This window comes from Streptomyces sp. NPDC101151, assembly GCF_044768335.1.
Lineage (GTDB): Bacteria > Actinomycetota > Actinomycetes > Streptomycetales > Streptomycetaceae > Streptomyces.
Map to the genome: position 1 here is coordinate 1 of NZ_JBIWPP010000043.1, position 55,712 is coordinate 55,712.

General features: G+C 68.5%; 50 protein-coding genes and 7 pseudogenes (1 of these 57 running past the window's edge). 25 read left to right on the forward strand and 32 right to left on the reverse strand.

Features of this window, described 5'->3' with window-relative positions; genetic code table 11:
• Positions 1-1,467: 1,467 nt before the first annotated feature.
• Together ACIRU3_RS40855 and ACIRU3_RS40860 are read left to right on the forward strand one after the other, a co-directional pair.
• Positions 1,468-1,824 (forward strand): hypothetical protein, encoded by a 357-nt coding sequence (locus tag ACIRU3_RS40855; protein ID WP_404068057.1) that lies wholly within the window; start codon positions 1,468-1,470, stop codon positions 1,822-1,824.
• 520 nt (positions 1,825-2,344) lie between these two features.
• The gene (locus ACIRU3_RS40860) at positions 2,345-2,854 is read left to right on the forward strand and encodes a VOC family protein (protein ID WP_404068059.1); all 510 of its coding nucleotides are present in this window, start codon (positions 2,345-2,347) and stop codon (positions 2,852-2,854) included.
• Positions 2,855-2,910: 56 nt separating this feature from the next.
• On the opposite strand, the gene ACIRU3_RS40865 is transcribed toward ACIRU3_RS40860, so the two are convergent.
• The 6 genes and pseudogenes from ACIRU3_RS40865 to ACIRU3_RS40890 all read right to left on the reverse strand — a co-directional run bounded on the left by ACIRU3_RS40865 (position 2,911) and on the right by ACIRU3_RS40890 (position 11,620).
• Complete coding sequence (locus ACIRU3_RS40865; RefSeq protein WP_404068062.1) at positions 2,911-4,377, reverse strand: APC family permease; 1,467 nt, start codon at positions 4,375-4,377, stop codon at positions 2,911-2,913.
• Positions 4,374-5,945 (reverse strand): GMC family oxidoreductase, encoded by a 1,572-nt coding sequence (locus ACIRU3_RS40870; RefSeq protein WP_404068065.1) that lies wholly within the window; start codon positions 5,943-5,945, stop codon positions 4,374-4,376. Before ACIRU3_RS40870 ends, ACIRU3_RS40865 begins: the two co-directional genes overlap by 4 nt.
• 56 nt (positions 5,946-6,001) lie before the next feature.
• Positions 6,002-7,469, reverse strand: a pseudogene (locus ACIRU3_RS40875) (aldehyde dehydrogenase family protein).
• Between the two features lie 440 nt (positions 7,470-7,909).
• On the reverse strand, positions 7,910-10,117 hold the full coding sequence (locus tag ACIRU3_RS40880) for a xanthine dehydrogenase family protein molybdopterin-binding subunit (RefSeq protein WP_404068067.1): 2,208 nt from the start codon (positions 10,115-10,117) through the stop codon (positions 7,910-7,912).
• Entirely contained in the window at positions 10,114-11,103 is a 990-nt protein-coding gene (locus ACIRU3_RS40885; RefSeq protein ID WP_404068070.1) for an FAD binding domain-containing protein, read from the reverse strand. The genes ACIRU3_RS40880 and ACIRU3_RS40885 overlap by 4 nt, the downstream gene beginning before the upstream one ends.
• Positions 11,090-11,620: a (2Fe-2S)-binding protein gene (locus ACIRU3_RS40890; protein ID WP_404068072.1), complete on the reverse strand. Its 531-nt coding sequence runs from the start codon at positions 11,618-11,620 to the stop codon at positions 11,090-11,092. Before ACIRU3_RS40890 ends, ACIRU3_RS40885 begins: the two co-directional genes overlap by 14 nt.
• A 583-nt stretch (positions 11,621-12,203) precedes the next feature.
• Between ACIRU3_RS40890 and ACIRU3_RS40895 the strand changes: the two genes are divergently transcribed.
• On the forward strand, positions 12,204-13,061 hold the full coding sequence (locus tag ACIRU3_RS40895) for a GAF and ANTAR domain-containing protein (protein ID WP_404068074.1): 858 nt from the start codon (positions 12,204-12,206) through the stop codon (positions 13,059-13,061).
• A gap of 209 nt (positions 13,062-13,270) precedes the next feature.
• Here ACIRU3_RS40895 and ACIRU3_RS40900 read toward each other — a convergent pair whose 3' ends face one another.
• The 3 genes from ACIRU3_RS40900 to ACIRU3_RS40910 are packed head-to-tail and all read right to left on the reverse strand — an operon-like array spanning position 13,271 to position 14,250.
• Positions 13,271-13,480, reverse strand: coding sequence for a hypothetical protein (locus ACIRU3_RS40900; protein ID WP_404068076.1), 210 nt, complete (start codon positions 13,478-13,480; stop codon positions 13,271-13,273).
• Positions 13,480-13,881 carry a hypothetical protein gene (locus ACIRU3_RS40905; protein WP_404068079.1) on the reverse strand — a complete coding sequence of 134 codons (402 nt, stop codon included), beginning with the start codon at positions 13,879-13,881 and terminating at the stop codon, positions 13,480-13,482. The genes ACIRU3_RS40900 and ACIRU3_RS40905 overlap by 1 nt, the downstream gene beginning before the upstream one ends.
• Before the next feature lie 51 nt (positions 13,882-13,932).
• Entirely contained in the window at positions 13,933-14,250 is a 318-nt protein-coding gene (locus tag ACIRU3_RS40910) for a hypothetical protein (RefSeq protein WP_404068082.1), read from the reverse strand.
• Positions 14,251-14,406: 156 nt separating this feature from the next.
• Here ACIRU3_RS40910 and ACIRU3_RS40915 point away from each other — a divergent pair, with 156 nt between their 5' ends.
• Positions 14,407-15,036 carry a hypothetical protein gene (locus ACIRU3_RS40915; protein WP_404068084.1) on the forward strand — a complete coding sequence of 210 codons (630 nt, stop codon included), beginning with the start codon at positions 14,407-14,409 and terminating at the stop codon, positions 15,034-15,036.
• Between the two features lie 245 nt (positions 15,037-15,281).
• On the opposite strand, the gene ACIRU3_RS40920 is transcribed toward ACIRU3_RS40915, so the two are convergent.
• The 3 genes from ACIRU3_RS40920 to ACIRU3_RS40930 form a co-directional block, all read right to left on the reverse strand.
• Positions 15,282-15,803, reverse strand: coding sequence for a GNAT family N-acetyltransferase (locus tag ACIRU3_RS40920; protein WP_404068086.1), 522 nt, complete (start codon positions 15,801-15,803; stop codon positions 15,282-15,284).
• 110 nt (positions 15,804-15,913) lie between these two features.
• Positions 15,914-16,801, reverse strand: coding sequence for an alpha/beta fold hydrolase (locus ACIRU3_RS40925; RefSeq protein ID WP_404068090.1), 888 nt, complete (start codon positions 16,799-16,801; stop codon positions 15,914-15,916).
• On the reverse strand, positions 16,801-17,544 hold the full coding sequence (locus ACIRU3_RS40930) for a TetR/AcrR family transcriptional regulator (protein WP_404068092.1): 744 nt from the start codon (positions 17,542-17,544) through the stop codon (positions 16,801-16,803). Before ACIRU3_RS40930 ends, ACIRU3_RS40925 begins: the two co-directional genes overlap by 1 nt.
• 420 nt (positions 17,545-17,964) lie before the next feature.
• Here ACIRU3_RS40930 and ACIRU3_RS40935 point away from each other — a divergent pair, with 420 nt between their 5' ends.
• The 3 genes from ACIRU3_RS40935 to ACIRU3_RS40945 all read left to right on the forward strand — a co-directional run bounded on the left by ACIRU3_RS40935 (position 17,965) and on the right by ACIRU3_RS40945 (position 20,798).
• Complete coding sequence (locus tag ACIRU3_RS40935) at positions 17,965-18,927, forward strand: alpha/beta hydrolase (RefSeq protein WP_404068095.1); 963 nt, start codon at positions 17,965-17,967, stop codon at positions 18,925-18,927.
• A gap of 315 nt (positions 18,928-19,242) precedes the next feature.
• A complete protein-coding gene (locus tag ACIRU3_RS40940; protein ID WP_404068098.1) occupies positions 19,243-19,662 on the forward strand; it encodes a YciI family protein in 420 nt (139 codons plus the stop codon).
• Complete coding sequence (locus tag ACIRU3_RS40945; RefSeq protein ID WP_404068101.1) at positions 19,659-20,798, forward strand: RNA polymerase sigma factor; 1,140 nt, start codon at positions 19,659-19,661, stop codon at positions 20,796-20,798. Before ACIRU3_RS40940 ends, ACIRU3_RS40945 begins: the two co-directional genes overlap by 4 nt.
• A gap of 168 nt (positions 20,799-20,966) precedes the next feature.
• Here the strand turns inward: ACIRU3_RS40945 and ACIRU3_RS40950 are convergent, their stop codons facing one another.
• The 3 genes from ACIRU3_RS40950 to ACIRU3_RS40960 all read right to left on the reverse strand — a co-directional run bounded on the left by ACIRU3_RS40950 (position 20,967) and on the right by ACIRU3_RS40960 (position 23,230).
• The gene (locus ACIRU3_RS40950; protein ID WP_404068103.1) at positions 20,967-21,974 is read right to left on the reverse strand and encodes a HEAT repeat domain-containing protein; all 1,008 of its coding nucleotides are present in this window, start codon (positions 21,972-21,974) and stop codon (positions 20,967-20,969) included.
• A complete protein-coding gene (locus ACIRU3_RS40955) occupies positions 21,961-22,650 on the reverse strand; it encodes a HEAT repeat domain-containing protein (protein ID WP_404068105.1) in 690 nt (229 codons plus the stop codon). The genes ACIRU3_RS40950 and ACIRU3_RS40955 overlap by 14 nt, the downstream gene beginning before the upstream one ends.
• 202 nt (positions 22,651-22,852) lie before the next feature.
• A complete protein-coding gene (locus ACIRU3_RS40960) occupies positions 22,853-23,230 on the reverse strand; it encodes a VOC family protein (protein WP_404068108.1) in 378 nt (125 codons plus the stop codon).
• Between the two features lie 103 nt (positions 23,231-23,333).
• Here ACIRU3_RS40960 and ACIRU3_RS40965 point away from each other — a divergent pair, with 103 nt between their 5' ends.
• A complete protein-coding gene (locus tag ACIRU3_RS40965) occupies positions 23,334-23,975 on the forward strand; it encodes a helix-turn-helix domain-containing protein (RefSeq protein WP_404068111.1) in 642 nt (213 codons plus the stop codon).
• Here ACIRU3_RS40965 and ACIRU3_RS40970 read toward each other — a convergent pair.
• The 3 genes and pseudogenes from ACIRU3_RS40970 to ACIRU3_RS40980 form a co-directional block, all read right to left on the reverse strand.
• Positions 23,933-24,369, reverse strand: a pseudogene (locus tag ACIRU3_RS40970) (respiratory nitrate reductase subunit gamma); the annotation flags it as partial. The gene ACIRU3_RS40965 and the pseudogene ACIRU3_RS40970 overlap by 43 nt on opposite strands.
• Positions 24,366-24,959 carry a nitrate reductase molybdenum cofactor assembly chaperone gene (gene narJ / locus ACIRU3_RS40975; RefSeq protein ID WP_404068113.1) on the reverse strand — a complete coding sequence of 198 codons (594 nt, stop codon included), beginning with the start codon at positions 24,957-24,959 and terminating at the stop codon, positions 24,366-24,368. The gene narJ and the pseudogene ACIRU3_RS40970, both read right to left, overlap by 4 nt.
• Positions 24,959-25,243, reverse strand: a pseudogene (locus tag ACIRU3_RS40980) (respiratory nitrate reductase subunit gamma); the annotation flags it as partial. The pseudogene ACIRU3_RS40980 and the gene narJ, both read right to left, overlap by 1 nt.
• A gap of 538 nt (positions 25,244-25,781) precedes the next feature.
• Here ACIRU3_RS40980 and ACIRU3_RS40985 point away from each other — a divergent pair.
• Positions 25,782-26,261, forward strand: a complete 480-nt coding sequence (locus ACIRU3_RS40985) for an iron chaperone (RefSeq protein WP_404068116.1) — start codon at positions 25,782-25,784, stop codon at positions 26,259-26,261.
• A 144-nt stretch (positions 26,262-26,405) separates the two neighbouring features.
• Here the strand turns inward: ACIRU3_RS40985 and ACIRU3_RS40990 are convergent, their stop codons facing one another.
• Positions 26,406-27,215, reverse strand: coding sequence for a class I SAM-dependent methyltransferase (locus ACIRU3_RS40990; RefSeq protein ID WP_404068190.1), 810 nt, complete (start codon positions 27,213-27,215; stop codon positions 26,406-26,408).
• A gap of 185 nt (positions 27,216-27,400) precedes the next feature.
• Here ACIRU3_RS40990 and ACIRU3_RS40995 point away from each other — a divergent pair, with 185 nt between their 5' ends.
• From ACIRU3_RS40995 to ACIRU3_RS41005, 3 genes and pseudogenes are all read left to right on the forward strand, one after another.
• Complete coding sequence (locus tag ACIRU3_RS40995) at positions 27,401-27,940, forward strand: GNAT family N-acetyltransferase (RefSeq protein WP_404068118.1); 540 nt, start codon at positions 27,401-27,403, stop codon at positions 27,938-27,940.
• A 569-nt stretch (positions 27,941-28,509) separates the two neighbouring features.
• A complete protein-coding gene (locus ACIRU3_RS41000; RefSeq protein ID WP_404068120.1) occupies positions 28,510-29,082 on the forward strand; it encodes a GNAT family N-acetyltransferase in 573 nt (190 codons plus the stop codon).
• A 101-nt stretch (positions 29,083-29,183) separates the two neighbouring features.
• A pseudogene (locus ACIRU3_RS41005) lies at positions 29,184-29,855 on the forward strand (transposase); the annotation flags it as partial.
• 412 nt (positions 29,856-30,267) lie between these two features.
• On the opposite strand, the gene ACIRU3_RS41010 reads toward ACIRU3_RS41005, so the two are convergent.
• Positions 30,268-31,083, reverse strand: a complete 816-nt coding sequence (locus tag ACIRU3_RS41010) for a class I SAM-dependent methyltransferase (RefSeq protein ID WP_404068193.1) — start codon at positions 31,081-31,083, stop codon at positions 30,268-30,270.
• Positions 31,084-31,535: 452 nt separating this feature from the next.
• On the opposite strand from ACIRU3_RS41010, the gene ACIRU3_RS41015 reads away from it, so the two are divergent.
• On the forward strand, positions 31,536-31,691 hold the full coding sequence (locus ACIRU3_RS41015; RefSeq protein WP_404068122.1) for a hypothetical protein: 156 nt from the start codon (positions 31,536-31,538) through the stop codon (positions 31,689-31,691).
• A 7-nt stretch (positions 31,692-31,698) separates the two neighbouring features.
• On the opposite strand, the gene ACIRU3_RS41020 is transcribed toward ACIRU3_RS41015, so the two are convergent.
• Together ACIRU3_RS41020 and ACIRU3_RS41025 are read right to left on the reverse strand one after the other, a co-directional pair.
• On the reverse strand, positions 31,699-32,094 hold the full coding sequence (locus ACIRU3_RS41020) for a hypothetical protein (RefSeq protein ID WP_404068125.1): 396 nt from the start codon (positions 32,092-32,094) through the stop codon (positions 31,699-31,701).
• Positions 32,095-32,185: 91 nt separating this feature from the next.
• Positions 32,186-32,752 (reverse strand): annotated as a pseudogene (locus tag ACIRU3_RS41025) (ATP-binding protein); the annotation flags it as partial.
• Between the two features lie 93 nt (positions 32,753-32,845).
• Here ACIRU3_RS41025 and ACIRU3_RS41030 point away from each other — a divergent pair.
• From ACIRU3_RS41030 to helR, 3 genes are all read left to right on the forward strand, one after another.
• A complete protein-coding gene (locus tag ACIRU3_RS41030) occupies positions 32,846-32,971 on the forward strand; it encodes a hypothetical protein (protein WP_404068127.1) in 126 nt (41 codons plus the stop codon).
• A gap of 342 nt (positions 32,972-33,313) precedes the next feature.
• Positions 33,314-34,780, forward strand: coding sequence for a multicopper oxidase family protein (locus ACIRU3_RS41035; protein WP_404068130.1), 1,467 nt, complete (start codon positions 33,314-33,316; stop codon positions 34,778-34,780).
• A 505-nt stretch (positions 34,781-35,285) separates the two neighbouring features.
• Positions 35,286-37,433: an RNA polymerase recycling motor ATPase HelR gene (helR, locus tag ACIRU3_RS41040; protein ID WP_404068133.1), complete on the forward strand. Its 2,148-nt coding sequence runs from the start codon at positions 35,286-35,288 to the stop codon at positions 37,431-37,433.
• Between the two features lie 146 nt (positions 37,434-37,579).
• Here helR and ACIRU3_RS41045 read toward each other — a convergent pair whose 3' ends face one another.
• On the reverse strand, positions 37,580-38,611 hold the full coding sequence (locus ACIRU3_RS41045) for an alpha/beta hydrolase (protein ID WP_404068136.1): 1,032 nt from the start codon (positions 38,609-38,611) through the stop codon (positions 37,580-37,582).
• A gap of 478 nt (positions 38,612-39,089) precedes the next feature.
• On the opposite strand from ACIRU3_RS41045, the pseudogene ACIRU3_RS41050 reads away from it, so the two are divergent.
• Positions 39,090-40,394 (forward strand): annotated as a pseudogene (locus ACIRU3_RS41050) (MFS transporter).
• A gap of 187 nt (positions 40,395-40,581) precedes the next feature.
• On the opposite strand, the gene ACIRU3_RS41055 reads toward ACIRU3_RS41050, so the two are convergent.
• From ACIRU3_RS41055 to ACIRU3_RS41065, 3 genes are all read right to left on the reverse strand, one after another.
• Positions 40,582-40,788: a hypothetical protein gene (locus ACIRU3_RS41055; RefSeq protein WP_404068139.1), complete on the reverse strand. Its 207-nt coding sequence runs from the start codon at positions 40,786-40,788 to the stop codon at positions 40,582-40,584.
• Positions 40,789-40,796: 8 nt separating this feature from the next.
• On the reverse strand, positions 40,797-41,708 hold the full coding sequence (locus tag ACIRU3_RS41060; RefSeq protein WP_404068142.1) for a hypothetical protein: 912 nt from the start codon (positions 41,706-41,708) through the stop codon (positions 40,797-40,799).
• A gap of 788 nt (positions 41,709-42,496) precedes the next feature.
• A complete protein-coding gene (locus tag ACIRU3_RS41065; RefSeq protein ID WP_404068144.1) occupies positions 42,497-42,931 on the reverse strand; it encodes a hypothetical protein in 435 nt (144 codons plus the stop codon).
• A gap of 499 nt (positions 42,932-43,430) precedes the next feature.
• Here ACIRU3_RS41065 and ACIRU3_RS41070 point away from each other — a divergent pair, with 499 nt between their 5' ends.
• Positions 43,431-44,186, forward strand: coding sequence for a PIG-L family deacetylase (locus tag ACIRU3_RS41070; RefSeq protein WP_404068196.1), 756 nt, complete (start codon positions 43,431-43,433; stop codon positions 44,184-44,186).
• Positions 44,187-44,623: 437 nt separating this feature from the next.
• On the opposite strand, the gene ACIRU3_RS41075 is transcribed toward ACIRU3_RS41070, so the two are convergent.
• Complete coding sequence (locus ACIRU3_RS41075) at positions 44,624-44,884, reverse strand: hypothetical protein (RefSeq protein WP_404068146.1); 261 nt, start codon at positions 44,882-44,884, stop codon at positions 44,624-44,626.
• 348 nt (positions 44,885-45,232) lie between these two features.
• Here ACIRU3_RS41075 and ACIRU3_RS41080 point away from each other — a divergent pair, with 348 nt between their 5' ends.
• Complete coding sequence (locus ACIRU3_RS41080; protein WP_404068148.1) at positions 45,233-45,922, forward strand: DUF4389 domain-containing protein; 690 nt, start codon at positions 45,233-45,235, stop codon at positions 45,920-45,922.
• Between the two features lie 557 nt (positions 45,923-46,479).
• Here the strand turns inward: ACIRU3_RS41080 and ACIRU3_RS41085 are convergent.
• The 3 genes from ACIRU3_RS41085 to ACIRU3_RS41095 form a co-directional block, all read right to left on the reverse strand.
• Positions 46,480-47,361, reverse strand: coding sequence for an MBL fold metallo-hydrolase (locus ACIRU3_RS41085; RefSeq protein WP_404068150.1), 882 nt, complete (start codon positions 47,359-47,361; stop codon positions 46,480-46,482).
• Between the two features lie 209 nt (positions 47,362-47,570).
• The gene (locus ACIRU3_RS41090; protein WP_404068152.1) at positions 47,571-48,761 is read right to left on the reverse strand and encodes an MFS transporter; all 1,191 of its coding nucleotides are present in this window, start codon (positions 48,759-48,761) and stop codon (positions 47,571-47,573) included.
• Between the two features lie 110 nt (positions 48,762-48,871).
• Positions 48,872-49,306, reverse strand: a complete 435-nt coding sequence (locus tag ACIRU3_RS41095) for an Rrf2 family transcriptional regulator (protein ID WP_404068154.1) — start codon at positions 49,304-49,306, stop codon at positions 48,872-48,874.
• A gap of 692 nt (positions 49,307-49,998) precedes the next feature.
• Here ACIRU3_RS41095 and ACIRU3_RS41100 point away from each other — a divergent pair.
• Positions 49,999-50,472, forward strand: coding sequence for a carboxymuconolactone decarboxylase family protein (locus ACIRU3_RS41100; RefSeq protein ID WP_404068156.1), 474 nt, complete (start codon positions 49,999-50,001; stop codon positions 50,470-50,472).
• Between the two features lie 102 nt (positions 50,473-50,574).
• Here the strand turns inward: ACIRU3_RS41100 and ACIRU3_RS41105 are convergent, their stop codons facing one another.
• Positions 50,575-51,018 (reverse strand): hypothetical protein, encoded by a 444-nt coding sequence (locus tag ACIRU3_RS41105; RefSeq protein ID WP_404068158.1) that lies wholly within the window; start codon positions 51,016-51,018, stop codon positions 50,575-50,577.
• A 385-nt stretch (positions 51,019-51,403) separates the two neighbouring features.
• Here ACIRU3_RS41105 and ACIRU3_RS41110 point away from each other — a divergent pair, with 385 nt between their 5' ends.
• From ACIRU3_RS41110 to ACIRU3_RS41130, 5 genes and pseudogenes are all read left to right on the forward strand, one after another.
• Entirely contained in the window at positions 51,404-52,306 is a 903-nt protein-coding gene (locus ACIRU3_RS41110) for a serine/threonine-protein kinase (RefSeq protein ID WP_404068160.1), read from the forward strand.
• A gap of 54 nt (positions 52,307-52,360) precedes the next feature.
• Positions 52,361-53,608: a hypothetical protein gene (locus tag ACIRU3_RS41115; RefSeq protein WP_404068163.1), complete on the forward strand. Its 1,248-nt coding sequence runs from the start codon at positions 52,361-52,363 to the stop codon at positions 53,606-53,608.
• 224 nt (positions 53,609-53,832) lie between these two features.
• On the forward strand, positions 53,833-54,027 hold the full coding sequence (locus ACIRU3_RS41120; RefSeq protein WP_404068166.1) for a hypothetical protein: 195 nt from the start codon (positions 53,833-53,835) through the stop codon (positions 54,025-54,027).
• A gap of 142 nt (positions 54,028-54,169) precedes the next feature.
• Positions 54,170-54,280 (forward strand): annotated as a pseudogene (locus ACIRU3_RS41125) (IS630 family transposase); the annotation flags it as partial.
• Between the two features lie 113 nt (positions 54,281-54,393).
• The gene (locus tag ACIRU3_RS41130) at positions 54,394-55,239 is read left to right on the forward strand and encodes an SDR family oxidoreductase (RefSeq protein WP_404068199.1); all 846 of its coding nucleotides are present in this window, start codon (positions 54,394-54,396) and stop codon (positions 55,237-55,239) included.
• Between the two features lie 320 nt (positions 55,240-55,559).
• Here ACIRU3_RS41130 and ACIRU3_RS41135 read toward each other — a convergent pair whose 3' ends face one another.
• Positions 55,560-55,712: the end of a YciI family protein gene (locus ACIRU3_RS41135; RefSeq protein WP_404068202.1), read on the reverse strand. Its footprint extends 396 nt past the window's final position; 153 of the gene's 549 nt are visible here — the last part of the coding sequence; its start codon lies off the right edge, out of view — the gene reads right to left on this strand; it ends in the stop codon at positions 55,560-55,562.

The window sequence follows — 55,712 nt, forward strand, 5'->3', positions numbered from 1 at the left end:
TCATCCGTCTCCGGCTTGACCTGTCCAGGGCGCGGCATCCAGGCACCTCCTGGACGCCACGCTATCAGCCGCGACCCTTAAGTCACTGGTATTGTGTCTAACCTTGCGCTTCCATGATGCGGGTTGTCCGGCAGGCGGCCAGGAAAGCAGAAAGTTCCTCCGACGCTTGACGTGCTCCCTGGCCTAAACTCCAGGGATTCCGGCCTGGGTCGGGTGATCATTCCGGGGGATTCCAAGGACGTTTCCGCCCGCCGGATACGGCAGGAGTTCACCGGCCGGATCAACCACGCCATCATGCACGGACACCTGTGGTCGCCCTCGTAAAACCGAAGCTTTTGAATTCGACGTCAGTGAACTCCATGCCCAGGCCGTGGGTATGGCGGATGTCGGGTGCAACGTGCCTTCCTCCCGGCCTGAAGTCCGCAGATGAGGGGCTTCGCTCCGCTCGGAAGGCGCGTTCTCGCAGAAACTTTGGCGTTCTCCTCCGCCGGACCGGGGATCCTCAGGCTACGGGCAGCCCAATCTGGCTACGCTCAGCATGCCGTCCGCTTGCCCGTCCCAACGAAGGGCCGGGAGTCGCGTTTGCGTCGTAGTCGTCCAAACCTTCTGGCCGTGGGTAGGGGACGGGTAAACGGCAGTCAGTTGGAAAGACCAGTAGGCGAGCCTGGGTTGGTATATGAGATATCCCTTCGTGCCGGGATCCACGGGCAATCTGTAGGTCGTGGTTACAGTTGAGGCCGTGCCGGTAGTCACAGTGTGCGACTGCTGATAGGTCTGACTAACGGTTATTCCCAGGAGATCGCCGAACTGGAGGCCCCCGTTGATCTGTTCTTGCGTTCCGTTCACGTCTGTTACGGAACTGGAGTTGGTGAAGCTAAGAGACTGTGTGATATAGGAGGGATTCACTCCGGTGCAGTTGTTCAGGACACCACTTGCCGTGACTGCTGGCCCATACCCGAAGGTCGGGTATGTTGAAAGAGGCTTCAGTGAACACGTTGGGTATTCTACCTGGTTATATCCGTGCGGGTCCGTCCCATTAGTGGAAGTGATCGATGCCCCGGCCGAGTGGTTGCAGTCCCATACGATATTCGGCACCCACGGGACCACGGCGGGGCTGCCGGTCGAAGTTGTCGTGCTCTGGTCTGCCTGGGCGGCATAGGCGGAGGTGTTGCCGCCCAGGCAGACCAGCTCTGGGACACTTGGCGGGGCAGTCCCGCCACCGTCCCGTGGGCGCCGAATTTCGTATGGGACTGCAACCACTCGGCCGGGCCCTCCGTCGAGGACACGCTCAATACGGATCCACACGGGTATGCTCACACAATTTACCCCTACTGCACAGGCTCGTATTCATCCCTGCCTACCATCGGATACGGGCCATGGCAGAAAATGAGTGATACCGTAAACAACTGCGGCTCTGCATTCTCCGCCTCCATCAATACGACTTTCACTAACACGTACTCCAGTGAGGTGTCAGACACCACCGGAACGGAGCAGCATGTCGTTTTGGGCTTCCAGCTCGCGAGCATGCTCAAGACGGGTGTTGATTTGGCCCGCCAGCAGTCGCACACTATAACCACCGGCCAGGTCACCAGTTACAGCACGGGCTACGACTTGTCTGTAAATCCCAAATCGAAGGGATATGTTGAATTCCGGCCCAAGCTCGCCTACTGGCACATCAATTTGAGTGCCTATTATCCGTATCCCTACAAGACCCACGGGAGTGCGGTTTGGTCGACGAATGGGATGCCCGTGCAGTTCCCGGTCCTCACTGCGAGCGGCGTAGCGGATGGCGAGTGGAAGATAGGCTACGAGACCTGCCCCTAGCATTCCGGGCAGTTCACCATCACCGCTGGTCAGGGATCTGTTTTCGCGTGTATCCACAGTAGCTGACGTGCAGTCAGACGGCTGCGGTTCGTGGCCAGCGGTCGGTCGGCTCACGCTTCCTGCAGACCACGAGCTCTTCAGCTCGGCCATCGATCGGGTGACGACGGTTGAGGCAGAACGGGCGAGGCCCCGGGGGTGTTGAGACAGATGTCTGACGTCTGAAGTCCCTGCGCCGACACCCAGGCTGGGCCCGAGCCCGCGGTGGGCCGGATGCTGGGCAAGCGTGAGGGGAGGGCCGGGCATCCCGGCCCTCCTACTCGATGCGGGAGGGTGGAGCCATTAGCCAGTGCCGTCGGCCGATCGCGTTGCAGGACGGCGGCGCCCATCAGCGGGTGGGCGAGGCGGCGCAGATAGTCCTCGTGTGCCGCACGGTGACAAGACGCTCGAACGCGAGCCACGCTGCCTCGGCGATATGCACTTTCCCCGCTGGAGGCCGTGCGCGGTGTGGCAGGCTCCCTATATGACGATCAAGGATGAGCTGGAGACCGTGCCTGGTGGCTACTCGCGGATCGATCCGTGGGTGATATCGCAGGACTCCGACGCGGAGATCGAGTTTCTGAGCCGGGCGTTCGGGGCCAGGGAGCGCGGCGCTCGTATTCTCAACGAGGATGGGACGATCGCTCACGCAGAGGTGGAAGTAGCGGGCGCGGTGGTGATGTTGTTCGACCGTCAGGCCGGTTGGCCGAGCCTGCCGTCGCATCTGAGGATCTATGTCGAGGACGCCCAGGAGACGGTCGAGAAGGCCGTCGCCTGCGGGGCCCGGCTGGTGACGCGGCCGACCGCGTTGGCCTTCGGCGAAATAGCCGCACGGGTCCGCGATCCCCAAGGCCACCTGTGGTGGATCTTCCAGCGCCTCGAAGAGATCTCCCCCGAGGAGATGGGCAGGCGCTTCGCCGAATCTTCCTACCAAGAAGCCATGGCCTACGTGCAGGAGTCTCTCGCGGAGGAACTGGCAAGCGGCAACCGGTAGTCGGACCGGGCGTCGGCCCGGGAACACCAGGCCCACCAACGGCATCCCCGAGGGGGCTACTCCCCCGGCACCGCGTCGCCGGCGGGCGCGTTGCCACGGCCGTAGTGGTGCGTGGTGAACATGTACAAGAGGCCGACGGCCACCACGACGCCGCCGCACAACAGGACGATCCAGTTGCTGTACCACGGGTCCTGCGGGTTGCGGGCCCAGGAGATGTTGACGATGGCGAAGATGCCGTAGGCCAGCGCCGCGGCGTTCACCACGAGGCCCCAGCGGCCCAGGGTGAACTCTCCTTGCGGACTCCATCCCTTGAGCCGGGCGCGCAGCGCGGCCAGCACCACCATCTGGAACGAGCCGTAGATGCCGAGGATGGCGAACGAGACGATCTTGGTCAGGGCGTCCGCCGAGACCAGCGAGCCGAAGGCGATGACCATCGGCACGAGCGCGGCCAGCAGCAGCGCGAAGCCGGGCACCGCGCGGGCGTGGGAGAACTGGCGGAGCAGCCGGTGCCCGACGATCATCTCATCGCGGGCGTAGGAGTAGATGAGCCTGCCGGCGGCGGCCTGGAGGCTGATGGTGCAGGACAGGAAGGAGATCAGCACCACGGCCATCACCAGTCGTGCCCCGGCCTCGCCCATCGCGTCGTACAGCACATGCACCACAGGGTCGGTGTCCCTGCCGTCGATGACCGCGCGGTAGTCCGTGACCGACAGCAGCAGCGACAAGCAGGTGAAGGTGGCCGCGGCGCCGCCGATGTAGATGGTGCGGCGCATCGCGCGCGGAATGACGCGACCTGGGTGGGCGACCTCCTCGGCGGTGTCGCCGCAGGCCTCGAAGCCGTAGTACTGATAGAAGCCGATGATGGCGGCCGCCAGGAACACCGGTACGTAGGAGCCGTTCCCGGCGGTGCCGTAGGTGTCGAAGATGACGCCGATGCCGTGGACGCGGTGGGTGGACAGCAGGTAGACGCCTACGACGAGCGCGCCGATCAGTTCACCGGCGAAGCCGATGACGGCGGCCGCCGAAAGTGCTTTGGTGCCCAGGTAGTTGATGATGACGGCGACGACGATGAGGACCACGGTGCACAGCACGGTGGTGTGCACCGTGGGGCGGAAGCCGAAGAGGATCGCGATGTAGGGGCCGGCGCCGTACGCGACGGAGGTGATGGTGACGAGCAGGGCCCACATGTACACCCAGCCGGTCATCCAGGCCCAGCGTTTGCCCCACAGCCGCCGGGCCCAGGGGTAGACGCCTCCGGCGATGGGGTACTGGGCGACGATCTCGCCGAACACCAGCGACACGAGGAACTGGCCGCAGCCGGCCAGCAGGAATGCCCAGATCATCGGCGGTCCGCCGGTGGCGAGGGCCGTGCCGAAGAGGGTGTAGGTGCTCACCACCGGGGAGAGGTAGGTGAAGCCGAGGGCGAAGTTCGCCCAGGGACCCATGTCCTTGCGGAACTCCGAGCCCGGCGCCTGCCCCTCGGGAGTGCCGGCTGCGGGTGCGGGAGGCTGTGGACCGCTCACCGTTCGGCCTCCTGGTCGGCTGCCGCTGGGCGTCCGGTGAGGAGATCGACGGCGCGTTCGGCGGTGAGCAGCACGGTCACCATGGGGTTGATGGTGGGCATCGTCGGGAACACCGACGCGTCGATGATCCGCACGCCGTCCACGCCGCGCAGTCTCAACTCGGGATCGCAGACGGCCATCGGGTCGTTCCGGGCCCCCATGCGACAGGTGCCCGCCGGGTGGTACACCGTGTGGGCCACGCGGCGCCCGTACTCCGACAGGTCGGCGTCGGAGGTGACGGCCGGGCCGGGAGCGACTTCGCGGGTGAGCCAGCCACGCAGCGGGTCGGTGGCGGCGACCTCGCGGGCGACCTTCAGGCCGTCCACGATGGTGCGCTCGTCATAGCCCTGCGGGTCGGTGAAATACCTGAAGTCCAGGGCGGGGTGTTCGACGGGATCGGCGCTACGCAGCCACATGCGGCCGGAGGAACGGGCCCGCGGCACGTTCGGCGTCATGCACACCCCGTGCTCGGGAACGGGGTAGCCCAGACGTACGGTGTTGACCGTGAACGGCACCTGGTAGAAGTGGAACATCAGGTCCGGGCGTGGCTGGCCGGTGTCGCGGCGCAGGAACAGGCCGGCGTCGGAGTCCATGGCGGAATTGGGCGGCAACGGGCCGGCGGTCTCCCAGACGATCACGGACTCCGGGTGGTCCAGCAGGTTCTCGCCCACACCGGGGAGGTCGGCTCGGACCTCGATGCCCAGGCCGCGCAGGTCGTCGGCCGGCCCGATGCCGGAGAGCATCAGCAGGCGCGGGGTGTCGATGGCGCCCGCGCACAGCAGGAGTTCACGTTCGGCGCGCAAGGTGGCGGGTTGGCCGTCGGTGCCGCGAACGGCGACGCGGGTGAGCCGGCCCGAGTCGTCGGGCAGCAATTGGTGGGCCCAGGTTTCCAGACGGAGGGTGAGGTTGGGCCGGTCCAGGACGGAGTGCAGGTAGGCGACGGACGCGGAGGAGCGCAGATTGCCCTCGGGCTTGTATGCCAGCGAGAAGAAGCCGGTGCCGTCGACGAAGGGTTCGGTATTGAAGTCGTCGATGACGGGCACGCCGAGGGCTCGGGCGGCGGCGGTGACGAAGTCCTTGGCGATGGGATTGCGGTCGGCCTCGGCCACCGGGACGATCTCGGTGCGCAGCCGGGCGCGGTACGCAAGGATGGTCGCCGGGTCCCAGCCGGTGCACCCGCGGGCCACCCAGTCCTCCAGGTCCTGCGGCAGCGGCAGGAAGCTGATCAGCGTGTTGTGCGAGGAACAGCCGCCGAGCACGCGGGCGCGCGAGTGCAGGATGTGGGAGTTGCCGCGCGGCTGTTCGACGGTGGTGTAGCCGTAGTCGAACTGCGAGCCGAGCAGGTTGATCCAGTTGCGCAGGCGCAGGATGCGGTTGTCTCCGACGTCGCTGGGACCGCCCTCGACAACGCAGACACGGCAGTCCGGGTCCTCGCTCAGGCGGGCGGCGAGCACGCAGCCGGCGGTGCCGCCGCCGACGATGACGTAGTCGTAGGCGGACTCGGTGCCGTGTGGGGTGCTGGGGGCCATGGGGTGCCTTCCTGAGGGGCCCGTCCTGTCTTGGTCGGGCGGTGTCCTGCGTCTGGTCAGCCCTTGAACCAGCCGGAAGGGGCGGGGGCGAGGTTCTGGTAGATGTGTTTGGCCTCCTGGTACTCACGCAGCCCGGTGGGACCCAGCTCGCGTCCGACGCCGGAGCGGCCGAAGCCGCCCCACTCGGCCTGCGGCACATAGGGGGTGGAAGTCGTTGATCCACACCGTGCCGAGCCGCAGTCGCTGAGCGATCCGCTGGGCTCGGCTCGCGTCCGAGGTCCACACGCCGCCGGCCAGGCCGTAGCGGGTGTCGTTGGCCAGTTCCAGCGCCTCGTCCTCGGTGTGGAATCGCTCGACAGTGACGACCGGTCCGAAGATCTCCTCCTGGACGATGCGCAGGGACCGGTCGCAGTCGGCGAATACGGTCGGCAGCAGGAAGAAGCCGCGGCTCAGTGCGGGATCGTCGGGCCGGGCGCCGCCGGTGACGAGCCGGGCGCCCTCCTCCTCGCCGAGGGCGATGTACCGTTCGACCTTCTCACGGTGCTCGGCGGAGCTGAGCGGGCCGCTCTCGGTGCCCTCCGCCATGCCGTTGCCGAGCCGGATCCCCCGGGCGCGGCGGGCAAGGGCGTCCACGAAGCGGTCATGCAGGCAGTCCTGGACCAGCAGTCGCGAACCGGCCGAGCAGACCTGCCCGGAGTGCAGGAAGGCGGCGTCCAGGGCGTAGTCGACGGCGGCGGCGAAATCGGCGTCCGCGAAGACGATGTTGGGGTTCTTGCCGCCGAGCGCGAGGGCGATGTTCTTCGGCCCCTGGGCGGCTCCGGCCATGATGGTGCGGCCGGTGGCCAGACCGCCGGTGAAGGACACCAGGTCGACCTCGGGGTGGTGGGTCAGAGCCGCGCCGACGGTCGCCCCGGAGCCGAGCACCAGGTTGGCGACGCCGGGTGGCGCGCCGGCCTGCTCGATGAGCCGGAGCAGGATGATCGTGGTGAGCGGTGTGGTCTCGCTCGGCTTGAGAACGAAGGTGCTGCCGGCAACCAGCGCCGGGGCCACCTTCCAGGAGGCCTGCAGAAGCGGATAGTTCCAGGGGGCGATGAGCGCGCACACCCCGACCGGCTGGCAGACGACACGGCTGAGGACGTCCCGGCCGACGTCCACGATCCGGCCGCCGTCCTTGCCGGCAAGTTCGGCGAAGTAGCGGAAGGCGTTCGCCACGTCCTCCACGTCGATGCGGACCTCGGTCAGCGTCTTGCCGGTGTCGAGGGTCTCGGTGCGGGCGATGTCCTCCTTGTCGCGCAGCAGCAGGTCGTGGACGCGCAGGAGGAGGTCGGCGCGGCGGCGGGTCGGGGCGCTCGCCCACTCCTCCTCGTCGAAGGCGCGCCGGGCGGCACGCACCGCGCGGTCCACGTCCGTGTCCTCGGCCTCGTCAACGGTCGTGATGACGGAGGCGTCATAGGGGTTGACCACCTCCCGCCGTCCGCCGGCCACCGCCTGCGTCCACTCGCCGTCGATGTACAGGTCACCCACCGCGGGTCTCCTCCGGGTTCGGCCGGTGCCGATCGGCATGACGGCAGCAACATGACCCATCGGGCGGGCGGCGGCGACGCGGCACACCGCCTCGATCGCGGCCGGCTGGTCCAGTGGACCCGGGCGGGCTAACGGCCCGTCCACCCGGTACGGGGACGGCGAGGTGCGGTGACGGCCGGTGGTGTCGGCTCCCGCCGGCCCGGGCGGAAGCGGACGTGGGCTTCCTTGACGGCCGGCCGGTCACCGCCTCCTGCCCCGGCGCGCCGCGCCACCGGGGACACGGCAGCATCGGCCGGCTGGTCCGTCAATGTCCAACTGCCGGTCGCCAGCGTGCAGTTGATGTCCACGGACAAGGCCGGCGCTCCTGCGTTCCCTGAAGTGGGGCAGGCGTTCACGCCACAGCATGCGCCGGGCGGCTCCGTCGCCGTCCGCCTGCCTGATCACAGGAGTGCGTCGAGGGTGATCGGCAGCTCGCGCAGACGCTTTCCGGTGGCGTGGTGAACGGCGTTGGCGATCGCGGGCGCGATGCCGACCAGGCCGACCTCGCCGACGCCCTTGGTGCCGGTGGCGGTGCCGCGGTCGGGCTCGCCGACGAAGATCACCTCCAGTTCCGGGACATCGGCGTTGACCGCAACGAGGTAGTCGGCGAACGTGCCGTTGGCGATGCGCCCGGTGCGCGGGTCGGTCGCCGTGTCCTCGAACAGGGCCAGGCCGATGCCGCCGACCGTACCGCCGATGATCTGGCTTCTCGCCGTCTTCTCGTTGAGGATGCGGCCACCGTCGATCGCGGAGACCACCCGCGCGACCCGGATGAGACCGAGGTCCGCGTCGACCCGGACCTCCACGAACTTGGCGCCGTACGCGCCGGCGAGGGACATGCCCAGCTCGCTCGCCACCGGCGGGGTGCTGTTCCCGTTCGCCGTGAGCTCGGAAAGCCCGTGTCGGGCGAGGATGTCGGCGTACGGCTCCCCGCGTTCCGGACGGCCTGCGGGGTGGACCCTCCCGCGGGTGCACTCCACGTCGTCCGGGGAGACACCCAGCAGGGGCGAGTCAGCGTCGCCGCAGGCGAGTTCGGCGAATGAGCGCACGAGCTGTCGGCAGGCGTCGTGCACGGCGTTCCCCAGCGCGCCGGTCAGGCCGGAACCGCCCGCCATCATCGAGTTGGGCATGTCGGAGTCGCCCAGGTCGAAGCGGACCAGGTCGAGGGGCAGCCCCAGTTCGTCGGCGGCCAGCTGCGCCATCACGGTGTAGGTGCCGGTACCGATGTCGGTCGCCGCGCTGCGCACCAGCGCGCTGCCGTCGCTGTTGACGGTGGCCTGCGCCGCGCACGGCTGGGCGAACCAGGGGAACATCGCGCTCGCCATGCCGTAGCCGACGAGCCAGTTGCCGTCGCGCATGGAGCGCGGCTCGGGGTTCCGGTCGGCCCAGCCGAAGCGGCGCGCGCCGGCCTCGTAGCACTCCAGGAGCGCCTTGCCGGACCAGGGCAGCCCGTTGCGCGGGTCGACATCGGTGTGATTGCGCAGCCTCAGCTCCAGAGGGTCCATGCGCAGGGTGCAGGCCAGCTCGTCGAGCGCCGACTCCAGCGCGAAGTTGCCCTGTGCCTCGGCCGGGGCCCGCATGGAGGTCGGAACAGGGATGTTGAGCCGGGCCTGCCGGTCCCGCGTGGTCACGTTGGGGCATCGGTAGGCGAAGGCGGTTCCCGACGCGAACGGCTCGAAGTCGGTTTCCTCCATGCTCAGGGAAATGAGGCTGCGGTGGTCGAGGGCGACCAGCGCGCCGTCGCGGGTGGCGCCGACGCTCAGCCATTGCACCCCGCTGGGACGGTGCCCGACGGAGGTGAACATCTGCGGCCGGGTCAGCACCAGCTTGACCGGTCGCTTGAGCATGCGGGCGGCCATGGCCGTGAGGATCACGTGCGGCCACGCTCGCAGCCCGGCACCGAAGCCGCCGCCGACGTAGGGCACCAGGACCCGCACCGCACTCTCGGGGATGCCGAAGACGATGGCGAGGGTGGTGCGCACCATCGACGGCCACTGGCTTGTGTCGTGCACGGTGAGGGTGTCGCCCTCCCATGCGGCCAGGGTGGCGAACAGCCCGAGGGGGTTGTTGGTGTTGTCGGCCGTGGAGTAGGTGGCGTGGAGGGTCACTTCGGCGGACTCCAGCGCGGCGGTGCTGTCGCCGCGTGAGGTGTCCATGTCCCAGGGGTCGACGACCTGCTCGGCCCGCGGGTCCTGGAGGTCGAGCAGCGGCTCCGTGGCCTCGTAGTCGGCCCTCACCAGGTGCGCAGCGGCGGTGGCCTGCTCCGGGGTCTCGGCGACCACGAAGGCGATGTGCTGTCCGTGGTGGATGATCCGGTCGTTGCGCAGGGGTGCGGGCGGCGACGCCCCGAGCGCCGTCATCGGCCCCCTCCTGACCTTCGGGGCGTTCTCGTGGGTGAGGACGGTGATCACACCGGGGGCCGCTTCGGCGGTCTCGGTGTGCATGCGCACGATCCGGCCCGCGGCGATGGTGCTCTGCACCAGGGCGCCGTAGGCCTGGCCGGGGACGCTGAAGTCCATGGGGTACGGGGCGGTGCCGGTGACCTTGCGTGGGCCGTCGACCCGGTTGATGCCCGCTCCGACCAGTGGTCTGCTTTCGACGGTGCTCATGCGGTCACTCCGGAAACGATCTGCAGCTCGCGCACCAGAGTGCGCCGGGCGAGCGGCACCTTGAACGCCGTCCCGGGGACGGTCCAGGCGTCGTGCATGGTCGCCTCGGCAGCGTCCAGGAACGTGGCCATCGCGGCGGGCGCGCCGGTCAGCACATGCTCCGCCTCGTAGGCCCGCCACGGTTTCGTCCCCACGCCGCCCAGACCGACGCGGGCCTGATGGATCGTGCCGCCGTCCACGACCAGGAGTACCGCGGCCGAGGTGAGGGCGAACTCGTACGACGTCCGGTCGCGGACCTTGAGGTATCCCGACCGCGCGGTGTGCGGCGGCAGCGGGATCTCGACCTCGGTGATCAGCTCCGCGTGCTCCAGGACGTTCTCGCGCTGGGGGCTCTCGTCGGCCGTCAGGTAGAACTCCGTGAGCGGGACGCTGCGGGACTCCGAGGGCCCCTGGATGTGCACGGACGCGTCGAGTGCCACCAGGGCGACGGCGAGGTCGGAGGCGTGCAGCGCGATGCACCGCTCGCTCGCACCGAGCACGGCGTGCATGCGCGCCGCGCCCTTCACCGCGGCACAGCCGGACCCCGGTGCGCGCTTGTTGCACTCGAGGACCGTGGGGTCACGGAAGTAGCGGCACCGGGTGCGCTGCAGCAGGTTGCCACCGATGGTGGCCATGTTCCGCAGCTGCACCGACGCGCTGAGCAGGAGGGCCTCGCGCACCATGGGCAGCCGCTCGGCCACCGTGGCGTCCGCGGCCAGTTCCTCCATGGTGACCAGGGCACCTACGTGGAGGACCTCGCCACGCCGTTCCATACCGTGCAGCGGGAGCCGGGTGATGTCGACCAGCCGTGGCGGCTCCAGGACCCCGTCCTTCATCAGGTCCAGCTGTGTCGTGCCGCCGGCCAGGCAGGACGCCGCCGGGTCGTCCGCCAGCAACCGCACCGCCTCGCGTGTGTCGGTGGCCCGGACGTAGTCAAAGGCGCGCATCGTGACCTCCTTGGGAGGCCGCCTCACGTATCGCCGCCACGATGTTGGGATAGGCACCGCAGCGGCACAGGTTGCCGCTCATGAACTCCCGGATCTCCTCGTCGGACCCGGCCCGCCCCTCGGCCATGAGCGCCACCGCGGACATGATCTGCCCGGGCGTACAGAAGCCGCACTGGAAACCGTCGTGTTCCATGAACGCCTGCTGCACCGGGTGGGGCCCGTCCGCGCCGGAGACGCCCTCGATGGTGGTGATCGCCCGGCCCTCGGCCTGAGCCGCCAGCGTCAGGCAGGCCAGCACTCGCTTGCCGTCCAGGTGGACTGTGCACGCGCCGCAGGCGCCCTGGTCACAGCCCTTCTTCGTGCCCACCAGCCCCAGCCGGTCGCGCAGGGCGTCCAGCAGAGTCACCCGGGTGTCCAGACGCAGGGTGTGTGACTTCCCGTTCACTGTGAGTGTCACGACCCGCTCGGTGATCGCAGGACGGTCGTCCACGTCCCGCCGGCTCGCCACGTCGCCCATACGCGTCCTCCTCCGGAGGGGTCGTATACGGCTCAAGTCCCACTACGGCTCAAGTCCCACCTGGGGGCCGGTCCGGTGAGCCGGTTCGACCTTCGGGTGCGAAATATACGTGCTTGCCACCTTATAAGCCGAATGGGTATTTCCGCATGCGGTCCGGCCGCGGAGACCGCGTTGTGGCGACGGAGGTGGTCGAGCGCCTGGGAAGCACTGCGAGGAAGGCGTCGGCGAGCATCCGCTCCGTCCGCCCTGTCCACACTGTCCGCCCATCGTCGGCGAGGCGGTCTTCGACGCGTGCGTCTTGCCGCTGTCGACGCCCCTGGCCTTGCCCGTGCAACCACGAACCTTGTCCTCGGCGAGCAAGCCGATATCGATCGCTGCATACGCCCCACCGCCCGCGACCGTGCATGCCCTCTCCGCGCTCGCACCACCACGCCCGGCTGCGTGTGCCGAAGCAGCGGCAGGGTACCTGGACTGTGGCGACGCGCGTTAGGGTCGAGGGCAGTGCTTGGGCAATAGGCACATCACGCCGGCCGAGTGTGCTCGCGTGGAACGAACCCTTGCTCCCCGGCAAAAGGCGGTTGTAGTGAGCCAGGAATCAGGCACTCGTGCGCTCTCCGCCCGTGAGACGGCTGCTGAGCCGGATGACATGCAGCAGCTACGGCAGCAGAACGTCGACCTGCGCAACCGCATGCTTGCCCACGGGCCCGTCTCCACTGCGCAGGGCATCCTCATGGAGCGCTACCGGCTGCGGACCGTGCGCCAGGGATTCGAGCTGCTGCGGCGCAGCTCCCAGCAGCACAACATCAAACTGCACACCCTCGTGGATGCGGTCATCCGCATTCCCGGCCCTGGCCGCGAGGCAGCCGTCTGGTTCCCCGGCCGCGCCCGCACCAGCCCTCCCCCGCTCCCCGGGCTTCGACTGGCCGACGGCAACGGCCACAGCGCGGCCCAGGGTACGGTCCTCGGCAGCGCCCTGAGCCGGGTACTGGACATCACCGGCACCAGCATGGGCAACGTCCAGCTCGCCGAGAGCAACCTGCTGCGGCTCACCAGACACTGCGGCCTGGACCGCCAGTTCACCGACCACTTCGCCTTCGTCGACGGCCCCGGCACCTCCTGCGGCCAGGCAGCCGAAGCGCGGCAACAGGTCACGGTCCATGATGTGGCCACCGCCGACGTCTTCGACGCACAGTCGCGGTACGTAATCCTCCACGCCGGCAGTCGCGCCTGCCACAGTCTCCCCGTAGTGGACGAACAGAACGCTCTGCTGGGGGTGATTTCGTCCCACCATCCCCGCCCGCTCGCCGGTTTCACCCGCGCCCAGCTCGACGCCTTGCAGACCACCGCTGCCACCGTCGGCCGCTGGCTGTCCTGGCACCGGCGCACCATCGTCTTCGATGCCCTTGAGCATCTCCACACCACCGCACGCCAGGCGGCGTGACCCCGCCATCCGGCCTCCGTCCGTCGAGGCATGCGTGCCGCCCCCGGCTCGCGTCGGCGTCCCGGGGTCGCGCCCGGAGTTCGCCCGGCTCTCGGGCCGTCCCCGCAACCACCGGACCTGCGACCTCTGCACCCACGCGTACGGGAACACGGCCGGGCGGTGGCCCCTCGGGGTTCCCGCCCGGCCCTGTTCCACCGCTTCTCCCCGGGTCAGCGGTCCGTGTCCGAGGCCGCGTCCCGGTCGGCCGCGGCGGCCGCCGACTCGGCCGCGTCCACCTTCTGCTGCATGTGCGAGTAGCCCGACGACGGCGTGGGCGCGGGCGCCTTCGGCGACGCCCCGTCGCGACCGGAACAGCCGACGGCCAGGACAGCCAGGGAGGCCAGCAGAACCGCCGGCACCGCGGCGGACCGTACGCGCATCAACTCGCTGCCTTGCCGCCGTCGTTGTTCTTGCACCACGTCCTGACCTCGGCGAGGTCCTCCTGTCGCTGCTTGAGGGTCGGCACCATCGCCTTGCGAGTCTTCAACCGGTCCTGGAGAAACGTGGCGATCTCGGTGTGGCCCGCCTTCTTGGCATTGTCCACACGGCGCTCCAGCCGGGCCACCGAACCACGGGTGCCCGCCCCGGCGTCCAGCCGCTTCAGCGCCCGGTCGATCCGCCGGTCGATCTTCGGCACCCGCTTGCACAGAGCCTTGGCCCCGTCGCCGGCCGGTCCCGCCGCGGGGGAACTGTCGGCCGCGGCCGCGCCCGTACCGCCTGCCAGCAGCGCGGCCGTGGCGAGCCCAGCCAGCAGGGTGCGCCGCCTTCGCCGGATGTCCATCACATGCCTCCGTTCCCGGACGGACCGCGCGTCCGCCCGTCCCGCGGCAGGCTAGAAGCCCTCTTTGGGGAAACTCTGTGACCGGTATGCCCCGACTGTCGCGATCAACCAGTCGCGGCGATCCCGCGGTTCCCCCTTCTCGGACGGCCGTCGCACCTCGAAGCACGCTCCTGTGCCGCCCGGCGCGTCACCGACCGTGACGGCTCCCCGCTGCAGCGCGGCCCGCGGGGCCACCAGCGTGAGACCGCCCGGCGAGTCGGCCGGGCCTCGTCGCAGCCGCTCAAGGATCCGCTCCCGCTCCCGCTCCGGCACCTCGGGGCGGCGTAGTCCGCCGTAGTCCGCCCTCCCGAGGGGTCCCGTCCCGCTCACGCACGCCCCCTCGCCCGCTGTCACCGGCGCCCGGCCGCGGGTAGGGACCTCCTCCCGCCCGCTGCCCCTGGGGCGACCTTCCCGGTGCTGGCGCATCGCCACGTTCTGCGCGACGCTTGGCCGGTAGGGCGGCGGAGCGAGTTCGGGGGACGCGCGATGTGGATGCCGATGGCCGGCCGGGTCCTGACAGGCTCGGTGGTGGGGCTGGCGATCGGTGCCCTACTGATCGAGGGTTCGCATCGGTACGAGGAGCTGGTCCTCGGGCGCGGGACAACCTTGTTGGTTCTGACCACGCTCGGCATCGGCACCGTCCTCGGCCTGGCGGCCTGGGCGGCGGCCGACACGGAGAACAGCGCGCTCGGATGGCTACTGGCCGGGGTCTTCTGTGTGCATGCCTTCGTGGGGTCCTTCGGCGCGTCCGACCAGGCCCTGCACGACCGGGGCGTGCAAGTGACTGCCACGGTCCAGAAAGAGCACACGATCGAATCGTCCAACGAGGTGGGTTACATCTCCACGTACTACGAGTACGACCTTGCCGTTCCGCTGAAGGGCCCGCACCGTCAACGGCTTTGGCCGAGCCATCGACTGGCCGTCGGAGACCGCGTCCTGGTAACCGTCGACCCTGAGGACCACGCCGCCCCCGTCCTCGGCCCTCGTCCTGAGATCAACCAGGCGGCGATCGGGACTCTGCGCGTCTGCGACGCATTGTTCGTGCTCATCTCTTTGGGCCTGTCGATCTTCCTCAGCCTGCTGCTGATACCACCGCGGTCTCGACTCGCCGCCTGACGGGTCATCTCATGTACACCTGACCGTCCCACAGGGGACCTGCCGACGGCGTCTGTCGCGGGCCAGGGGCGAAGACTCCTCAGCCGAGCCACGCACGTTCGGGGAAAGCACAGAGCCGTCCACGACGAGAGCCCTGCGCCGAGCCACAAGAGCCATGTGTCATCGTCGCCCGCCACGCCCACCAGGCGCCTGACGCTGCGCGGCCGTCGGCATCATCAAGAGGGGCAGCGATCCGGTCCGCGTCCTCACTCCGAGACGGTCATGACCAACGTCTTCAGGAAGTCGACGGCGCCTTCTCGCCGGTAGAAGCGCAGGGCGTCATCGTTGCCCGCGATGACGGAGATCTTCATGACCTGGACACCCGATTCGGCGAGACGCTCACGCGCGGCCACGACAAGGGCCTGCCCAACTCCGGCACCGCGAGCTTCGTCGTCGACCACGAGGGTTTCCAGCACGCCGACTTGGTCCCCCCCACTGCCACGACCCCGGCTCGTCGAGGACGCGCACGACCGCGTGGCCGAGCAGCTGATCGGCGTCCCGGGCGACCAGCACCGCGGCGAACGGCTGCCGCAGCCATTCAAGATACTGTCCCCGCCACAGACGCCATGAGTCCTCCGGCGGGCGAACCGTGCCGAGAGCCGCCAGGTGTGGCGCCTCCCGGCTGTGGTGGGCCAGGAGCTGCCCCCCAGAGGCGCTCCATGCTGTCGACGTCGGAAGGAGGCAGGACATCGATCACAGGGTTCACGCCGGGAAGCGTAGCCAGCCAAGGGTCTCGACCAACCACCAGTTCGTCATGGACACCGGCCCCTGTTCGGTCGTCGCCCTCGGCCCACCGGCCTGTCGGGGAACCGAAGGCTGGTGCGGCCGGCCGGGCCGGTCACGAGGTACCTAGGAAAGCCCCGAGGGCCTCTGCGACCTCGTCCGGAGCCTCGACCTGCGGATAGTGGCCGACGGCAGGCGGGCCGGCCAGCTCCGTCACGCTCGCAAGCGGCATGCGTTCTCTGATGCGGGCCAGCACGTGGGCGCCGCTGATCGGGTCGGCGGGTCCCCAGGCGAACAGGGTCGGCCCCCGGTAGCCCTCCAGTGCCGGGATCCAGCGGTCCTTGTGCGTTCGCCGCTCGTCGATGTAGCGCAGCAGTCGCGGCGCCAACAGGTGGCCGCGGTCGCGGGAGACGCTCTCCCACATGGTGTGCAGGTCGTGGTCCGGGACATCCCTGCCCAGCACCCGGTGCATCGTCGTACGGAAGCCGCGTTCGGTGACGGCACGGGCGAGAACCGGGCCGAACGGGCCGTGCAGCAGCCGCTGGACGGTGACGGGACGGTGCAGATCGGGGTACAGGCCCCCGTTCAGCCAGGCCATTTTGGTGATGCGGCCGGGATTTCGGGCGAGCAGTTCCTGAGCCACGCTGACCCCGTAGTCGTGGGCGACCAGCGCCGTGTCGGCTATGGCCAGGGTGGCCCAGATGTCCTCCACCAGATCGGCCTGTTCCAGCACGGAATACGTGTGCTTCCGCGGCTTGTCGCTGTGCCCGAAGCCGAGCAGGTCGAAGGTGGTGACGCGATGGCCTCGCTCGGCCAGCCGGGGCACGATCAGCGACCAGTCGTGGGAGGAGGTGGGGAAGCCGTGCACGAGCGTCACCGGTGCCCCGGCGGCGGGGCCGTCCTGACGGACGAACAGCTTGTGGGCGCCCGTGCGCCCGTGAACGGTGATCCGTTCTCCCCCTGCCGTCCAGTGCGTGGTGGAGAGCATGGCGGCTCGGGACATCAGTGACCCTCCCAGGTTCCGGCGATGCCGTCGAGGAGACATCGCAGTCCGAAGTCGAACTCGGCGTCGCCGTCCGGGCCGCCGAGCAGCGCGGAGTGAGCCGTGACAAGCGGGTGTCGTCCGGCCTGGAGCGAAGCGAACAGGTCGGTCATGGCCGCGCGTTGTCGCGCCGTGCGGGCCGCTCCACCGGTGTCCAGCACCACGGCCCCCACCACGTAGTGCGTGACGGTGAGATAGATGCGCACCGCGCCCTCGGGTGGCCAGCCCGCCTCGGTCAGCAGCCGCAGGCCCTGCTCTCGGGCCCGAAGCGCGTTGGGACCGAGCAGCTGTCCCCTGGTGAGCAGGGGCACCAGTGCCCGGTGCGCGAGCAGTACACGGCGGTACTCGTGTGCTCCGGCCTCGGTACCGGTGCGCCAGTCCGCACCCGATCCTGGAAGGGAGATCTCTCCCAGCATGTGGTCGACCAGTTCCACGAGAAGTGCTTCGCGGCTCGGCACATGCCGGTACAGCGAGGTGTGCCGCACCTTCATCCGTTCGGCCACCGCTCGCATGGTCAGTGCGTCCAGCCCCTCGTCGTCGGCGATGCTCAGCGAGGCATCCATGATCGCGTCGAGCGTGAGCCCTTCGGGCCGGGCCCGCCGACGTGCTTGGGCGGCGTAGCGCGTCTGCCACCAAGCGGCCGAGCCGACCTCGGGCACCGGAGCCCCCGTCGGCTCGCTCCGCGCGCTGCTCTGTCGGGTCATGTCCAGGCTTGCCGTTCGACCAGGTCGGGATCCAGCGGCACGGACGCAGGTCGCACCCTCCGCTCAGACGCCCGACGAAACCATGCGTCCAGTGCACGCACCTTATGCGTCTACTGGACGCATAACAAGAGGCCCTGTGAGCCGGAACTCCGGCGCGCGCAAGTGGGAAGCGGCCTCGGAAGACGCCTCACAACTCTTCACGGGGGCACCGCAGGTCGGTGTTGCGGACCTCGTCGACCGGCGTCCGAAGTCGAGGGCCGCACGGGCCGCGACTACGATGGGCATATCGGCCCCATCGGGGGCTTGACCAGGGGCTCGGCCAGAGCCCGGGCGTGCGGCAGCGCCGACGCCCCCAAGACGGGCAGCACACGCCCGCCTCTCTTCACCATGGGCTTCTCAGCAGTGACAGGGAGCATTGTCATGACTGCTCAATCCGCCTCGATCGTCCTGGAGCGCCCGGCACAGGAGCTGGCTGACGCGACTTCGAAGCACCCGTTCCTGTACGAGCTCAAGCCGACCGAGGCGCGCAAGGTCCTCAACGACCTGCAGGCCGCGCCGGTCGACAAGCTGCCGGTCGACGAGGAGTGGATCACCGTATCGGCCTCCGTGGGCGATGTGCGGGTGCGCCTCGTCAAGCCGAAGGGCGCCACCGGAACGCTGCCCGTCGTCCTGTACATGCACGGAGGAGGCTGGGTGCTGGGCAATGCCGACACCCACGACCGCCTGGTGCGGGAGCTGGCGGTCGGGGCCCACACGGCAGTGGCCTTCGTGGAGTACACACCGTCACCGGAGGCCCACTACCCCGTGGCCATCGAGCAGGGCTACGCCACAGCCCAGTGGATCACGCGCGAGGGCGCGTCGAAGGGCCTGGACGCGCGGCGCATGGCGGTGGCCGGCGAGTCGGTCGGCGGCAACATGACGGCTGCGCTCGCCCTCATGGCCAAGGAACGCGGTGACGTCAACTTCGTGCATCAGTCGATGTACTACCCGGTCACGGACGCGGCCATGAACACCGCCTCCTACGACGAGTTCGCCGATGGCTACTACCTCAGCCGCAGGCTGATGGAGTGGTTCTGGGACGCCTACACCACCGACCCGAAGCAGCGCGCGGAGATCACCGCCTCTCCCAACCAGGCCACCACCGAGCAGCTCAGCGGCCTGCCGCCCGCCTTGCTGATCGTCGACGAGGCCGACGTCCTGCGCGACGAGGGCGAGGCGTACGCCGCCAAGCTGCGCGGCGCCGGGGTTCCGGTCACCACGGTGCGCTACGACGGCACGGTGCACGACTTCATGATGCTCAACTCGCTCAGCCAGTCCAAGGCCACCCGAGCAGCCGTCGACCAGGCCGTCTCGCTCCTGCGCGACGCCCTCGGAACCGCCTGAGGCACGTCGCACAAGGCTGTGAGCCGGTCCTCTCCTGGCATGGCCCGGGTGTCACAGCGGACCGAGCGTGTGCGGAACCGCTCACATGGATGCAAGTGAGGCAGCGTGCGCACGGGTTGAAGACGCTGTGGAGCGGCGCGACCGCCCCCCCAGTCCCGTCAGCCGGTCGTATCGGCGTCGGACTCGACGTCCGACGCCGGCCGCTCCTGTCCGCGCAAAAAAGTTCGGACGGCGATGTCGAGAATCCGTAACTGGCTCCGTCCCCGAGGTGAACGCGACCAAGATTGGGTCGCAACAGCACCGAGGAGAACCACCATGGCCAAGTACTTGCTGCTCAAGCACTACCGAGGCGCTCCGGCCGCGGTCAACGACGTGCCGATGGACCAGTGGACGCCGGAGGAGATCTCGGCGCACGTGCAGTACATGAACGACTTCGCGGCCCGGCTCGAAGGGACCGGCGAGTTCGTCGACGGGAAGGCGCTCGCCCCCGGGGGAACGTGGGTCCGGTACGACGGGGAGGGGCGGCCGCCGGTCACCGACGGCCCCTTCGCCGAGACCAAGGACCTCATCGCCGGCTGGATGGTGATCGACGTCGACAGCTACGAGCGCGCCGTCGAACTGGCCGGCGAGCTGTCGGCCGCCCCCGGGGCGGGCGGGAAGCCGATCCACGAGTGGCTCGAACTGCGCCCGTTCCTGACCGCGGCGCCCACCACCACGGAGTGCCCTCATCGATGAACGAGGCCCTGCTCCGGAGCCTCACGCCGAGCGTGCTCGGAATCCTCGTCCGCCGCGGAGCCGACTTCGCGGCGGCCGAGGACGCCGTCCAGGACGCGCTGGTCGAGGCGGTCCGCGTCTGGCCGGCCGACCCGCCGCGGGACCCGAAGGGCTGGCTGGTCACCGTGGCCTGGCGCAAGTTCCTCGACGCGACCCGGGCGGACACCGCCCGACGTCGGCGTGAGGACCTCGTCGATGAGGAGCCGGCGCCCGGGCCCGCGCCCACGGTGGACGACACGCTGCAGCTCTACTTCCTGTGCGCCCACCCGTCGCTGACGCCGTCGTCCGCGGTCGCGCTCACGCTGCGCGCGGTCGGCGGGCTGACCACCCGCCAGATCGCCCAGGCCTACCTGGTGCCCGAGGCGACCATGGCGCAGCGCATCAGCCGGGCCAAGCGCACCGTCTCGGGCGTGCGGTTCGACCAGCCCGGCGACGTCGCCACCGTGCTGCGCGTCCTCTACCTGGTCTTCAACGAGGGCTACTCCGGCGACGTCGATCTCGCCGCCGAGGCCATCCGGCTCACCCGGCAGCTCGCGGCCTCGATCGACCACCCCGAGGTGGCGGGGCTGCTCGCCCTCATGCTGCTCCACCACGCCCGGCGCGCCACCCGGACCGCGCCCGACGGCAGCCTGGTGCCGCTCGCCGAGCAGGACCGCGGCCGGTGGGACACCAAGTCGATCGGCGAGGGCGTCGAGATCCTGCAGGCAGCCCTCGCCCGCGATCGGCTGGGCGAGTTCCAGGCCCAGGCCGCCATCGCGGCACTCCATGCCGACGCGCCCACCGCCGAGGAGACCGACTGGGTACAGATCGTCGAGTGGTACGACGAGCTCACGCGCCTGACCGACAGCCCGGTCGTACGTCTCAACCGTGCGGTGGCCGTGGGCGAGGCCGACGGACCGCGCGCCGGGCTGGTGGCGCTCGCCGAGCTGACCGACTCGCTGCCCCGCCACGCCGCGGTGGCGGCGTACCTCCACGAGCGCGACGGCGACCTGGCGACGGCGGCACGGCTGTACGCCGAGGCGGCCCAGAAGGCGAACAACCTCGCCGAGCGGGACTACCTGACGCGCCAGGCCGCCCGGCTCAACGCCCGGCGGTGACGCAGACCGGTGGCGGCTCGGATCGCCGGCAGCGCTCGGTGCGGCCCTGTGAGGACGGCCGGGAACAGCAGCGGGCGAACCGCCCCGGGTTCGCTGGGGTGTCCACCCAAGGGCCTGTCGGCGGTGACCAGCAACAACTGGTCCCCACGCACACAGCACCTGGGGGATTCACTCTCTTGCGTTGCGCAGCTTGAGAACGTAGGTCGCGGTGAGCGCGACGCCACGGTCTTCATCATGTGACAGATCTACGAGGGCACGTGACGTCGTCATTCCCGGGATGTCCGCGAGCGCCTGTGCGAGCCGCCGACGGGCAGACGATCCAACGGTACCGCGGTCGAGGCAGTCGACCAGCCCAGTGGCGATCCGATCCGCCAACGCGGGATCATTCGCCAGCGTGCTCAGTGCATCGGCTGCGTCGACGTCGTTCGTCTCCTCGACGATCACGTCGATGAGCGTCGGGATCGCGTCTGCCACTCCCCGTGCCCCGAGTTCGATGGCCGCGTACCTGCGGACCACGATGTCGGAGTTCGTGAGCGCGTCCCGCAGCAGTGCGGTCGCCTCACGGTTGGGAATCTCGGCGATGGACCGGACTGCACGCTTCCGCACCTCGGCCGCGGGCGAGCCGAGGCCCTCGGCCAGAAGTGCCGGCCCGTCCCCGCCCGATTGCGCCAGAGCCCAGCGAAGGGCTCCGGCGACGTTCGGGTCCGACTCCTTCAGCACGGCCTCGACCAGTGCTTCCACCGGCACGGGAACTTCATCGACGGCGGACAGGGCCGCGCGCTGCCGCGCCCCCGCGCTCTTCGACCTCAGTGCCTGGAGGAGCGCGACGGTCTGAAGGACGTCCTCCCAGCCGGCGGGTTCCGCGGCACCGATCCGACGGAGTCGCGTGAGCAACTCCGTCTCCGCCGCGACGCGGTCTCGCGTCTGGCGGATGAGGTCGTCGACCAGCTCCGCGGGCGCGAAGCCGGGGTCATCGAGCGCGCGCCTGACGTCGCGCAGCGACAGCCCCAATGACCGCAGACTCTCGATGTGGAAGATTCGCCGGATGTCCTCGCTCGAATACTCTCGATAACCAGAGCCGGTACGACCCGTCGGCCGCACCAGGCCGAGCGATTCGTAATGCCTGAGCATGCGGGCGCTGACCCCGGACCGTCGCGCGACATCACCGATCAGCAACGCCTATCGCCCCTTCTGGCCGGGCCCCGCCGAGGGCGACGGTGCGCTTCGCCTCCTCGATCGCGAACACGAATCCGGCATCCGGGTCGCGCCACAGCCGCTGGGTGGCGATCGCATGCGTGCGCACGCGAGGGTCGAGATCCGCCGTCGCGGGGCCCAGTGTCGGCAGCATCACCTCCCCGAGCGCGATCAGCGCCCGGCTGAGGCTCAGTTGCGTCTCGCGTTCGCCGCGCCCGAGCTGTGTCGCCAACACTACGGCCAACTCGTGCTTCTCACCTTCGGGCACGAGCACGACCGCTGCCCGCCATGCGCTCCTGGCCACCTCGTCGTCGGCGTCGGACAGCAGGACCGGTGTGATCGCCGGCCACGCCTGCCGATCCCCGATCTTGGACAGCGTGTGCAGCGCCTGGCTCCGTGCCTGCGCACGCTCCGAGCGGACCTCGTCGACAAGTATCGGGACCGTCATCGATGCAGAGTGGCGGGTGAGTGCCCACGTCAGCATGTCGCGGACGTAGAGCTCGGGTTCGGTCGCGCATCGCTCGATGAGCTTGCCGATGAACCCCGGGTCGGGGGTCGTGCCGACCGCCAGCGCTGCCTGCAGCCGGACCGACGAGCTGCTGTTCTCCAGCCCCTGGAGGGCTCGCATCGTGTTCGTGTTCTCTTTCGGCATGATCATCGGGACCACCTCCTCGACACAGTGAAGGCCTTGTCACTGTGTCAAGGTCAAGCGGAGCCGGGCCCAGAGACGGCCAGGCATCCTCGGCCCACCGAGTCCGGTGCCTGTAACGTCGGACGAGACATGCGTGATGTCATGAGGCTCGTGGGGTGGCCGACGGCGACAGGTCAGGACCTCGCCTTCGGGGACGGTTACCCCGCCCTCAGTGCCGCACCAGGCAGAACGGATGCCCGGCCGGATCGGCATAGATACGCCAGCTCCGCCCGCTGGAACCGTCGTCCAGTACCTTCGCCCCCGAGGCCAGCACGAGTTCCTGGGCTCGGTCCAGGTCCGCGACGCCGAAGTCCAGATGGAACTGCTGAGGCCGGGTCGGGTCGGGCCACAGCGGCGGCCTGTGGTCCGCTACCCGTTGGAAGGCGAGAACGAATCCGGATGGCGTGTGCAACGTCGCCCAGGCGTCGCTCAGCGCCCAGCGCCGATCTCGCTGATTGACAGCCCCACCGAGCAGCGCCTGGTAGAACTCGGCGAGTTCCGTCGGCTCGGAACAGTCCAGGACCACGCACTGAAGGTCAGCGATCATGGGCCGATCCTAAGCGACCACCAGACAGCCCCGACCTTCGATTTCCGAGTTCGCAGCGGTCCGGTCCGGCCCTGGCCATTTGCGGAGGCTGCAAAATGGAGTCATGGACCACACGACCGCCGACGGCCCCATCATGGATGCCGAGCTCGCGGAGATTCTCGACGGCATCGGACCGCGGCTGCGAGCGCTGCGGCGCGACCGCGGACTCACGCTCGAGGCACTCGCGCAGGACACCGGGATCTCCCTGAGCACGTTGTCGCGTGTCGAGTCGGGCAAGCGGCGTCCGACCCTGGACCTGCTCATCCCGCTCGCGCGGGCGCATCGGGTCGCACTGGACCAACTGGTTGCAGCCCCGGCCACCGGCGATCCACGCGTCCATCTGACACCCCGTCACAGGAGTCGTGGAAGCGTCCTCGTGCCCCTGACGCAGTACCCGGGCCGGGTCCAGGTCTTCAAGCAGGTGCTCGCACACCGTGAACCGAAACTCGTCACTCACACCGGCTACGAGTGGCTCTACGTCCTCGCCGGCGAACTCCGCCTCGTCCTCGGGGACCGCGAGTTCACTCTCCGGCCGGGCGAGGTGGCCGAGTTCGACACGAGCGAGCCGCACTGGTTCGGCCCCGCCGGCCCGAACACGGTGGAGATCCTGCACCTGTTCGGGCCCCACGGCGATCAGGCCGTCGTCCGCACCGGCCCGTCAGCGGCATCCTGGCCCGTCGGCAGGACGAGCACCAGCAACGGATAAGAGGCACGGTCGCTGCGGCTGGTCGCCCGGCGTACGGCGGGCACGTGCAGCCCTCGATACAGCAGGACCGCGAGACCCGTCACCGCCGCGACGCCCGCTGTACCGCCAATGATCAGGGCGACCGCGTGGTACGGCGCCTCGCCGATCCGCAGCCGTCTGGTGACGGCCTCGGGGACGAGCAGTCCCATGACGTGGCCGCCGATCACGAGGAACAGGGCGTAGGGGAACAACGGGCCGCCGATGCGCGGCAGGCGGGACTCATGGAGCCGGCTGGAGCGGGCGGGGTGAAGCCGAAACGGTCGTAGCGGTAGCGCCAGGCGGGGCCGGCGACCAGCACCGCCAGGGCGAGGTGGAGCAGTACGCCGCACAGCGCGATGTGCAGGTGTTGCCTCAGCGGCGGACTCCTTCGTCGCCTCCCCCGCGCCGCAGGGGATACGGCACGGGGGCGGGGGGTTCGTTCGGGCGGACCGGCGTCGTCGGCACGACGGGCAGGGTGGCCCGGACGGCGCGGAGCACGTCGAGGTAGGGGCTGCCGTGGGCGGCGAGACCGGCCGCCAGCAGGTCGAGGGCGCCGCGGTGCTCGTGGAGCACGGCACGGCCTGCGTCCGGGCAGCGTGCGGCGAACTCCAGCACCGCGGGAAGGTGGTCCGGGAGTTCGCCGTCGGCCGGTTCCCAGCCGTGCTGCCGGTAGCGGGCCTTGAGCGCGGCCAGCGATGCACCCCGGCGGCGGGTGTCGCCGTCCGTGCAGTGGGTGAGGTGCAGGGTGCAGCGGCCGCTGCGGTCGAAGGTGGCCACGTACTGGGCCGCGAGGTCGAGCAGGGGCAGGTCGGCGGTGCGGCGGCAGAACCGCAGCAGCGCTTCCGCCGCCGGGCCGGGAAGCCCGCCCACGGATTCGATCACAAGGGCGCGTCGGGCCGGCCAGCGCTCATCGGGGTAGTGGAGGAGCAGGGAGGCGGCCTGGTGCACCGCACAGTGCTGGTTCATCGCGGCTCGCGCTCCGGCCGGCCGGGGCCGGTCGACGGATAGTCCGCCTCCTGGGTCTCCCGGGTGATGAGGCCGTCCTTGACGTACACCTTCCACGAGCACGAGCCCCCGCAGTTCACTCCGTGGGTGGACCGTACGACCTTGTCGTGGGCCCAACGCTCCCGGTACGACACGTCGTCGACCGCCTGATCGGTGCGGAGGACCGCCCGCAGGTCGGGTGTGGTGGGGGTCCGCCGCAGTATCCCTCCCGCCCGCAGCAATTGATCGGCGGACAGTGCCGCCACTCGTTCCGCTTCCCGCCGGGCGCCGCGCCGTCCCACCGTGCTGATTCCCTTCGAAGTCGGCAAAGCGTGCCGATCCCGATGGCCGAGACCATCACAACCGGCGTTCCGCTTCACTCAGCGTCAGGCATGAGCACTCTTCGCAACAGCATGACTACGCACAGTTGATTGTGCCTATACCGAGCTTTTCTTGCCTTTTACACTAGTTGCACATCGCATGGACTATTCGGGCTGGATCGTGGTCTCGTGCGTCGGGCCGAGGCCAGATCGGGGTCACCTCGGGGTCACGTCAGGCAGTACGGCCGTGCCGACGTGCCCCCGCTTTTTGACGACCGGGCCGGATGCCTACCCCGGCCTTGGTGGCGGCCGCTCAGCCACCGGGCATCGCCGGCCGCAGTTGAACGGACCCGCCGAACGGGCCCGTTCAACTGCGGTCGCGCCAGGAAATCAGGCAGAACGTCAGTTTTGGAGAAGCAACCACGGCAGCGGCTCCCTAGCATGAGGATCGTCCCCATCAAGACTCACCAGGAGGCCACCCGTCATGGCGGAAACGAAGAAGTCCACCAAGTCCACCACCGCGGCCGACAAGACGTACGACGGGTTCACGAGCGAGGAACGAGCCGCGATGAAGGAGCGCGCCCAAGAGCTGAAGGGGGCGTCGCGCCGCGGCTCGCGCGCGGACAAGGCGAAAGCAGCGGAAGACGCCTTGCTCGCGAAGATCGCCGAGATGCAGGACCAGGATCGCACCATGGCCGAGAGGCTCCATGCCGTCATCACCTCGAGCGCGCCGATCCTCGAGCCGAAACTCTGGTACGGAATGCCCGCGTACGCCATCGACGGCAAGGTCGTCTGCTTCTTCCAGAGCGCGGAGAAGTTCAACTCGAGGTACGCGACACTGGGCTTCAGCGACAAGGCGAACCTCGACGACGGCGCCATGTGGCCTGCCGCCTACGCCTTGAAGGAGCTGACCGCCGCCGACGAGGCAAGGATCGTCGAGCTCGTGAAGAAAGCGGTGAGCTGAAGCCAGAGGGCAAGCGCCGCTCAGGGCCGCCCGGGCGGACTCGCGCGATCATGTGCACCACGGGATCACGTCGGCCACGGAGCCACGTTCCGGGCGGCCCACCCGACGTCGTAATCGCCACTGCTCGTGGCGGAGGCGTCCGGGTCAGCGACGACCACGGGCCAGCAGCGCCGCATGCGGCAGTGCGAGTACGCCGTCAGCATCAGCGAACTCGGTGCTGAGCAGATCGAAGTGACGCTTGATCTCAGCCCGCACCCGAGGGGTCTGGCTCTGCACCATCTGTCCGCCGAAAGCCACACCGGACGCGGGACCGCTCCACCATTCCTCGGCACCGGCTCGGTGGTCCCAGCACAGCCTCTCGCAAGCTGTCTCGCGCAATCCTGCCGACTCCATCAGGCCGGTCAGGCCGTCCTCGTCACGGGGGAAGTCCTCCTCCTGAGACAGGCCAGCGGGCAGGTGTGACGGTCGGACAGCACCCGCGGCTTGGATCGCGCGGCCGATCAGGGCCTGCCCCGGTGCGGGCGGCGCCGCCCAGATCGTCACCGCGATCCACCCGTCCGGCCGCACGACCCGGCGCAGCTCGGCCAGGGCAGCCTTCGGCCGGCCGACGTGGTTGAGCACGAAGTTTCCCACGACGGCATCGAAGTCTCCGTCATCGAAGGGAAGCTCGGGCAGAACAGCGACACGCATGTCAGCCGCGGGCGCGGCCTGCCTGGCCAGATCGACCATGCTGGGCTCCGCGTCCACGGCCGTCACCTTCGCCCCGCGGGTGCAGCCGACGGCAGCGACCGTTCCGGGCCCGGTTCCCACATCCAGCATGCGCACACCCGGGCCCGCCTCGGCCGCGTCGAGCAACTGCTGCACCGGGTAGGCGCACAGCTTGGCGAAACTCTCGGCATAAGCAGCACCCCGGCCGGCCCAGATCAGCCGCTCACTCTCATCGAAGACTGTCACCGACACCGGCACTCTCCCCCACCCATCTGAAGATCAACGCGACGCGGCGACCCTAACCCGCTCCGACCCCCCGAACGGCGCGTACAGGTCGGAGGCGGTGCCGCGGCCGGTTCGAAGACAGGGGCTTCCGGCCCTTTCGCCCTCGGAATTGCCTGTTCAGAGAGGCTGACTGACATACTCCGGCCATGGATGCCGAGATAGCACGGACCAGGACTCGATGGGACGTGGTGGTGCCTGCACAGGCCACGTCGACGCATGCCGCAGGCTTTGTGCTGCGCGCTGCGGTTGCGGCGGACATCGAGGAGCTCGTGGAGTTGCGGGCCGCCGTCATGCGTCCGGATCTGGAACGCCTTGGCCGCTACGACGAGCACCGGGTGCGGCAGCGGCTGCGGGACTCCTTCTCCCCGCAGCACACATCCATCGTCATGATCGACCGTGAACTCGCAGGATGCATCGCGCTCCGGCCCGCCGGCGGCAGGCAGTGTCTGGAGCACTTCTACCTCACCCTGCACCGTCAGGGCCAGGGGCTGGGATCGGCGGTCTTGCGTACGGTGTTGGAGGGTGCTGACGCCCGAGGCATGACCGTCGGCTTGAACGTCCTGCAGGGCAGTGCTGCCCGTCGCCTCTACGAACGCCACGGATTCGTCGTGGAGTCCCAGGACCCGGTCGATGTCTTCATGATGCGCCCGCCGGGGTCGATGGCGAGCGCTTCTGCAGGAGTGTGACCTGCGGCCCTGCGACAACGGCCCGCCTCGCTTCGTAGGGCTGTCTTCGCGGTCGTGACGCGACGACTGCACGCCCCACCGGTTCCGCCAAGTACGTCCAAGAACTGGATTCGTGTGGTCTCGGCCGACCGGATGAAGATCCGTATGATGGCGCCATGGCGGACGCGTTTGGGTGGGTGAGGATCCAGCGCGTGACGGCCCGGGTTGACGGCGGGCGGGGGCCGACCGGTTGGGGTTGCCGCGAAGCGTCCTGCTGACGTGGGCACGGACACCGGCGTAGCCGCGGGGACAGCCCTGTTCCCTGATCTCCTCCCACACTGGTCTTGTTCGGGTTGGGGCAGGGAGCCTTGGCGGGCAAGGCGTCCGAGGCCGCTGCGGGTGACGTTCATGCTTGGGTCGTCGGTGGGCAGGCCGCGTAGTCGTGCCGTTCGCGGACTCGGGATGCATGGTCGGGGTGCTGGTTGTAGGCGTGCACGATCTGTTGGTTGGCGGTGCCTTGGTCGTAGGGACCGGACCGGGGTCGGATATTCGGTGTTCTGCCCGCCCCATGAGGACGCAGGATGGTGCGCATGACTCTGGCCACCCCCGTACTGTCCACTGCCCGCCTGCGGCTGCGGCCCTTCACCGACGCCGACGCAGACCTCCTCTTCGCGCTGCACAGCAGCACCCACGTGATGCGCTACTGGGACTCTCCGCCGTGGCACGAGCGGTCCCGTGCCGAGCGCTTCATCGCGATGTGCGGGAAGATCGCGGACGAGGGCTCCGGGGCGCGGGTGGCCATCGAGCGTGCCGTTGACAATGCCTTCGTCGGCTGGTGCGGTCTGACCGGATGGAACCCGGACTATCGCAGCGCGTCGTTGGGCTACGTCCTCGGCGATGCGATGTGGGGCCACGGCTACGCGACGGAGGCCGCGCATGCCTTGCTGCGGTGGGCGTTCGACACCCTGGACCTGAATCGAGTTCAGGCCGAGACCGATACGCGCAACGTGGCATCTGCCCGGGTTCTGGAGAAGATCGGATTCGTGCGGGAAGGGACGTTGCGGGAAGACTGCATCGTGAACGGCGAGGTATCCGACTCGTGGGTGTTCGGGTTGATCAGGCGAGAGTGGCAGCCGTCGACCAGGCCGATCCCCGCCCGCTAAGACGGCGTCAAGCCCGATTCTGCAGGGTCTGGTGTCACCCGTTGGTGTGGGTGCGCCTGTGTCGGGCCGACCCCGTGTCGTGTGCATGGCGACGTCGAGGCATGGAACGGACGCCGTACCCGAGTGACTAATCCGACGAGCAGTGGGCGCTGATCGAGCCGTTGGTCGCTGCGTGGAAGCAGCGGCGGGTGGCACGGTCGGCGACCGGGGATCCGGGCTCGGCCGACCTGCGGGAGGTGGTGAACACGCTGCTGTATCAAAACCGGACGGGCGGCCAGTGGCGGCTCCTCCCGCATGATCTCGCCGCCTGGTCCGCGGTCTTCTGCTACTTCACCCTGTGGCGCACGGACGGCCTGGACCAGCAGATCCAGGAGATCTTGCGCTGCCAGGTGCGCGAGCGGGCCAGCCGATCAGAGGACCCGTCCCTCGTGATCATCGACACGCAGTCGGACCGGGCGGCGGCCGGGGTGCCCAAGACCACGACGGGACTGGATGCGAACAAGAGAACGCCGGGCCGCAAGCGAGGCCTGGCCGTCGATGTGCTGGGGCTGATCATCGGCGTGGTGGTACTGGCCGCCGGCGCGCACGACAACGAGGCCGGCATCGCCCTGCTCGATCAGGCGGCCGAGCGGTGCGGCCACCGCCTGGAGAAGGCCCTGGTGGACCAGGGCTTCAAGGACGCCGTCATCATCCACGGGGCGGTGCAGAACATCGCCGTTGAGGTGGTCCGCCACAACCCACAAGACAACGGCAAGGGGTTCGTGCCGGGGCCCTCGCCGAAGCAGAGGGCCGACTCAGCGAGCCGGACACCACCCGAAAGATCGTCGAGAGCCTGACTCCCGCTGGAAGCGCACCGCCGGCCGAGGCGACCGCCGATACCTACCAGCGCATCCTGGCCGTGTTCAGCGATCACCCCAAGCAGCCGTTCCGCGCCCGCGAACTCTCACGAAGTCCTCGGCCTGCCCACCGACGAAGCCACCGTGAACATCACCGGCTCCCGCCTCGGCCGCCTTTCCCGCCAAGGCGTCCTCACCCAGCCCGAACGAGGCCTCTACAAGAACCGGACTCAACGCCCTCTCAGTGGTCGTGGGCGGTCAGTGCGCGCATGACTGGCCGGCCGCGGATGAAACTAGCTCCACTCGTCAGGCCCCCTTGGAATCGATCACCGGGGAACGGGGAGGCGCTCTACCGGCGGACCGCCGAGATCAGTGCGCCGGGCCGCTCCTCGCGCTGCGGCGGGGTGCTGATCGGGCGGCCGTAGGCGGCAGCGCGCTCGCGCAGGGTGTGGCTGTCGGCCTCCCAGCCGTGCCCGGCCAGCCAGCCCACCGGGTCGTCGGGCATCTCCGAGATCCACATGGACGCCGCCGATCCCGGCGCGGCGTCCGCGCCGAAGCGCTCGATCACGCCGCGCGAGCCCAACGTCAGCCCCATCCGACTGCCCGCCGCCGACTGCGTGCTGATCCGGGCCATCAGTAGCTCCACCGCCTCCTCGGGCAGATAGATCAGTAGTCCTTCGGCGATCCACACGGTCGGCACCACCGGGTCGTGCCCTGCGGCGGCCAGCGCGCCTGGCCAGTCCTCACGCAGATCCACCGCGACGGTGATCCGCTCGCAGCGCGCGACGGCCCGCTCCTGGCGCAGCACCGAAGCCTTGAAGTCCAGTGGCGCGGCGGTGTCGACCTCGAACAGCCGGGTTCCCTCGGGCCAGTCCATCCGGAAGGCCCGGCTGTCCATGCCGGCGCCGAGCAGCACGACCTGCCGGACCCCGGACGCGGAGGCCTGCTGCAACAGGTCGTCGAGGAACTTCGTCCTGATGACGATGGAGAACGACACGGCCAGTCGGCGGCGTCGCGCGGCCTCGTCATCGGGCAGCGGCCGCGAGGAGGGCCACAGGCCGCCGGCGGCGGCGAAGGCGTGTGCCAGTGGGTCGCGGAACAGCGCGTTCTCCCGCTCGGTCTCCAGCGCCCGCACTCTGGCCACCCCCACCGCCGTGGCCCACACTCCCGACGGCTGCACCCGCTCCTGCTCATCAGTCACCGCGCCAGCCTAGATGATCGATTCCGGGGGACCCGATGAGTGGAGCCGGCTTCAGGCGCGGCCGGCCGGTCATACTCCTGGTCGACCCGGCACGGACTCTGACGGCGAATGAGTCGAACCGCTTCCGCGGCAGGACACTCACCCTCGACCAGCAGCGCGAGCTCTTTCGCCGCTGGACCACCGACGAACACGTCCACCCCCACGAGGCACTGGTCGGCATGCTCGCCAAGCGACCCCACCCTGTTCCCTTGGACCCTGCCTCCTGGACTGTTGTGCAGCGGTGCCCGGCCCACTGTGAGGCATGGCCGACTGCCAACCCCCACGTGATGGTCACCCAAGGAACAAAGGCCAGGCGAAATCCAGGCTCAACTGCCCACCGATCCGACGTCCTTGACGACTGCGGACATCCACCCCGGATGATCCGCAGCACCCGTCTCGTCGAGCTGGTGAACACGATGGACACCAAGCTCGTCGCCGCCGCCTTCGGAACGGACCCGCAAGCCACCTTGATCTATCTGTCCGATCGCGTCGATGAGACCCGCTTGTTGCAGTGGGAGACGCACAGAAGGTGATCTCTGGTCAGAGTTCGCAGGGATACAGACTGATTTTCTCCCGCTCGATGAAGAGCTCGACCCACGTATTGGCGACATCTTCGGGCAGTGGATCACCGAGATCCAGCAGGATCAGACTGCCGTCCAAGTCCAGCACGGCGGCACCATCCTCTGTTGCGTTCAGCCGTCCTCGAAGGACAACGCAGTGTCCGCCGGGCCGGACACCCGGTCCGGAATCAGCAGCCGGTTTCGCATTCCACCCCCAGACGATGTCCTCATCGACTGTCCACTCGACGTGGTACTCGCCCGGCTCCGCGTCCTGCTCACCGCACCAGCGGACCGCGGTCCTTCCGAAGGGGGTCCGGATCTGAGCCAGCCAGGGACTCCAGGGGAACTTTGCGACCTTCTCCAGTTCGACCAGCATCGTTCGATCATGCAGCATCCCAGGTGCTGCCGGAACCTGTGCTGTTCAGGCACCGCCTGGCACGCGTTCGCCGGAGCATGTGCGCCTTGCTGAAGGACTCGTTGGAGGCGATGGCGACGCTGTTCCTCTCCTCGCGTTCAGCCAGCACCTGAAACAGCAGCTCAGCGCTCCGCCGGTCGACTTGCATGTAGCCGAGTTCGTCGATGCACAAGAGGTCGACGCGGCCGTAGCGGGCGATGGTCTTCGACAGCTGCTTCTCGTCGGCGGCCTCGACCAGCTCGTTCACGAGCTTCGTGGCCGGCGCGTAACGGACCCGGAAGCCCTGCATGACGGCCTTGGCGCGCAGGGCCATCAGCAGGTGGGACTTGCCGGTGCCAGAGTCACCGATCAGGCAGAGCGGCTCGCCTTCTTGGCCCACTCACAGGTCGCAAGGGTGTGGACGGTGGCGGGGTCGACATGGGGGTTGGCGTCGAAGTCGAAGGCCCGCAGGCTCTTCTCGCGAGGGAAAGCCACGGCCCGGATGCGGCGCTCGGACCTTCGGCGGGCCCGGTCGTCGCACTCGGCCATCAGCAGCTCGGCAAGGCACGCACGGTAAGGACATCTGCTCGCGGGCCGCGCCGTCGGCCTGATCCTTGAACTGCTGGCGGATGGTCGGCAGCCGCGGCTTGCGGCACGCCTGACGACCTTCGACTGCGACGTCCCCATACGGCCCCCAATCGTCCCGATCCCCGGCTCCAAGAGGGTGGCCCGCGTGGAGGAGCACTCCGCCGCCGACCGGGTCGAGCCGGCCACTGAGCAGCTGGCCAAGCTCGACAGCCTGCCCCCGGCCGCCGGCCGGGGGCAGATCGAGGAGGCGAGGCGGCTCATCGAGCGCTGACGCTTCCGGTCACCCGGGCCGGGTCGGCCGGGTTCTGCCGAACGGCGGCGCCACTTGGCCAGCCGGTCTGGATCAAACGGCTTGTCGGCAAGCTCGGGCCCGGGCTCCGGCTCCGGCTCCGGCTCCGGCTCCGGCTCCGGCTCCGGCTCCGGCGGAACTCAAGCGCATCCCGAGCGCCCATCCTGCGCGCGCTGAGACCGCCGCCTCGTCGCACAGGCCCGCGCAAACAGTCGAGGACTGCTTGAGGAAAACGGAATGGCAGGCGCACCAGCCGGGCGCGAGCAGCCGGTGCTGCAATGCCCCCGCAGTGCCTCCTCACCCGAGTCCACGAGGGAGACCACGATGCTCAACAGACGCATGCTGCTCAATTCCGGCCTGGCCACGGCCGGGGTGGGGCTCACGGGCGCCGCGCTCGTTCCCCTGCTCACCGCACGCGACGCGAACGCGGACGCCACAGCCACCGGTGCCGCGCCCGCGCCCGCGCCGGAGCTGTTCCGCGTCCCGCTGCCCGTCCCGCCGGTGCTCTCCCCGGTGTCGACCGCAGGCGGCGTCGACGTCTACCGCATGACGATGCGGCGGGCCGTCCGGGAGATCCTCCCGGGCATGTCCACCGAGGTGCTGACCTTCAACAGCAGCTTCCCGGGCCCGGTGATCAGGGCGCGTTCCGGGCGTCCGGTGATCGTGCACCAGCGCAACCTGCTCGATGTGCCCACCTCGGTCCACCTGCACGGCGCTTCGACGTCCCAGCACAACGACGGCAAGCCCATGGAGACCATCGCCCCACGAGACACGCGGACCTACCTGTATCCCAACAGGCAGCCGCACGCCTCGTTGTGGTACCACGACCATGCCCACCACCTGGAGTCCGAGAACGTCTACCGTGGACTCTCCGGCACCTACCTGCTCACCGACACCATCGAGCGCCGGCTGCCGCTGCCGACGGGCGTCCACGATCTGCCGATCGCCATTCGCGACGCCCACTTCGACGACGCCGGCCAGCTCGTCTACACCATGGGCGACCGAGCCCGTCAGACTCTCCTGGCCAACGGCGTCCCCTACCCCTACCTCCAGGTCGCCGCCCGTAAGTACCGCTTCCGGCTGCTGAACTCGGCCAACGTCCGCTCCCTGAAGCTGCGTCTGGCCGACGGCAGCCCCATCGTCCACATCGGCTCCGACGGCGGTCTGCTCCCGCGCCCGAACCCGACCGAGTCCGTCTTTCTGTCGCCCGGGGAACGCGCGGACGTGGTCATCGACTTCTCCCGGTACCCGGTCGGCACCCAGCTCGTGCTGCAGAACACCACCGGCGCCGGTCCCGCCGACCTCATCGGGCAGGTCCTGCGGTTCGACGTCACCCACACCGCCTACGACCCCAGCGAGATCCCTGCCGAACTGCGCACTCTGCCACCCCTGCCCAAGCCCACCGCCGAGCGCACCATCACCCTGTCCATGGACGAGGGGGGCACCGGCACCACACCGCCCCAGGGCTACATCGACGGCAAGGTCTATGCCCCTGACCGCATCGACTCCTTCATACGGTACGGCGCCAGCGAAGTCTGGACCGTCACCAACCTCAACAAGAACATCCCCCACAATCTCCATCTGCATCTCGTGCAATTCCGCGTCCTGGAGCGCAACGGACACAGCCCGGATGCCGCCGAGTCCGGGCTGAAGGACACCGTCATGCTCCTGCCCGGCGAAACCATCAAGCTCCAGGCGACGTTCGACACCTTCCGGGGCGCCTACCTCTACCACTGCCATATTCTCGACCACTCGGCGATGGGCATGATGGCCACGATGAAGATCACGTAGGGGGCAGACGACGGCAGCAGAACAGCCGACGGGAACAATTCCAGGGCAGCCGAGCTTCTCGTTCCGCAACTGCTGGATGTAGGTCCCCGGGAGATACTCCAGGGCCGAGGAATCCGCCATACGTGGCGAAACCGACGTACATCGCGAAACCGGCACGCTCGGCGATACCGAAGTGCTCGGCGCATCATCGCTTCGGGAAGGGTTTGTCAGTCCGCATCGGACGATCAGGGCAAAGGAGAGTGCCCACTCCTTGCCACTCTCAACGTATAGCGCACCGGGGGGCTTGCGGCAAGGCCCCCGTGGTGCCGCAGAATCACTGGCCGAAGCCAGATCCTGCAGAAATGGGAGATTCACCAAGTGCGCCTGCTGTTGTCAGTTCATGGGTCGTGCGGTGACGTCGAGCCAGTGGTCGGAATTGCGCTGCGGCTGCGGCCGCTCGGCGCCGAGGTGCTGGTGGGGGCACCGCCGGCCTTCGTCGGAGCGACCGCGGATCGGAGCTGGTGACATGAACCCTCTGACCACGAGCGCGTTCGACCTTCCCGACCGCCTCTCCCCCAAGGCCGACCCGACGCTGATCGCCCGCGACGAGCAGCACTTCGCGGCCATCGGGGAGAGTCTCGAGCAGACGATCGCCGAACTGTCCGACCAACTCGATGCCGAACTCAAGGCGCCCGGCGGCGTTGGCCGGCAGGCGATGGACCGGGACATGGAGGTCCATCGGCTCACCGGTCGACTGCGCGCCTTGCGTCGCTTCGGCCTGGACCTGTGCCTCGGACACATCGTCGACCCGGGCAACCCCGAACCCGTGTACATCGGACGGCTGGGCCTCACCGACAGCACGGGGCGTCGGCTGCTGATCGACTGGCGCTCCCCCGCGGCCGAGCCGTTCTTCGCGGCGACCCATGCCAACCCGATGGGCCTGGCAAGCCGCCGCAGGTATCGCTGGACCCGCGGTCGGATCAGCGACTACTGGGACGAGGTGTTCACCGCCGACGGACTTCAAGGGCACGCCGCGCTCGACGACCAGTCCGCCTTCATCGCCAGCCTGGGCAGCAACCGATCGGCCCGGATGCGTGACGTGCTCGCCACCATCCAGGCCGACCAGGACGCCATCATCCGGGCGGGATCGCGCGGCGCTCTCGTCGTGGACGGCGGTCCGGGGACGGGGAAGACCGTCGTCGCTCTGCACCGCTCCGCCCATCTCCTCTACTCCGACCCGCGCCTCGGCCACCGTCGGGGCGGCGTGCTGTTCGTCGGCCCGCACCAGCCTTACCTGGCCTACGTCGCCGACGTCCTCCCCAGCCTCGGAGAGGAGGGTGTGCAGACCTGCACCGTGCGGGACCTCGTCGCCGAAGGAGCCGTAGCGGCGATCGAGACCGACCCGGAGGTGGCGCTCCTGAAGTCGTCCGCAGGCATGGTGAAGGCGATCGAGAAGGCCGTCAGGTTCTACGAGGAGCCGCCCACCGAGGGGATGACGGTCACCATCGACTGGTCCGACATCTGGCTGAGCGCCGACGATTGGGCCGAGGCCTTCGAAGCACCGGAACCAGGTACTCCGCACAACGAGGCGCGGGACCAGATCTGGGAGAAGCTGCTCACGATCCTGATGGACAAGCACGACGGCGACATCCCGCCCGATCTGTTCCGCAGATCTCTGCTGCACGACAAGGAACTCAACGGGGCCCTCAACCGCGCGTGGCCGCTGCTCGAAGCGGCCGATCTCGTCGGAGACCTGTGGTCGGTACCCGCCTACCTGCGACTGTGCGCTCCTTGGCTGGGCCCCGACGACGTTCGGAAGCTGCAGCGCGAGGACGCCCGGGCCTGGACGGTGTCCGACCTGCCGCTCCTGGACGCGGCACGGCAGCGGCTCGGCGATCCGAAGGCGTCACTGCGCAAGCGTCGGCACGACGCCACTGTCGCCGCCGAAACCGAGCGCATGGCCGGCGTCATCGCCAACGTGCTCGCGGCCGATGACGACGGTGAAGGCGCGGTGACGATGCTGCGCGGCCAGGATCTGCAGGCCAGCCTGGTCGACGAGACCGCACTGCCCACGGCCGAACCGGACCTGCTCGCCGGTCCGTTCGCGCACATCGTCGTGGACGAGGCTCAGGAGCTGACCGACGCAGAGTGGCAGATGCTGCTGCTCCGCTGCCCGTCGAGGAGCTTCACCATTGTCGGGGACCGCGCCCAGGCCAGGCACGGGTTCACGGAGTCGTGGCAGGAACGGCTCGAGCGGATCGGGCTCGACCGGATCGACGTGGCGTCCCTGAGCGTCAACTACCGGACGCCGGAAGAGGTCATGTCGGAAGCCGAGCCGGTCATCCGGGCCGTTCTCCCGGACGCCAATGTGCCGACCTCCATCCGCAGCAGCGGCGTCCCCGTCGTACACGGATCTGTTTCGGATCTGGACTCGGTCCTCGGCTCATGGCTCGCTGAGCACGCCGACGGGATCGCCTGCGTAATCGGCGATCCCACGTTCCGGGCGACGTCCCGTGTCCGCTCGCTGACCCCGGAGCTGTCGAAGGGGCTCGAGTTCGACCTGGTCGTCCTCATCGACCCAGAGGCGTTCGGCGACGGTATCGAAGGAGCGGTCGACCGCTATGTCGCGATGACGCGAGCGACCCAGCGACTCGTCGTCCTCACGAGCTCGTGACGTCCTTGGCTGTCGCATGCCCGCTGAGCAGGTAGAAGGTTCCTTGAAATGCCAGGTTCGGCATTTGGAACCGGCTGCCCCGAGTGACGTTGCGCGCGGTAAGGAGGGGGGTGGACTTCAAACGCCTCGCCGCCGCCGCAACGTCCTCAGCAGGCAGATCCGCTGTTCGCATCGGGCTGTGCGAGGATGCGCCGCAGCCATCGGAAACGAGCGTTGCGGGCGTCCTGGCTGAGAGCTGCCCGTGGTGCGAAGGTGTCGAAGCCGTGGAATGCCCCTGGCCATACGTGCAGTTCCGCTTGGCCGCCGGCCTGCCAGATCGCATTGGCGTAGGCCACTCCCTCGTCCCTGAAGGTCTCGGCCGACCCGACATCGATGTAGGCCGGGGGCAGCTCGGACAGGTCGGTGGCGCGGGCGGGAGCCGCGTAGGGCGGAAGGTCTGCCGCGCCGTGCCGCTTGCCCAGCAGTGCGTGCCACGCTGTTGCGTTGGAGGTGCGGTCCCAGATGTCGATGCCGGCCATTTGGTGGCTGGAGAACGTGTTGTTGCGGTCGTCGAGCATCGGGCACATGAGTAGTTGCCCGATGAGTGTGGGCCCGCCTCGATCGCGGCTGAGCAGGGCGAGTGCCGCGGCGAGTCCACCGCCGGCACTCTTGCCTCCGACGATGATGCGGCCAGCGTCGATGCCCAGTCCGGCCGCGTGCGCACTCAGCCAGGCGAGTCCGGCGTAGCAGTCCTCCACCGGCTCGGGGTACTGCGCCTGCGGTGCCAGCCGGTAGTCGACAGAGATGACGGCCAAGTCCAGCGTGAGAGCCCATTCGCGAAGCAGCCGCGGAAGCACGGACCACGCATTGCCCGTGATCATTCCGCCGCCGTGCATGTAGTACAGCACCGGGAGTGGCCCTGCGATCCCGGCGGGCCGCGCGCTCACGAGCGACACGTCCTGTACGCCCTGCGCTCCGGGCACACGCAGCTCCGCCACCTCGAAGCGGCCGTCGGCCTGGAGCTCCAGGACCGTCGGCCTGGGCCGGGCCGCGGCATCCCGCTCCTGCCGGAACGCAAGGTTCTCCCGAGTGAACGGCTGCCTCGCCTCGTCCGCCAAAGCCGTCAACGCCACGCTCAGTTCGGGGTCGAAGGGGGGCGCATTCCAAGCCATCGAGACGGGGTCGGGCTTCGACGGCATGTCACCGCCCTTCATGACAGGCCGTCCCGTCGGGCCTGGGAGTGCCGCACGGCATCCCGACCGGAACAGCTCGTCGACACGTCCGAGTCCGCAGAAAACGCGCGCGCGAGGTCCATTCGGGCTAGTCAATCACCGCTGGGCCGGCCGCGAACGGCCGGGATCAGGACCACTCTGTTCCGCGCGCGATACTCCTCGAAGACGGACGCCATCGACAACTGCAGCCGGCTCCTAATTCACTTTCGTGTCAGGCCGACCAGAGGCTAGTGTTCCCACAGCGAGTGACTCACGAGGAGCCGACACATGCTCATACCCGGTCGCCCCAGCACGCGTTGACATCGGAGGCCGTGAACGGCCTGTCACCGCGTGCTGCCCTTTGATACGCGGCACAGCGAGCCTTCCCTCCCCCTGCCTGCACCGTGGGTGCGCCTGCCGTACGCCGGGGTGGCAGGTCTCGTCTTCGGTCATCCGAGGGGTCCCTGTGCCGCGTGCTTCCTCTGCTCCCACCGCTTCCGGACGCCCTGCTTCGCCCGCCCTGTGGCGAGACGGAGACTTCCGCAGGCTCTGGCTGGGCCAGACGGCTTCCCAACTCGGCGAACAGGCGGGCCTGGTGGTTCTCCCGCTGTTCGCCGTCGTAACACTCCATGCCGACGCCGGCCGGTTGGGTGTCCTTCGTGCAGTGGGGCAGGCGCCGATCCTGCTGCTCGCGCTCTTCGTCGGCGCGTGGGTGGACACGTGGCGAGCCCGCGCGGTGATGGTGGTGACGGACGCCGGCCGGGCTCTCGCGCTGGGCTCCGCCGCAGCAGTCGGCTTCCTCTACGGGGTCGGCCTACCGGCCCTGCTCGTGGTTGCCTTCGCTGTCGGAGGTCTGTCCGTATTCTTCGACGTGGCCTACCAGGCGTCTCTCGTGCGGCTGGTGAACCGCGACCAGCTGGTGCGGGGCAACAGCGCGCTCGAGGGTAGTCGGTCAGCGGCCCAGATCGGCGGCCCCGCCCTCGGCGGCGCGATGGTGTCCCTGGTGTCGGCACCGTTCGGTGCCGCATGCGGCGCTGCGTGCTTCGCAGTGTCGTTCCCGTCGATCCGGCAAATCCACCGCCGCTAAACGATCTCCGCCGACTCGGGACGCTCCTCGCCGCTCCGGCGGCAAATCCATGCCGGCCTCCGATTTGTCGTCCACGAGCCCACTCTGCGGACCGTCGGACTCGCCTCGGCCGCCTTCCAGTTCTCGTTCGCGGCCACCATGACCGTCTCTCTGGTCTTCCTGCCGCGAGAACTCCACCTGTCGGGCACCGCCGTCGGCCTGGCACTCGCGGCTACGGGGCCGGGCGCACTGCTCGGCTCGCTGCTGGCCGCCCGTCTTCCGAGCCTCTTCGGTTACGGCCCGGTGCTGGTCACCGCGGCGGCTCTCGGCGACGGAGCGATGCTGTGTGTGCCCTTGCTGCACGGCCCCGGCACGGTGACCATCGCCGTGCTCCTTGCCGTCAATTTCGCGTTCGGGACCTTCGGCCAGCTCGTGAACGTCGCGCTCACGGCAGTGCGGCAGGCGATGACTCCCCACGGGATGCAGGGCCGCACGACCGCGACGATCTCGTTCATCGGCATGGGGCTCAGCCCGCTCGGCTCGCTGCTCGGCGGCTGGCTCGCACAGGGGTGGGGATTGCGCACCAGCCTTCTGATGACGGCCGGTGGCATGATGCTGTCGTCGGCGCTGATGGCCCTGTCCCCGCTCGCTCGCCTGGGACGGCAGCTTCCCGCCACGCAGGAGACCCCGGCTCCCTCCGCGTGACGGTGCCCACTACTGCGAGCGGCCGCCTACCGAGGGATCCCGGACAGTGATGTGCCGGGCCCGGGTGTCCGGGCCCGGCTCTTGCGGCAGACGGTGACACCCCCTGAGGGACCGTCAGGTGACGCCGGTGGATCCTCCAGAGCCGTTCCGGGTTGTCCGGCGACGCCCAACGAAGCCTCGGCTGATCTCAGCTTTTGAGGAACGTGCCGTACCCCGAGCTGCCCGTCGTGGCGAACCAGGCGGTCGCCGGGCCGCACGAGAGCACGTCCCTCGTCGGACCAGTCCCCCTGCCGCACAGGGACTGGTCCGGGCTGTCGCCGAAGATCCCGACATGGGCACCGACGGCCACACCACCAAGGGGCAGCTTCCGCTTGCCGTTGTCACCGGTGTTCACGACTGCGGCTAGTCGTCCCCGTGCTCCGACTTCTTGTGAGGCGACTGGTGCGATTTCGCCGGCTTCATCGGCTGCTTCGGGTGGTCGGGCTTCTCCGGGTACGCCGGCTTCACGGGGAGGCTGGGCTTCTCCGGGTGCGCGGGCTTCATCGGCAGGGTGGGCTTCTCCGGATGCGCGGGCTTCACCGGCAGGCTGGGCTTCTCCGGCAGAGCAGGCTTCATCGGCAGAGCCGGCTTCTCCGGATACGCGGGCTTCACCGGCAGACTGGGCTTCTCCGGCAGAGCAGGCTTCACCGGCAGAGCCGGCTTCTCCGGATACGCGGGCTTCACCGGCAGACTGGGCTTCTCCGGCAGAGCAGGCTTCACCGGCAGAGCCGGCTTCTCCGGATACGCGGGCTTCACCGGCAGACTGGGCTTCTCCGGCAGAGCAGGCTTCACCGGCAGACTGGGCTTCTCCGGCAGAGCAGGCTTCATCGGCAGAGCCGGCTTCTCCGGGTACGCGGGCTTCACCGGCAGACTGGGCTTCTCCGGATACGCGGGCTTCACCGGCAGAGCAGGCTTCACCGGGTACGCGGGCTTCATCGGCAGAGCCGGCTTCTCCGGATGCGCGGGCTTCACGGGGAGCGCCGGCTTCTCCGGATACACCGGCTTCACGGGGAGCGCCGGCTTCACCGGATACACCGGCTTCATGGGATGCGCAGGCTTCTCCGGATACACGGGTTTCGCCGGATACGCAGGCTTCACCGGGTAGGCGGCCTTCTCCGGACGTGCCGGATACCCAGGCTTCTCCGGATAGGCGGGCTTCACCGGGTGGGCCGGGTAGGCAGCCTTCTCCGGGTACGGCGGGTGCGGGGTGGTCTGGTCCTGAGCGTAGGCGGTTCCGGCGTTCAGCAGCGGGGACGCGGCGAGCGCGGCAGCCACGGCGGCTGGCGCCAGAACAGATCGCCATCGCGACGACATCTTCATTTTCTCCACTCTCCTCGACTTGGTTCAGGGCTCGTGATGGCTCGTCAGTACCAAGAGCTGGATAGTGGAATGATCAGGAAATCAGGGACACGAATAACACTGCGGCGGCCATAAGCCACCGGATGGTGTAGCGCGGGACGCCAGTTGACCCGAATGGTGGCGAGGCGGTTGGGCCAGCATGGGCTCACGAGCCAGGCTCAGATCCACGCACGCCGGCCGGCCGCGGCCGCCGCCTGCAGTGGGCGGGGCTGGAGGAGCGGATGCGTCGCGGGCCCAAGCTGTGGAGAACTTCGGCGGCATCGAATGGTCCGAGCTGCTGCACCGCGGCCGAGAGCACTGACGCCTACCTCGTCCCCAGGCCCCGGCATGACGGAAAGTCAGTTCCGAGGCCTGGGTGGAGGGGTGCGTCGAACCGCATGCCAGGCTGTTGGTGCTCGACAGGTTCCGCGAGCAGCTTCTCGACGCGGTAACGGCCAAGGATGAAAACGCACTGAGCCCGCCGCTCAATCGGCTGGTCGCTCGCTGACTACATTCCGCGATTCCGTTGACGCCACGGAGTGCGCCGAATGTAGCCGCGAAGACTTTCTCCCTTCGCAGGCATCGCCGCTACCCTCATCCGCTACCCGCCGACTCGCCGCCGACCGCCATCGCCCTGGCAGAAGTGGCGACGGGCCCACTGATTCGACCAGACAGGTCGACGAGGGACGGAACGAAGTCGAGCCGACCATCAACTTCGACGTCGGTCAGCGCTGCCAGAGGAACGAGGCTTGGCGGCACGGGGTGCAACTGAAGACATAACCGCGGCCTCCGCCGCCGAAGTTCGCCGAGGTGGCAAAGTCGTGGCCTTCTTCGAGCTCGGCCGTGAACGCCATACGGGCCGCACAGCGGGGGCAGTCCGGTGTCTCATCGTCCTGGAGCCCGTCAGGCGCACCGCCCAGCCGTCCGAGAACCGGTTCCTCCGAGGGCGAGTCTGCCGGATGGCATCGCAGAGCAGTGACCGCGCCCAAGAGCGTCTCGCCCTTGGCAGGGACGGCAACCGGGGTGAGCTCGCCAGTGAAGACGTACGCATGGTTGGCTCCGCCAGTAGCGTCCCAGTCGTCACACATACCGGGATCGCTCTGGCAGAAGAACACCGCGACGACACCAATGTCGACAGGCAGATGGGCGAGGAACAGCATCGCCCCATGGCACTGCCGAGCCACCGCCATGGCGCTGAGTGCCCCTTTGGCCGACGCTGCCCTCAGATGCCTGGACCGACGCGGGCCACGCCGTCGCTCCACGGGCGACCCCCGCGCGAAACTACGCCAATCGAGTGTGTGATCGACGAGGAAGACGCCGCGGCGGCTCGAGAGGGCCCGGGATCAGTGCCGCTGCGAAGTCGTGCACACCTTCAGGCAACGAACAACGCAGCGTCGAGATGGCATCTGCCACTCGCTTTGCCTCCGGTTCGTCTCACACGTCGACGCGCCCTTCGTCGGCCGTGCCCTCATGCGCAACTCGACCTGCGAGGCAGAGCTTTGGTCCGGGCAAGGCTGTGGCTGCGGTGCGGTGAGACTGTGCTGCGGTGCGGGTGAGGCCGACATCGAACCCAGCCCCGTCACACCGTTGGTGTGTGTCGGCATCGGCCACACCTTGCTCTATGATCCAGCCCACGTTTACCGGAAGGCGGTTTCCCATATGCCTGTGCCGAGCCTGCTCGCGGTCTTCGCTCATCCGGATGACGAGTCGTTGTTCGCGGGTGGAGTGCTCGCCCGTCACGCTGCTGCGGGCGCGCGTACCGCAGTCGTCACGGCGACCTGGGCCGCCGACACGCTCCGGAGCGCGGAGTTGGCCCAGGCACTGCGGATCCTCGGTGCCGGTAAACCGCGGATGCTCGGCTACGCCGACGATCGCGTGCCTCAGTCAGCTCCAGGCAGCGCGCGGTTGTGCGATGCGCCGCTCGACGAGGCGGTGCGGCGGCTGGTGGCGCACATCCGCGAATTCCGCCCGGAGGTCATGGTCACCCATGACGCCTACGGCGGGCTGACCGGCCATCCGGACCACGTGCACACTCACCGGGTGACGATCCTTGCAGCTCAGGCGGCCGGTCTTGAGCAGCTGTACCCAGACTCGGGTGCCCCCTGGCAGCCGCGTGCCCTCTACCTGGCCACGCATCCGCACTCCGCCGTGCCCGCGCTGAGGAACTTGGTCGGTACGCAGAAGACGGTGTACAGCGTGCCGGACGAGCAGGTCACCGCAACCGTAGATGTCGGCCCCTGGATGGAGCAGAAGATCGCCGCCGTACTGGCTCATCGCACCGAGGTGGAGCGGGGAGCCGTACCCGGGCTGATCGCCGGCCTTCCGCAGGACACTCGCGAGCTGCTGTTCTCCACCGAGTGGTACATCCGCCACACTCCGGTTTCCGCAACGGCAGCCCAGACCGAACTGAACTGAACTGACCAGCCGAGGACGCGGCCCGCCCGGTTTCAGCAGACCGTCCGGGGCAGTGTCGAACTCGGCCAGGCTCCATCGGCTCGGCCGTTGGAGCGCGCACCCGTCGACGCCCTTTGGTACCCCGGCTCAGGCGGAGGACGACCGCACGCAGGAGGGCCTCCCGGCACGCCAGAATCGCCGGGTGCCGGGTGCTGCGTACGAAGGTGACGACGCGGCGTGTGCGCCGGCCGCGCAGGAGTTGCCGCAACGGGAGGGTTCGGGTGTTGCCCGTCCCAGAGAAGGCCGGGACATTCCCGGTCACCATGCCGGCGTCGACCGCCGCCTTGCGTGCGTGTCGTCGCCGGCGGCACCACTCTTTGGAAAACCCCCGAGAAGCCCTCCGCCAAAGGCTGTATCGCCTTGCAGCCGATTTCTCTTCAACGCCTGGGGAAGCTCGCCTACCGGCTTCCGTCATCGGCTCGGCTGTGTCCCAGCAGCCTCGCCTGCTCGCTCTTGAGTCGGGCGAACCGGTCGCGGATGTACTCCCTGAGCTCCCGGCCTGGGAAGGATATGAGCGACAGGTGCTCGTCGAAGTTGCCTTGGGCCCAGCGCGCAGCCGTGATCTCGTAGCCCGAGACGTGGGCGCAAAACTCAAGTAGGGCCTGGGGCATCTCCTCCTCGATGAGGAGGTCGGCCTTGGTGACCACTACGTCGCGCATGGCTTGGATGTTGGGGATGAAGACGGTGGTGGCCCAGGTGCGCCACTCCGAAAGCTCCCGCTCGGTGGGTGGTGTGTCATGACGGAAGGGATCGCGACCGTCGGGCGCACGGAGCCCTGGCCAGATCTCGGCCGGGTGACCATACCCCGCCTATCTTTTCCGCTGCCATCCGTCAAGTCACGTGTTTTCCTGCCACGCAATTCCGTGGCATGACGCCATTCGATTGCCGGAGTCCAATTGTGATACCCCATGCAGAGCCGGCGGCTCGCCCACAATTTGGCGCAGCCCTTGCAATGTGATTTACGGGGCACATTTCCTAGTCCCATTGCACGAAAGGATGTGGCAGCAATGTTTACCAAGTCCGAACATCCCCTACGCGTCGAAGCGGCGCTGGATCCCCGGCTCAGCCGATGGATGTGGATGGTGAAGTGGATCCTCGCCATCCCGCACTACATCGTGCTGTTCTTCCTGCAGATCACATTCCTGCTGCTGAGCATCGTCGCCTTCTTCAGTATCCTGATCACCGGACGCTACCCGCGACGGCTCTTCGATTTCAATGTCGGCGTCATACGCTGGACCACGCGCGTCAACTACTACGCCTCCTCAGTTCTCGGCACCGACGCGTATCCGCCGTTCACCCTCAAGGAGGTGCGCGACTATCCGATCCACGTCGATGTCGCCTATCCCGAGCGGTTGTCCCGCGGGCTGGTCCTGGTCAAGTGGCTGCTGATCATCCCACAGCTCCTGGTGATCATCGTATTGAGCACCAGCGGCTGGACCGCATACCGGTACCTCGACGACTACAGTCCTTTCTCCTCCGGGCTCATCGGCCTGCTCTCTCTGATCGCGGTGGTGATCCTGACGTTCACGGGGAAATACCCGCGGGATCTGTTCGACTTCCTCATGGGCCTGATGCGCTGGTCGCTGCGGGTGCTCGTCTACTCATCCCTCATGACCGACAAGTACCCACCGTTCCGGCTGGACATGGGCGGGAAGGAGCCCACGGCCGGAGTGGTAGAGCCAGCGGGCGCCGGGTGAAATTCCTCGTCACCTCCCAAGGGCCGCGGCTCACTTCGGCGCGGACGGCTCCGTTGGAGTCATCGGCGGCCTAAGGAACCAACAACGCGGGCTCGGCCCCGGATGAAAGTGGCTGCCTCGCATATTCCGATACTCCAACCGGACTCCTCCGAAGGCCTGAGTCGGAGGAAGGTACCAGGGCGGAGAATCTGCGGGACGGTCTTGACGGACCGTCCCGCTGGTGTGTGACCCCGCCGCATGTAGTGGCAGGACCCCGAACAGCCCGCACTCGTGACACGCGCATACGCAAACGACCGTGTGTGACAGGGAATTGAGTGGCCTGTCCTGCCAATCGGGACCCGCTTCATCTTCGTGGAACCCCCACGGCATGTGCGGGACGCTTCCACGCGCCGTGTGCTGTGCCGTCGAGGTTTGATCGTTCAGGTCCGCCGCCAATGCGTCGCTCCCGAAGCCGAGCAACCTCGACGTGGGTCGTCCCCCAGGGCTCCGTCGTTCTCGCGGTCGGCCCGACGCGGCTGGTACTGGGCCGTGATGCCGGTGCCCGCGGGAGTGGTGTGTCACCACTCGATGGCGCGTCCGTCGACGGTCGTTCCGGGGTAGAGGTGTTCGGCGGTCAGGGCCAGGATGGTGGGATTGATGCGATCTAGGTGGCGCAGCAGCATCAGATCGGCGAACTCCTTGGCGTGGCGGGCGACGGCGGCCACTTCCTCGGTGTCCTGCAGGTACTTGCGGGTCTCGTCCAGGTGGCGGGGGTCGTCGTCGTTGGCGGGGTTCTTGTGTCCGGCGACGACGGCGCGAGGGTGGACCGCAGCGATCTTGTCGATGGCGGCGATCCAGTCCGCGCGCCGCTCGGGCAGCGGCCGGGCCTTCTCGCCGCCGGCGAGGTAGGGGTGGACGCCGTTGTAGACGATGTCGCCCGCGACGACGAGGCCGATGGACGGCACGTGCACGAACGTGGTGTCCGGTCCGTCGCTGTCGCCGGCCTCGACGAACCGGACCTCCTCGCCCTCCAGGAGGAAGGTGTAGTCGTCGATCACCTCGGGCAGCACGATGTCCTTGACGATCTGGCCGGGAAACTGGCCGTTCCAGAACGCCATGCGCTTTCCGGCGGTGAACTCCGCCAGGGCCACGGTGCCCTCGGTGGCGATCATCCGCGCGTCGGGAAAGTGCCTGGCGACCTCGGAGAAACCGAACCAGTGGTCGCCGTGGCCGTGAGTGGCGTACATCGCGACCAGGTTCTTGCCCGAGGCCAGCACCCACTCGGCCACCTGCCGGGACTGCTCCTCCAGGTGCGGGGCGTCGATCAGGATGGCGTCCCGCTCCCCGTAGATGAGGGTCGCCGACATCGGCGACCAGGCCGGCAGCGGCCGGACCGAGGAACCATCGGGCAGGACCGCCCGGGGAGGAAGGGTGACGAGGACGTCGTATTCGAGAGCCATGATTGTCTACTTCCTATACTTTCGATGCTTATTCTTATATTTGCCGGTAATAACCGAAATCTTCCCAGACAAGGTCAGCGTCCTTGCTGTCGCCGAGTCTGTAGGGGGCGCGTGACGCGTCCACCGGCGTGCGCCGTGTGTCCAGACAGCGCGCGACTTCACACCCACCCTGTGGCACCGTCCCGTGTCAGGACGTGCGGCGCTCGCGGTCACCGGGCCGGAGCCGGTTCGGCAGCAGGCTGCTGGTGGCGGTGATGGCGGCGGATGATCAGGTGTGTGATCTCGGCCGCGCCGAAGGCAAGGACGATCAGTGCGGCGCCGATGGGGCCGAGCCAGTGCACGCCGACCCGGTTCAGCGCGCCCTGGCCGACGACGGGGGCGATGGAGACCCCGACGTAGAGCGTCGCGGAGTGGAGGCCCGTCAGCATCGGGGCAGCCGCCGGCATCGCACCGATCAGGCGGTGGGTCTGCGGCGTGATGAATCCCCAGCCGCAGAGGCCCCACACGATCAGCGCGACGACGGCTGTGCCGATGTGCGCACTGGACCATGGCATCAGCGCGAAGTCGATGGCGAGCACCACGAGGGCGGTGTTGATGATCCGGCGGGCGCCGAGCCGGTCGACCAGGTGCCCCGAACCGAGCGTGCCGATCGTCGAGGCCACACCCCACACGAACAACAGGATTGCGAGCGTGGTGCCGCTGCCGCCGGTCGCGCGGTCGAGGCCGTCCGCGATGTAGGAGTAGACGAGGTACAGGCCGGTGAACAGCAGGAGTGTCGTCAGCAGGCCCATACCGATACGGCGGTCGCCGAGCGGCGCGAGGCGCGTCCGCAGCGGGACCAGTGGCGGGTTGGGGATCTTGGGCAGCAGAAGCGCGATGGCCAGCGCCGCCACAGCCCCGAGAGCGGATACGAACACCATGGTGGTGCGCCAGTCACCGGTCAGACTTCCGATGGCCGTGCCGATGGGGGCACCGAGCGCGGTCGCCGCGCTGAGACCGGCCATCACCGTGGAGATCGCACGCCCCCGGCGCTCCGGCGGAGCGAGCGCGGCGGCCGCAGCTATCGCGGTCGGGGTCACCATCGCGCCGCCCAGCCCGGCCAGCGCCCGTGCGAACAAAGCGATACCGAAGTTCGGTACAAATGCTGCCAAAAGGTTGCCCACGATGAAGATGCCGAGTCCGGTGAGGAACAGCGTGCGTCGCGGCCAGCGCGTGGTGAGTGCCGCCATGACGGGGCCGAGGATGGCGTAGGTGAAGGCGTAGGCCGTGATAAGCCATCCGGCGGTCCCGATGCCGACATCCAGAGAGTGCCCGGCCTCGGGCAGGATGCCGGCGATGACGAAGCTGTCCGTGCCGATAGCGAAGAGCGCCACCGTCAGTACGAGGAGTGATCGGTACACGTTGGGGGTCCTCCTGGCGATGTAACCATGCCTGTTACATCACTGTTCCAAAGAGAGGCCGATCCGAAGATCGGCCAGAAATAAACCGGATATCACCGAACGCCCGCGTTTCAGGTGGTGGCGATCGTCTCCCGTAGGACGTCGGCGATGCTGATCGTCGCCAACTCTTCCTTCATCGCGTCCTCGGCGCGACCGTACGCACCTTGCAGCACCGGCGGGATACCCCGGCCGATGGGACACTCCTGATTGGGGACGGCCGAATGCAATGCGATGAGCGGCTCGGGTTCGACGGCTTCGTAGACATCTTTCAAGCTGATCGACTCCGGGGGGCGCCCGAGCCTCACACCCGCACCCTGACCACGCACCGACACGACCAAGCCGGCCTCGCGCAGACCGCCGAGGACTCTACGAATCACCACCGGATTTGTATTGACACTCGCCGCGATCCTGTCGGAGGTCACAATGCCGCCGGGATGTCGAGGGCAGGTGAGCGCCATCCACGTCAATGCGTGTATGGCCACGGTCATGCGACTGCTGACGGCCATCGAACCCTCCTACCTCGAGCGACCAGTGTTGTAACAGACTCGATTACAGCACGGGCACCTGTCAAGCGCACCGCCAAGACAGCCCACCCAGCAGTCGCGTGGCTGTGGCGCCCCGCCTGCTTGGGAACCCGCAGGTCGTGGCTCAGACCAATCAACCCCGGCCAGCGTCAGCCCTGGTACGACCGGTGACGCCGACAACGGTGAAGGACAGAGGTCTGACCTCTGGAGCAGCGCCGGACGAAACGAGGGACTCCTCCCAGCGTGAACGCCACGATGCCGTCGTCACGCAGAGCCGAGATCAGGTGAACGCAGCGCCCGTCGGCGCGCAGAGCGCCGCGTAGAGATTTGCCGTCCACTGCGACTGCCACTCGCGCCAAGCGGGGCGACGGGTGTCTGTCCTGGTAGGCGACGCGCGAGGCACTGGCACGAGCGGTGAGCCAGTCGCGAATTCAACACTCCATGATCACCGGAGCCGTGCGTGCGCGTGCGCCTGCGAACCACCACCATGCAAGCGAGTTGGGCTATATGTGGGCCATACCGGCCACGTCGGGCCAACCGCGAGAACGACGGAGCCTGGGGTCCCCGCCGCGGTGCGGGAGATGCGACGCAGGTCACTTTCACGCGTGTCACAACCTACGGGGGCTGTTCCGTCCAAGAGGTGCAACCATCACACAGCCACACAGGAGTGCACCATGGAAGCTCGGTTGAACCTCTTCGCCAGCCCGGTCGCGGCGAAGTTCGGGAAGCACATGGTCGCTGCGGGCAAGGTGCTCGCGGACTCGACACTGCCGGCCGCGACGCAGGAACTGGTGAAACTCCGCGCCAGTCAGATCAATGGCTGTGGTTTTTGCACCGACATGCACACCAAGGACGCCGCCCACGCCGGGGAGTCGTCGACACGCCTGAACCTGGTCGCGGCCTGGCGGGAGGCCACAGTGTTCAGCGATGCCGAGCGCGCGGCCCTCGAGCTGACGGAGCAGGGCACCCGCATCGCTGACGCGGCCGGTGGCGTGACGGACGCGGCCTGGGCGAATGCCGCCAAGCACTACGACGAGGAGCAGCTCGCCGCCCTGGTCTGCGCCATCGCCCTCATCAACGCCTACAACCGCGGGAACCTCATCGTCCAGCAGCCCGCCGGCGAATACCAGCCCGGCCGGTTCGCATAACCAGGGGTGCCTGGCCCGGGCCTGTCCGGAACCTTTTGATCGAGCACAACCACGAGATGCCGTTCCCTCCGACGCGGCTGAGCCAGGACTTCGGAACTGGAGTCAGGCCCCCCTGGGCACCACGCGCACGTTGTCGATGTACAGGCAGAACGCACCGTCGACCGGGCACCTCAGGCCGACGGACAGACGGCGGACCTGGCCGTCGGCGGCGAATCCGTACGCTACGAACACCTGGACCACATCGTGTCCCGCCGGACACTCGACCGTGTCCGGCGGCGTGGGAAAGGCGCGACCCGGGACCGGGAACGCGGCGCCGGACGGCACGAGTTCCCAGGCTGAGGCATCGGAATACACGCCTCCGTCCTCGATACCGAGCGGAAGACAGCAGCCCTGGCAATAGCACTCGCCCGCGGCCACCTCGAACTGGTCCCAACCGCAGTATCGGCACACGATGGGCAGGGTGGCCTTCTGCCCGTCCGGATCTGCGAGGCCAGTCGGAATCAGCAGCGCTGCCAGGCCTCCATAGCCTGCCTCCGGTTCGCCCATCGGCGGGGAACCCCACATTTCGCTGCCTTCCACGACAGGGATCCTTGCACGACCCGGCACACAGCGGCTCTGATCGGACCTGGACCTGGGCCTTGGGGCTACGCCGGCACGAGTGTCCGTCGCCACGTCAACACCGCTTCCCCTCAACCGCATCCGGCCTGCCGACCGTCGAGTCCGGAGATCGCGGGAAGCGGAGCGTTTCTCCACGCACGGTGCGCTTCGGCGCACTGCCATGGCGGCCGCTCCAGCCACCCTGACTCCCCCAACTCCCTTTGCTTCGACAGGGTTTGACCTCAGAATTGACGAGCACGTAGCGCGCACGGGGCGTGTCCGGACAACAGCACGGACGGGGGACGCACATGGGGAGTGACGCCGGATGCCCGGAATGAAGCTCTATTCACTCGAATCCAACGATCCCCGCCGGCTCGGCCCCTATCGGCTGCTGCGGCGGATCGCCACCGGCGGCATGGGCCGTATCTATCTTGGTCGGCAGGAGGCCCCCGGGACTCCTGCCAGCGTTGCCGGGCCCACCGGAACCGTGGTGGACCACGGGCTCGTGGCGGTCAAGACGCTCCTCGCCGAGGGGATCGTGAGCAGGCCGGACCGCGAGCGGTTCGCCCGCGAAGTGGAGCTGGCGGGGCGGGTCAACAGTGCGTACACCGCCAAGGTGCTCGACGCCAACGCGAAGGCGGAGCGCCCGTGGCTCGCCATCGAGTTCATTCCGGCGCCCAGCCTGGCCGAACTCGTCGTAAGTGCCGGGACTTTGCCGGTCGACGCGGTGCGTTGGGTCGCGGCGGGGGCCGCGCGGGCACTGGTCGAGCTGCACGGCTTGGAGGTCGTCCACCGGGACATCAAACCCCTTAACATACTGCTGCCCCATGACGGCCCCCGCCTCATCGACTTCGGTATCTCACACGCCCACGACCACACCAGCTCGACGACGACCATCGGCACTTTCGCGTTCACGTCGCCGGAACAGGCGTGCGGCAAGAAGTCCACCGCCGCGTCCGACATGTACTCCCTGGGTGCCACGCTCTTCTTCCTCGCGGTAGGCCGCCCGCCGTACGAGCAGACCGACCACTCCATCGGGATCCTCGCCCTCGTCCAGCGTGGCGAACTCGACACGAGCGGGCTGCCGCCGGAACTCGAACCTCTGATCCTCCCCTTGCTCGAAGGCGACCCCCGGAGGCGTCCCGCGCCGTCCGACGTCCTGCAGGACGTCCTGGCCGACCTCGACCAAGTGACGGCGTACGGGGGCGAACCCGAGCGGTGGCTGCCGCAGGCATAGACCGCGCTGATCGAGGAGTACGCAGAGCAGGGGCGCCAACTGCGCGGCGGAACAGTGGACTTCGCCGCAGCCGAAGCGCCGACCCGGCTGAAACCCGAGGGTGCCTCGGAGGGCGCGGACAAGGCGATCAGCGAGATCCGCGAGCAACTGGAGGCCCTGCGCAAGCAGCGGGACGCCTTGGTCCGGGAGCAGGCAGAGGCGGAGGCGCGGGAGCTCGCGCGCCAGGAGGAGGCAGAGCGCAGGCGCCGGGAACGAGCGCGGAAGCAAGAAGCGGAACGCAGGGAGCGGGAACGCAAGGAACAGCAGAGGAAGGAGAAGGAACAGAACGAGCGCGAGCGGAAAGAGCGGCAGCGCATCGATAGGATGCGCGAAGAGAGCAAGCGCATAGCGCGCGAGAAGGCCAGGACCTCCACCAAGAGCACGGGCACCCGCACCGGCACCGGCACCGGCACCGGCACAACATCGACGCCCAAGGCCTCAGCGAAGCCCGGAGCAGCCAAGAAGCCCACCAGGAAATCGGGTTCCTCGGACGGGTGGGGCGGCCTGCTCGTGGCCGGACTCATCATCGGAGTGCTGATCTGGCAGCCCTGGGACAAGAAGGACGACGACACCCCGAAGAGCAGCCCCACCTCACGTTTCACCCTCTCCAGCACCGGCGGCGCCAGCGGCCTCGGCACCAGCGGCAGCCTCGGCGACACCGACAGCAGCAGCTCCTCCAGCTCGTCGAGCGGCGGTTCCGATGACACAGAGCCCGAGCCCGAACCGGAACCGGAGACCAGCTCCCCCGAGCCCGACCCCACCGAAGACGCCTTCAAGGCCGTCTCGTACGGGGACTGCCTGGACGTCGTCGACACCGGCTACGGCGGCCGCACCAGGTACGACTGGAGCGAGGAGGAGCCGAACACGGCCTTCTGCGGCTACGGGACGCGCGTGAAAGTCACCGGCACCACCGGCGACTGCGCGTCCGGCGTGGGCAAGGCCACCTGGTCGTACTACTCCACCAGCAGCGGCGAGCGGACCGTGCTCTGCCTCACCGGCCAGTACCACCAGGGTGACTGTCTGCTCGCCAAGCACGAAAGCAACAACGTCATCAGCAGCATCGCGATGCTGTCATCGCCGAACTGCACGGACCGGAGGGTTCCGGCCGCGTACAACGAGATCCTGGTTGTCACGGACCTCTACCGGGCGACGGCCGGCGCCGGCGCCGAGGTCTGCCGCCATGGACAGTACGACGCCAACACGTACTGGTCCACAAAGGTGGACGACGGCGCGACGATGCTGTGCCTGAAGGCGTATGACTGAGCACGCTCGGCAGGCGCGGATGGCTGGAGCGTGTAGCCGAAGTGGATCTCGGGCCCATGGGACGATCTCGGTTCGGGACCCATGGAGATCGAACGGACGAGCCGTGGACTGCACTGCTCACAGCGCCCGCCGGTCAGCAGGCGGTTCGGAGGGATACCGTGGTGGAGCGTCTCGTCCCGGCCTGAGAGGATCACGAGGACCGTACGAATGCAGGGGTGGGGAACATGACCGTTCTGGTGCTGCTCGGCGTCCTGGCGCTCGCCGTCGGTGGGTGCGTGTGTGTGGTGTGGGCAGGGCGCGGCGGGCCTCGCTGGGTCCGCGTCGTGGCGAAGGTGACGCTCACCGTGGGTGAGTTGCTGCGCCGGTCGGAAAAGAGTCGGCGCCGGAGCCTGAACGGGAGCACCCACAGCAGCGACTAAGGGCCCGTCCGTGGTGATCCCGCGGCCAGCGTCGCGGCCCGAGAGTTGCACTGTCGTGTGCGCGACGTGTCTACGGTCCTGGTGTGGTCGACACTGAGGTGCTCGGCTGGGGGTGGAGTCCGCGCGGCGGCTGGTGGACACGATCGAAGCCCACTTCGGACCGCTGTGGCAGTTCACCATCGCCCACTCGAACCACCCCAACCACACCCGGGCCCTGCACGCCCACCTGAGGTGGCGCAACGTCAACGCCCGCTGAAAGCCGCAGCCTGGCGGTTACCTTCCTGGCGGCCTACCCCAATGTGCATCGCCGGCACGGTGCGTTCCGACTCCGGGCATACTCACTACTACCCACTGGAGCATGTGACGATGATTCTGGTTACTGGTGCGAGCGGGAATGTCGGAACGGCACTACTCGCACGTCTTTATGCCGACGGGGTGGCTGCGAAGGCGGCTTACCGCGATCCGCGCACCACAGCTCAGGTGATCAAGTCGGGTGGTCTGGCAGTGACGCTTGATCTGGCCCGTCCGGACACGCTCGGGCCTGCACTCGATGGCATCGAGGCAGTATTCCTTCTCGGCGCGACGAGCCCCGCCCAAACGACGCACGAACTCAACATGGTCGAAGCGGCCCGCGCGGTGGGTGTTCGGGTGGTCAAACTGTCGGTCTGGCGGGCCGACGAAGGACTCTCACCGATCGCCCGGCTGCATCGGCCCGTCGAACAATCACTGGTCACGTCCGGGCTGCCCTGGACGATCCTTCGCCCTAATTTCTATCTGCAGAACTTCCTGCGCCAGCCGTCCATCCGCGAGGCTGGGGAGTTCAGCGTGCCACTGATCAACGCACCCATAAGCTTCATTGACATCGACGATGTCGCCGGCGTCGCTGCGCGGGTTCTCACCGACGAGGGCCACGACGGCAGCATCTATGACCTCACCGGGCCCAAGGCACTGACGTACGCTGAAGCCGCGGAAGTGTTTTCCGAGATCCTCGGCAAGCCAGTGCGCTATGTGGGCCTGCCCGACGACGAAGCGCGCGCGGCCATGTTGAGCCGCAACATGCCGGAGTTCTACGTCGATGCTCTGATCCGAGTTGCCCGCGCATACTGCGACGGCGGTGCCGAGACGGTCACTTCAACCGTGTCCGATCTCATCGGCCGTGCACCCCTCGGGTTTGCCGATTTCGTCCGTCAGAACCGCAACTCCTTCGACTGACCACGGCGGCCCTGCCGCGCGCGGTGCGGGCGTTCGACGCGGCTGCGCGCGATGGAGGCCATGGAGCTGCTGCGGAAGGTGGTGGTGCAGCCTCGTACGACCACACCGGTACCCGGGGGTTGGGAGGTGATCAGGAGGCGGCGGGCTCCCCAAGACGGTGCGCCGCCCAGCCAACTCCGGCTGGACTGTCCCCAGACCCCGACGCTTGCTGGTCAGCCGCTGAGCATAGAGCCTCAGCCGGCGATGAAGCGGAGGTGACTGCCCCGTCTGCCATCTCGATCAACCGCCCTGTGCCGTCGGCACTGCGCGTCCTCGGTTCATCACCGCCGCCCGCCGAACTCCCACTCGTGAACCTCTATCTCCGCGTAGTGGTCCGATGCCAGGACGGCACGTGCCTGGTCCGGGTCCGGGGCGCGGAGCAGCACAGCCGTACCAAGCCAGGTGCTGGCGTCGTCGGACAGCAGCGGCCCGAA

Coding starts and splice junctions, on each gene's coding strand:
- ACIRU3_RS40860 (WP_404068059.1), top strand. CDS start 2,345: ATGACGATCAAGGATGAGCTGGAGACCGTGCCTGGTGGCTACTCGCGG.
- ACIRU3_RS40870 (WP_404068065.1), bottom strand. CDS start 5,945: ATGGCCCCCAGCACCCCACACGGCACCGAGTCCGCCTACGACTACGTC.
- ACIRU3_RS40880 (WP_404068067.1), bottom strand. CDS start 10,117: ATGAGCACCGTCGAAAGCAGACCACTGGTCGGAGCGGGCATCAACCGG.
- ACIRU3_RS40885 (WP_404068070.1), bottom strand. CDS start 11,103: ATGCGCGCCTTTGACTACGTCCGGGCCACCGACACACGCGAGGCGGTG.
- ACIRU3_RS40890 (WP_404068072.1), bottom strand. CDS start 11,620: ATGGGCGACGTGGCGAGCCGGCGGGACGTGGACGACCGTCCTGCGATC.
- ACIRU3_RS40900 (WP_404068076.1), bottom strand. CDS start 13,480: ATGCGCGTACGGTCCGCCGCGGTGCCGGCGGTTCTGCTGGCCTCCCTG.
- ACIRU3_RS40905 (WP_404068079.1), bottom strand. CDS start 13,881: ATGGACATCCGGCGAAGGCGGCGCACCCTGCTGGCTGGGCTCGCCACG.
- ACIRU3_RS40915 (WP_404068084.1), top strand. CDS start 14,407: ATGTGGATGCCGATGGCCGGCCGGGTCCTGACAGGCTCGGTGGTGGGG.
- ACIRU3_RS40925 (WP_404068090.1), bottom strand. CDS start 16,801: ATGTCCCGAGCCGCCATGCTCTCCACCACGCACTGGACGGCAGGGGGA.
- ACIRU3_RS40930 (WP_404068092.1), bottom strand. CDS start 17,544: ATGACCCGACAGAGCAGCGCGCGGAGCGAGCCGACGGGGGCTCCGGTG.
- ACIRU3_RS40935 (WP_404068095.1), top strand. CDS start 17,965: ATGACTGCTCAATCCGCCTCGATCGTCCTGGAGCGCCCGGCACAGGAG.
- ACIRU3_RS40940 (WP_404068098.1), top strand. CDS start 19,243: ATGGCCAAGTACTTGCTGCTCAAGCACTACCGAGGCGCTCCGGCCGCG.
- ACIRU3_RS40945 (WP_404068101.1), top strand. CDS start 19,659: ATGAACGAGGCCCTGCTCCGGAGCCTCACGCCGAGCGTGCTCGGAATC.
- ACIRU3_RS40955 (WP_404068105.1), bottom strand. CDS start 22,650: ATGATCATGCCGAAAGAGAACACGAACACGATGCGAGCCCTCCAGGGG.
- ACIRU3_RS40960 (WP_404068108.1), bottom strand. CDS start 23,230: ATGATCGCTGACCTTCAGTGCGTGGTCCTGGACTGTTCCGAGCCGACG.
- ACIRU3_RS40965 (WP_404068111.1), top strand. CDS start 23,334: ATGGACCACACGACCGCCGACGGCCCCATCATGGATGCCGAGCTCGCG.
- narJ (WP_404068113.1), bottom strand. CDS start 24,959: ATGAACCAGCACTGTGCGGTGCACCAGGCCGCCTCCCTGCTCCTCCAC.
- ACIRU3_RS40985 (WP_404068116.1), top strand. CDS start 25,782: ATGGCGGAAACGAAGAAGTCCACCAAGTCCACCACCGCGGCCGACAAG.
- ACIRU3_RS40995 (WP_404068118.1), top strand. CDS start 27,401: ATGGATGCCGAGATAGCACGGACCAGGACTCGATGGGACGTGGTGGTG.
- ACIRU3_RS41000 (WP_404068120.1), top strand. CDS start 28,510: ATGACTCTGGCCACCCCCGTACTGTCCACTGCCCGCCTGCGGCTGCGG.
- ACIRU3_RS41015 (WP_404068122.1), top strand. CDS start 31,536: ATGATCCGCAGCACCCGTCTCGTCGAGCTGGTGAACACGATGGACACC.
- ACIRU3_RS41020 (WP_404068125.1), bottom strand. CDS start 32,094: ATGCTGGTCGAACTGGAGAAGGTCGCAAAGTTCCCCTGGAGTCCCTGG.
- ACIRU3_RS41035 (WP_404068130.1), top strand. CDS start 33,314: ATGCTCAACAGACGCATGCTGCTCAATTCCGGCCTGGCCACGGCCGGG.
- helR (WP_404068133.1), top strand. CDS start 35,286: ATGAACCCTCTGACCACGAGCGCGTTCGACCTTCCCGACCGCCTCTCC.
- ACIRU3_RS41045 (WP_404068136.1), bottom strand. CDS start 38,611: ATGCCGTCGAAGCCCGACCCCGTCTCGATGGCTTGGAATGCGCCCCCC.
- ACIRU3_RS41065 (WP_404068144.1), bottom strand. CDS start 42,931: ATGCTGTTCCTCGCCCATCTGCCTGTCGACATTGGTGTCGTCGCGGTG.
- ACIRU3_RS41070 (WP_404068196.1), top strand. CDS start 43,431: ATGCCTGTGCCGAGCCTGCTCGCGGTCTTCGCTCATCCGGATGACGAG.
- ACIRU3_RS41075 (WP_404068146.1), bottom strand. CDS start 44,884: ATGCGCGACGTAGTGGTCACCAAGGCCGACCTCCTCATCGAGGAGGAG.
- ACIRU3_RS41080 (WP_404068148.1), top strand. CDS start 45,233: ATGTTTACCAAGTCCGAACATCCCCTACGCGTCGAAGCGGCGCTGGAT.
- ACIRU3_RS41085 (WP_404068150.1), bottom strand. CDS start 47,361: ATGGCTCTCGAATACGACGTCCTCGTCACCCTTCCTCCCCGGGCGGTC.
- ACIRU3_RS41095 (WP_404068154.1), bottom strand. CDS start 49,306: ATGGCCGTCAGCAGTCGCATGACCGTGGCCATACACGCATTGACGTGG.
- ACIRU3_RS41100 (WP_404068156.1), top strand. CDS start 49,999: ATGGAAGCTCGGTTGAACCTCTTCGCCAGCCCGGTCGCGGCGAAGTTC.
- ACIRU3_RS41105 (WP_404068158.1), bottom strand. CDS start 51,018: ATGGGCGAACCGGAGGCAGGCTATGGAGGCCTGGCAGCGCTGCTGATT.
- ACIRU3_RS41110 (WP_404068160.1), top strand. CDS start 51,404: ATGAAGCTCTATTCACTCGAATCCAACGATCCCCGCCGGCTCGGCCCC.
- ACIRU3_RS41120 (WP_404068166.1), top strand. CDS start 53,833: ATGACCGTTCTGGTGCTGCTCGGCGTCCTGGCGCTCGCCGTCGGTGGG.
- ACIRU3_RS41130 (WP_404068199.1), top strand. CDS start 54,394: ATGATTCTGGTTACTGGTGCGAGCGGGAATGTCGGAACGGCACTACTC.